Origin of the sequence: Shewanella sp. BC20 (assembly GCF_003129585.1) — a bacterium.
Classification (GTDB): domain Bacteria; phylum Pseudomonadota; class Gammaproteobacteria; order Enterobacterales; family Shewanellaceae; genus Shewanella; species Shewanella seohaensis.
In genome coordinates, this window is sequence record NZ_NHRI01000028.1 from 1 (window position 1) to 47,567 (window position 47,567).

The following is a 47,567-nucleotide window of genomic DNA, read 5'->3' on the forward strand; positions in this document are numbered from 1 at the left end:
TTTATTTCGCTTTTAGCTTTTGCTTGCCAGACGTACCGGATAAGTACTTTTTTCTGAGGCCTGCTCCATATTCATTGTCCATGATATCAACCATGCCATTGAGGATTTGGTTACGCAGTTTCTCTTCTGCTAACTCACGTTCAAGGCGCTTGATCGTTTCGGCAGGGGTTTCTTTTGACTTAGGCATAAGGGGATGCTGAAAAGGTTTCGACCAATCGAGTCTACCATGTTTTCGAAGCCAAACGAGTACGGTTGAACGGCCTTGAATACCAAAACGGGTTTGGGCTTGTTTGTACGTCATTTCGCCTTTTTCAACACGCTCTACAACGCCTAATTTAAAGGCTAATGTGTAATCTCGTTGTGTGCGCTTACTGCTTGAGTTAATTGATGTTGTCATAAAGAAATCCTCTTTATGTCAACGTATTTCAGGACGAGACACTGAACATTAAAAAAGCCTGCATGTAGCAGGCTTTTTTATTAGACATTACAACGCGTAATTAGTCTTTTTTGTACACGTCGTGACAGCCTTTACAGCTCTTGCCTGTGTTCATAAAGGCTTGCTTGATTTCAGCTTGGTCACCTTTTTGAGCCACAGTCGCTAAAATAGCGGCATTTTCTTGGAAGGTTTTCATCTTAGCGTCGAAGTCAGCCTTATCTTGCCATACTTTGGCTAGCGCTTCGGTATCACCTTTATCTGAACCTGCAATAAAGCCTTCGAAAGGAATGTGCGAAAGAGCAGCAACATTGTTGGCGCGCATCGCGAAGGTTTCAGCTTCGAAAGGTTTTTTGCCTTTCATCATAGCACCCATATCGCCAAAGTTATAAGCAATCAGGCCAAATGCAGATTGGCGATATTCAATCGCGTCCTTCGCATCTTCAAAATTGTGTGCTTGTGCAGTTGAAGCCAATAAGGTACCGGCAACGAGAGTCAGGAGTAATTTTTTCATCGTATTCTCACAAATTAGCGTCGAAGTGTGACATTGCGCTCCTATTGTACACAAATTAACTCAATGTACTAGAAGCATTTTTGTCAGTTTTTGTCTAGGCAGGAGGGATAAACGTAACAAGTTATTTGTTGGTTGAGTAAATCTGCTAAACTGCCGTTGTAATGCTTAAACAATACTACTGGGGCGATTATGCGAGCCAATTGGGACTTAGTTTTAGAGAAAATATTGAGCCATGGAAACTATGAAGAACTCTCAGTGTTGTTCCATTTATTGCTGACAGAAGAAGAGCGCAGTGCGATCGCGGGACGATTAAAGGTATTTCAATTATTACTCGATGGTGAGATGAGCCAGCGGCAAATCGCGGCGGAATACGAGGTCAGCATCGCCACGATTACACGCTGTTCAAACTATTTAAAGAATATGGCACCTAGCCATAGAGAAAAAATTCAACAGCTCATCAAATAAGGTCGCTGTGGTGCCTTTATCCTTAATAGCCTAAAACATTGGGGTGACAGGCAACTTATGACGACGATAAAGCGTACGTCTTACCAAAATGTAGAAGCTGTAGCTTAAGAGTAATATGGCTAATAATGGGTAAAACTTTTCGGGTAAAAACTTAAAGATGGACAATGCACCTAGCAAGTATAAGAAGGGTAATAGGTCATAAATCATCTTAGGGATCCCGCCTGATTTCCTACGTTTGATAGGGTCGGTACGACGGTTTTGGGAGCGCATAGTGTAAATTCTTGCGCCAAGCACAAAGATGACAGCTGCAGCAATCAAAGCATAATTGGGTTCGAGCAGCATAAAGCTTGCGATGCCCAAAGCCATATAACCATAAGGTAAAGCTTCATATACAGGTTTTGTTAACATATGCACTCCGTCGCGTGATATCGAAATAGGTTTAAAACCCTAATATTCCAGTTAAAAATGCTAAATCTATCTAAAACTTCCGTGCTTACCTTTAGATTATAAACATTTGTTGATAAAAAAAGCACCTCCTTATGTAAGGAGGTGCTTCATTATCTTGCTCGGGTTAGTGAGCTTTAGGCGTTACGGCCTAGATTAGCCGCGGCAACCGCAACCGCCATTGCCATCACAACCTGTTTTTGGTGTGTCGCACGCTTCATGATCGTGGTCATGGTGATGATGACCATGATCATCAGCACCGCCACAACAGCCACCCGCATCTTGGCTTGAACCACCACAGCATCCGCCGCCGTGGTCATGATCATGGCTGTGTCCATGGCTACCACATCCGCCGTGGGCATGGATATGGCCATGGGCAACCTCTTCTGCAGTTGCAGCGCGAACATCGATAATTTCAATGTTGAAGCTTAGAGCTTGGCCCGCTAAAGGATGGTTGCCATCAACGATGACCACATCATCTTTGACTTCGACAACTTGCACTGGGCGTTGACCCATTTCTGTCTCGGCAATAAAGCGCATACCAGGAACGATATCTTCGATATCACCGAATGCTTCTAATGGCACAGCTTGACGCAGACCATCGTGGTAAGGACCGTAGGCTTCTTCGGCACTAATAGTCACATCCAGTGTTTCGCCCTTGGTTTTACCTTCTAATGCAGCTTCTAATCCTGGGATCAGGTTTTCTGCACCGTGCAGATAGAGCATAGGTTCGGCATCAAAAGAGTCTTCTAAAAGTCTGCCGTCTTGATCTGATAAACGGTAATGAATGGTTACCGCGCTGTGTTGGGTGATCTTCATATCGCCTCCGGTTCGGAATGTGCGCGCATAATAACGTGCTTTTGGGGCGCTGGCGATAATTTGAAGTTGCTTATGTTAGATATCGCACAGCTTTTTGTTGGCGTGATGAACAGCCATTTGGAGAGAAATTTACGCCAAATTGTTGATGGATATCGCTTGTGGTTTGTTGGCCTCGAAAGTGGGTTTACATAGCCTAATCTAAAGGCATTACGACATGCTTGATATAATTGATTGAATTTAAATGTTTAAAAATAGATGTATTTGTGCGTCATTACGTTTACGTCAACAGTTTTCTATTGATGAAATCGCATTTTTACCCTAGGAAAACTTGATATTAATGAATGTTAAGAGGCGAATTTGAGGCTGTGAAAGATTTGTTCATAAATAATCCAGTTAGGGGGTTGACAAGGCTAGGTGAAAAAGGCAATTCTGTTTTACATCACATTGACATGGATTAGCCCAAACGTATGCATAGCCTAGGTTTTGTAGTAATTACCATTATTACAACCACCACTACAACCAGAGTGGGGGCGGGCTGATACACCCTAAAGAATTTTAACGACGAGCCCGCTTCCCACAAAGAAGCGGGCTTTTTTGTTTCTAGCTTATGTTTCTTAGTCGGGCGCGGTACAGGAGATCAAGATGAAAGTAATGAAATTTGGTGGTACCTCGCTTGCAAATTGGCAGCGATTTTCAATGGCGGCGGATATCGTGGCCAAGGCGGCGAAAGCAGAACCTGTGGCTACAGTGCTCTCTGCGCCCGCGACAGTGACAAACGCCTTGCTAGAAATGGTCGATGTGGCGGTAAAAGGGGAAGATTATTCGCCAGTCATTCAACACGTTGAGCGGGTGTTTACTTCGCTCTATCAGGATGCGGTCAGTTCTGGACTCTCGAGCAGTCAAAGCGAAGTGTTGTTCGCCGGACTGAGTGCGCAGCTTGCACGTTGGCAGGACAGATTACGCGGTATTACGCTGCTGCAGGAATGCCCTGACGGGGTGCGCGCCGAAATCGTTGTTGCTGGCGAGCGTTTGTCTGCTGCTTTGATGGAGCAAGTCATGCTGGCAAAAGGTATTACTTCATCGCAGCTAGACCCACGTGAGTTGTTTTTAGGCCGTGGTCGTCCGCTCGAGTCCGTGGTGGATATTGCCGTCAGTAAACCGCGATTCAAAAATCTTGCCCTCGATGAAAAACGGGTTTGGGTGATGCCCGGCTTTACTGCCGCCGATGAAGACGGCAAGGTCGTGACCTTAGGCCGTAACGGCTCTGACTATTCCGCAGCCGTGCTGGCCGCTTGTTTAGATGCTTCAAGTTGTGAGATTTGGACCGACGTTGACGGCGTATACAACACCGATCCTCGGGTTGTTACCGATGCTAAGTTGTTGTCACAGCTCAGTTATCAAGAGGCGATGGAGCTGTCTTACTTTGGAGCTAAGGTGCTGCATCCTAAAACCATTGCGCCTATCGCCCAGTTCCATATTCCCTGTTATATCAAGAACAGCTTTAATCCCGATGCGCCCGGCACTCTGGTATCGAATCAGGCCGATGAAAGCGGTCTGCAGGTGAAGGCCATTTCTAATCTGGATAATCAAACCATGTTTGATGTTTCAGGCCCCGGCATGAAGGGCATGGTCGGCATGGCGAGCCGCACACTGGCGGCAATTTCCCGTAGTGGCGTTTCCGTGTCACTCATCACCCAGAGTTCTTGCGAATACAGCATCAGCTTTTGTGTGGCGACTAGTGATGCGGCCAAGGTGAAATCGGCGCTGGAGCAAGAGTTTGAGCTAGAAATCAAAAGTGACTTACTCGAGCCGATTGAAATGCGCCATGACTTAGCAATCGTCTCGTTAATCGGTGATGGCATGCGTACCCATAAAGGTGTGGCGGCGCGGTTCTTCCAGGCGTTAGCGCAGGCGAGTGTGAATATCATCGCGATTGCACAAGGCTCCTCCGAGCGCTCTATTTCAACGGTGATCGAACAGCGTAAGACCAAACATGCGGTTGCCGCCTGTCATCAGGGCTTTTTCGATGTGCAGCAGTATTTGGATGTGTTTTTAGTGGGTTGCGGCAATGTTGGCGCAGGCTTACTCGAGCAAATCAAACATCAGGCGAGCGTGTTAAAAGAACAGCACATTAGCATTCGTGTCTGCGGCATCGTGAATTCAAGCAAGATGTTACTCGATAGCGCGGGTATCGATTTAAACAATTGGCAAAACCTTCTTGCCGACAGTCAGCAGCCAAGCGATCTGCCTGCGCTATTGGCTTGGGTGAAAGAGCAACAGTTATTAAACCCTGTGCTGGTGGATTGTACTTCAAGCGAGCAAGTGTCGAACCAGTATTTAGAGGTGATGAATGCGGGCATGCACGTGGTGACGCCAAATAAGAAGGCCAATACTCGAGACTACGCTTACTACCAAGCACTGCGTCAAACAGCCTTGAAACAACGTCGTCAGTTCTTGTATGAGACCAACGTTGGCGCCGGATTGCCCGTTATCGATAATTTGAAAAAACTGTTATTTGCTGGCGATAAGTTACACAAGTTTAACGGTATTTTGTCAGGCTCCTTATCCTTTATCTTCGGTAAACTCGATGAGGGTATGACGCTGTCAGAAGCGACTAAACTGGCGCGGGAAAAATGCTTTACCGAGCCCGATCCCCGTGATGATTTAAGTGGTATGGATGTGGCGCGTAAAGTGCTGATTTTGGCCCGTGAAGTGGGTTTGAAACTTGAGCTAAGCGATATCGTTGTCGACTCAGTCTTACCTGACGATTTTGATGATTCAGGCGATGTGGAAAGTTTTATGGCGCGTTTAACCGAGGCAGATGCGGCGATTGCGGCGCGAGTGGCAGAGGCGAAAGCGCAGGGTAAAGTGCTGCGTTATGTGGGGCAGATTGAAGAAGGCGCGTGTTATGTGCGTATCACCGAAGTCGATGCTACCGATCCGCTCTACAGCGTAAAAGGTGGTGAAAATGCCCTGGCATTCTACAGCCGTTATTATCAGCCGATTCCTTTTGTATTACGTGGATACGGTGCGGGTACAGAAGTGACAGCGGCCGGCGCCTTTGCCGATGTATTAAGAACCTTAAATTGGACTCGTGAGGTGAGTGTATGAGTTTGACCGTTTACGCTCCCGCCTCTATGGGTAATGTGGGTGTGGGCTTTGATTTATTGGGCGCAGCACTTGCGCCCATCGATGGCAGTTTACTAGGCGATAGAGTCACTATTGCGGCGGCGGATGCGGGGGTGAGCCTCACTCAAGTGGGAGCGTGGGCGCATAAGTTACCCAGTAATCCCGAGGAGAATATCGTCCATCAATGCGCGGTGTTTTTCTTGAAAGCCCTTGGGAAAGAAAACCAAGGCGTGGCATTAACCCTAGAAAAAAACTTGCCCGTCGGCAGTGGCTTAGGCTCTAGCGCCAGTTCAGTGGTTGCAGCACTTTATGCGCTTAACGAGCATTTTGAGCGTCCATACGATAAGCAAGCACTACTCGAACTCATGGGTGAATTTGAGGGCAAGATCAGTGGTAGCGTGCATTACGACAACGTCGCGCCCTGTTATTTGGGCGGCATGCAGCTGATGCTCAATGTGCCCGGAGCTATCTGTGAGCCGATCCCCAGTTTTAAACAATGGTATTGGGTGGTGGCGTATCCTGGGATTTCACTCTCAACGGCAATGATGCGTAAACTCATGCCAGAACAATATGATAAGTCCGTGGCCATCGATTTTGGGCGTTATTTGAGTGCCTTTGTACACGCCTCTTATCAGCAAAACGCCAAGCTTGCGATTCAAGTCTTGAAGGATGTGCTGGCCGAACCTTACCGCGCGGCGGCGATACCGGGTTATGACAATGCTAGGGCGGCGCTCGCCGAATTAGGCATGTTAACCACTGGCATCTCTGGCAGTGGGCCAACGCTGTTTTCGGTGACAGACGATCTTGCGACCGCTAACGCCGCCAAGGCGTGGTTAGAGGCTCATTATCTGACTGAAGCGGGGGGCTTTGCCCATGTGTGCCGCCTCGATGAGCAAGGTACGCGACGAGTCGATTAATTTTCTTACTTTTAAAAGCATTAAGCCCAAGCCTAAAGGCTTGGCACTGATAAGGTCGAGTGAGCATGGAACTATATAATTTAAAACACCCTTCGCAGAAAGTGAGCTTTAAGGAAGCGGTGCAATTAGGACTCGGTAAAGACAGAGGGCTGTTTTTTCCTACTCAAATCCCAGTGTTGCACGATATCGAGGCGCTGCTGGCGATGCCTTTTGTCGAGCGCAGTAAAAAAGTGCTCGGCGCTTGGCTTGCCTCAGAGCTTGGACAAGACGCGGTAGATAAACTGGTCGAGCGTGCCTTTAATTTCGATTTGCCCTTGGTGGCGGTCGATGAGCAGCGCTCGTGCCTTGAGCTTTTCCATGGGCCAACTTTAGCATTCAAGGATTTTGGTGCGCGCTTTATGGCGCAATGCATCAATGCCTTTGCCCAAGACTCGCGCTTAACCATTCTAACCGCGACCTCGGGTGACACTGGGGCAGCAGTGGCCGATGCCTTTTACGGCCTAGATAAAGTCAATGTAGTCGTGCTCTATCCTAAGGGCAAAATCAGTGAGCTACAGGAAAAGATGTTCACCACCTTAGGTAAGAACATTCACACTGTGGCAGTAGCGTCCGATTTCGATGCTTGTCAGCACTTAGTCAAACAGGCTTTTGAAGATAGCGATGTGCGTGATGGCTTGCATTTAAACTCGGCCAACTCAATCAATATCAGCCGTTTGCTGGCACAGATTTGTTATTACTTCGAAGCGGTCGCCCAATCGAAACAGCGCCATGAGGCCGATCCTGTGATTGCCGTGCCCAGTGGTAATTTTGGTAATCTCACCGCGGGCTTATTTGCCAAAGCCATGGGTTTACCTGTTAAACGTTTTATTGCCGCCACCAACGCCAATGACACTGTCCCACGTTATTTAGAGAGTGGTGATTGGCAACCCAATCCCACTCAAGCGACTATGTCCAATGCGATGGATGTGAGCGAGCCAAGTAACTGGCCGCGTGTCGAGGCCATTTGCGAGAAACTCGGTTGGCCATTGGCGGACCTAGTGGGGATACGTTTATCAGAGGCGCAAACCTCGGAGGCGCTGGCTGAGTTACATGCCAAAGGTTATGTGTCCGAGCCCCATGCAGCCATTGCAGCCAGAGCCTTAACACTTAACTTAGTGCCTGATGAAGTGGGAATATTTTTAGGTACGGCGCATCCTGCCAAGTTTAAGGACGTCGTGGATAGAGAGCTTAACCTCGATTTACCTCTGCCTGCAGAACTTAAAGCGGTGAAGCATAAACCCGTACTCTCGGCTGAATTAGCCGCTGATTTTGCTCAGTTAAAGTCACATTTATTTGCGGTGTTAAGCTGAGGTGGCGAATCGCCATTAAGCAGCAGGTAAAAGGGAGTCGATTGACTCCCTTTTTTACAAGTGTAAATGAGGCTCGAGAGAATTAATCAAAGCTTATCATCCATGGTGATTATCAAACCTTTATATAACCATATGAAATCAAATTAATATTTGTAACTTAGTGTATTGGTTGTCGTTAAAGGGATGTGAGTTGCTTCACAATTAAGTTGAATCGAATTCGTTATGTTCGCCCGCCTATTTAGGATTTAACAATTGGATAAACTGTTTTGTTTAAATGTGCCTTATCAGGGATTTGCCTTATCTTTTTTCTCTCAAGTTGCGCCTTAGAACCCCCTCAATTACCACGGCGCATTAACGAAGCCTATGATTTTGAAGTGACTCACTGTGACAGTTTTGCGCTAGTCACAGGTGTGAGTCGCCATGCCAATAACCTTGCCGAAGCAAAACAATCCGCCGCCTTACAAGGAGAAGAGTTAGGAGGCACCCATATAGTGTGGCTGCAAACGGATATGGGCGAACCAACCAAAGTGGTGGCGATAGTGTATAAGTGCCTGCTTTAAATCGGATACCTTAAGCGACGGCTTTCTTACGGGAGTTCAAGCCATGGCATCCTCAGTTGATGCAGACTAAGCTTAGGAAGGCGATGGGAACGCCGCGGATCTAACGGTAAACTCACTGCGTTAGACATTCTCGATGAGGACGAGAACAACCGATTATGGGGCGACTATTGTGCCTAGGTTCGTTTTTCAGCTTAGCCATATCCTGCTGTTATGTGTTTTTATTTTCCCCGCTTTAGGTGCTCCATCTGAGGCCGAAGCGCCCGTTTGCTTAAATCCCCTCAAAGTGGGCTATAACGATTGGCCGCCCTATGCCTGGGAAGATCCACAAGGGGAGGCGCAGGGGTTAGATGTGGAGCTGCTTCGTGCCTTTGCCGAACACTTAGGCTGCGAGGTCACTTTTATCAATGTGCCGGCTAAGCGTTCGCATCAAATGCTGAAAAGTGGCTCCTTAGACATGATGATGGGCGCCACTAAAACCACTGAACGTGAAGAATATGCCTTATTTTCAGCTGCCTACCGTAATGAAGAAGTGCGCCTGTTTGTATTGGATGAAAACAAAGACAAGATCCGCTTAACCCAGTGGCAGGATATTTTTAGCCAGAAACTGCGTTTGTTAGTGCCTATCAGTGGTTGGTATGGGGTGGATTATGAGCGGACACGGCAGCGCTTGGAGCAAGAGCACCTGTTGATACTCAGTCCCGATGCCGATAAGTCGGTGCAAATGCTCACCTATGGCCGTGCGGATCTGATTATTGGTGATGCCATGGCCATGCCTTATATCGCCAGTCAGCATCAAGGGGTGAGGTTATCACCGCTAAAGCCAGTGTTGGACCGCAACCAAATTCACTTAATGCTCAGCAAGCAAACCCTTTCATCAGCGCAATTAAAGCAATTTAATGCTGCAATTAAGGCGTTAAGTACTAACGGTGAAATAGCCCGAATTGTATATAAATGGCAGCAAATTTCGTTGGCGCAGCAAACGAAAACCAGCCATCAGTTTAATTCGCTCTCCGCGCAATATGCCGACTTACTCACCTTCGATTAAACCTGAGAAATACCGTTAAGATTATCGGTATAGCAAATGGTAAGCCTATGACACATTTGCTAAAACTTCTGTTGCCTTCAGTTACTGCTCTCTCTATCAATTTCTGCTAGCTTGTGGGATTACTTTGCCAGACTTTGGGTCATCATTCGTCAATCACGCCCACTAGAAAGTCCATTGCTAACAATAACAATAGGATAGAGATTACACATGAAACTTCGTCATTCTGTTGCCTGCTGCATGCTCGCCCTTGGCACTTTGTCCGCAGCCCACGCCATCGCTCAACCCGCCAGCAATCAAGGTTATTACCGTGCGCCAGCATTGCATGACCAAACCTTAGTCTTTACGGCCGAAGGCGATCTTTGGACTCAAACGCTCGGGCAAAAGGCGGCGACGCGCCTGACCACTTTACCCGCCGAAGAGTTAGGTGCTGCCATCTCCGCCGATGGTCAATGGGTGGCCTATGTCGCCAATTATGAGGGCGCGAGTGAAGTTTATGTCATTCCTGTTGCGGGTGGTGTGGCCAAACGAGTGAGTTTCGAAAGCAGCCGAGTGCGCGTGCAAGGCTGGACCGCAAAGGGCGAAGTGCTTTATTCCACCGACAGTGGCTTTGGCCCTGCGAACAACTGGATGTTGCGACTGGTGAACCCTGAGACATTGGCGACGACCGACCTACCACTTGCCGATGCGGTAGAAGGGGTGGTCGATGCCAATAATCAATATGTGTACTTTACTCGTTTTGGCCTGCAGGTCACCGGCGATAACGCTAAGGTTTATCGCGGCGGCGCTAAGGGTGAGTTATGGCGCTTTAAACTCGGTGGCAAAGACGAGGCGCAGTTGCTCAGTGGTCAGCATCAAGGTTCGGTGCGTCAGCCTATGCTATGGCAAGACAGACTCTACTTTATCAGCGACAGCGATGGTAACGACAATCTCTGGTCCATGGCTCTGGATGGCAGTGACGCAAAACAGTTGACCCAATATAAAGATTGGCAGGTGCGCGGCGCGCGCATGGACCAAGGTAAAGTCGTGTTCCAGCAGGGCGCAGATATTCATGTATTTGATATCGCCGCTGCCAAAGACTCATTATTGGATATTGAATTAACGTCCGATTTTGCCCAGCGCCGCGAGCATTGGGTAAAAGATCCTATGGATTATGCGACCTCAGCGAACCTTGCGCTTGCGGGTGATAAAGTGGTGATTACTGCCCGCAGCCATGTGGCGATTGCGGGAATTGATGGTTCACGTTTAGTGCAAGTGGCACTGCCTGGTACCTATCGCGTGCGCAATGCGATTATGAGTCAGGATGGTAAATCGGTTTATGCCATCAGTGACATGAGTGGCCAACAGGAAATTTGGCAATTCCCTGCCGATGGCAGCAGCGGCGCGAAGCAACTCACCAAAGATGGCCATACCTTAAGAATGACGCTGAGTCTGTCAAACGATGGCCGCTACCTTGCCCACGACGATAACGATGGCAATGTGTGGTTGCTGGATCTGAAGAAAAATTCCAATCAAAAAATCATCAGCAACGGTGAAGGGCTTGGCCCCTATGCAGATATTCGCTGGTCGGCAGACAGTCGTTTTATCGCGTTAACTAAATCCGAAATCGGCAAGCAAAGGCCACAAATCGTGCTGTATTCTGTGGACGAAAATAAGGCTCAAACGCTCACTAGCGACAAGTATGAGTCCTATTCGCCGACCTTTAGTCGCGATGGCCAGTGGTTATATTTCCTCTCCAATCGCCAGTTTACTGCGACACCAAGCTCACCTTGGGGCGACCGCAACATGGGGCCTGTATTTGATAAACGCAGCCAGATTTTTGCGATTGCCTTAGTGAAGAATGCCAAGTTCCCCTTCAGCAAACCCACAGAGCTGACGGCTAAGACGACGGAAAAGGCAGACTCTAAGGATAAACCTACGCCGGTAAAAATTGATTGGGCGGGAATTGGCGAGCGTTTATGGCAAGTACCTGTCGATTCAGGCAATTACAGCCAGTTAACTGCCATTGATGGTCGTCTCTATGTGCTCGACCAAGCGATTGGCGATGACACTGAGCCTAGCTTGATGACGATTAAGTTTAGCGATCAGCGCCCTAAAGCCGAAGTGTTTGCCGAAGATGTGGCGAACTACAGTGTGTCCGCCGATGGTAGCAAGTTGTTGCTGCGCAAAAAAAGCAATGAAAAGTCGCTGCTGATCGTCGATGCGGGCGACAAGTTGGGCGATACCGAAAATGCCAAGGTGCAAACGGATCAGTGGCAATTAGCAATTTCACCCACCCTAGAATGGCAACAAATGTTTGAAGATGCTTGGTTAATGCACAGGGATTCCTTCTTCGATAAGAAGATGCGCGGTCTCGATTGGCAAGCGACCAAGGCCAAGTACCAACCGTTACTTGACCGTTTGACCGACCGTAACGAGTTAAACGATATCTTTATGCAGATGATGGGTGAGCTAGACTCGTTGCACTCGCAAGTGCGGGGTGGCGATCTGCCAAAAGACCCAGACGCGGCCAAAGGCGCGAGTTTAGGCGCGCGGCTACAACAAACTAACGATGGGGTAAAAATTGCCCATATCTATCGTAATGATCCTGAACTGCCAAGCCAGGCATCGCCCTTAAGCCGTATCGAAGTCGATGCGAAAGAAGGCGATATGTTACTCGCCATCAATGGCACTCCTGTGACTAATGTGGCCGATGTGACTCGTTTATTGCGTAATCAGCAGGATAAGCAGGTATTACTGGAGCTTAAACGCGGCGGCCAACACCATAAAACCGTGGTGATGCCGGTTAGCACTCAGGTCGATAGCCAATTACGTTACTTAGATTGGGTTAACCACAACGCGGGCGTCGTGACCGAGGCGAGTAAGGGCAAGATTGGTTACCTGCACTTATACGCCATGGGCGGCGGTGATATTGAGAGTTTTGCCCGTGAGTTTTACACCAATTACGATAAGGACGGTTTGATTATCGACGTGCGTCGTAACCGCGGCGGCAATATTGATAGTTGGATCATCGAAAAACTGTTACGCCGGGCTTGGGCCTTCTGGCAGCCAACCCATGGCACACCGAATACCAATATGCAGCAAACCTTCCGTGGACATTTAGTGGTGTTAACCGACGAGCTAACGTACTCAGATGGTGAAACCTTCTCGGCAGGGATTAAGGCGCTGGGCATTGCACCGCTGATTGGTAAACAAACTGCGGGCGCGGGCGTGTGGTTATCGGGTCGTAACTCACTCACAGATAAAGGCATTGCGCGGGTCGCCGAATATCCGCAATATGCGATGGATGGCCGCTGGGTACTCGAAGGACATGGGGTGACACCGGATATTGAGGTGGATAACCTACCCTTTGCGACCTTTAACGGCCACGATGCGCAGCTCGAAACGGCCATCAGCTATATTAAGGATGAGTTGATTAAGCAGCCTATCCCCGCATTGAAGGCGCAGCCTATGCCGGCGAAAGGAATGGCAGAAGACATAAAAGCTAAGTAATTAGCTTAAAAAATAGAAATTTAACTAAGGTTTAAGTTAGCCGAGTTAAGCTGGCTTAGTTCAATGTTAGGGTGTTGTCTTGTGGTTCCCGAGACAACACCTTTTTTTATGCCCATTCATTAGGACGTGTTGACGTTTCGAGATTAAATTTTGTTCGCTCTGGCAAGCTCGTGATCGCGAAACGAGGAGTGAGGTGTAGTTATTCTACTCAAATAACGAGTGACAAAGAGCAAGAGCTTGCCAGACGAACCCTTCGGGCAGCGTTTGGCTGGCGTTTCTGCTGCGTTATCGCCCGTTTATGTAGAATAACTAGACTGCACGGGCTTTGCCTTGCATAAAAACCAGCCAAGTCGCTGCAAAAATAACCCTGAAACGTCAACACGCCCTAGTGCTTTCGCTGGCATCAACATAGGCTTGCAGGGTGTTGACTTGTTGTTGATTCACCATTTGCTCCACAGTTGCGGCTCTAGCCGGATCGTTGTGACTCAAATAGTAAGCCGTGGGAGCCGAAATCCCATCGTTCGTTCCCATCGCGATATTGACCATGTCCGATGCGACCTGATACTTCATTTTGGTTGCTTGAATATGAGCATATTGCTCAACACCCGCCTTCACTTTGCTTAAGTCTGGCGCATGAGGTTGTGGGATCGGGTACACCTGCGACAGTTGTTTTGCTTCATTAGATAGGGTCACAGTGCTGGCGCTGGCCGGTGTGGCTGCTGCCGTACTCGTCGTGGTTGCTGCTGGCTGTTGATAGGGGGTTGCAGTATTACGATAGGCTTGGATTTGCATGGCTTACCTCGAGTGTGGGCGTGCGATATGGCGTTATCATACGGTAACTGAGCTTGAGCTAAGCTGAACGGGTGGGGAAATAGGTCATCGGAGAGGGCAAGTTTATCGCGATAAACTTGCCCCAAATCGTTAAAACTTAATTTGAATGTCTGTCGCTAACGTATTGGCGATAAAGCAGTTTGCGTGTGCTTTTTCGTGAATTTTCTCAAGAGTCTCAGCAGAAACCTCGACACCTTCGGCAAACACGACCTTAGGATTTAAGACCATTTTTGTGACTGCAAGCTTGCCGGCCTCGTTTTTCCCTAGCTCAGCCGAAGCCTCGTCGACATAGGAGGCGACAGGGAGACGTTTAAGATGAGCAATGGCGAGGAAGGTCAACATATGACAGGAGGATAACGCCGCAAGCAGGCTTTCCTCTGGATTAACCAAGTGTTCATTGCCCTTGTACTCGGGGGCAGAAGATGCCTGAATCGTTTGACCGCTGCCAAACGTAATGCTGTGGTCACGGCAGAATTCGCCTTCTTCGGCTGGAGAGGTTTGCCAATTCACCGTTAAGTTAAAGCCCATGTTTTTCTCCTCATTGCAGGACATCAGGGCACTATAGCTTAGCTAAAAAGACTTCTCCAGCATGGGGCGCACAGTTTAGTGCGCCGCCTTTGAAACGGTTTAGATCCCACCCGTTAACAGTAAGCTGCAAGTCAATACACTGCCGGTGACTATACCGATGGGAAGATGGCGCGGGCTGTAGCTTAGGGTCAAAATCACTAACATTGCGGCCAGTGAGATGATCCCCATAAATAAAATGCTGCCATAGGCCCAACCTTGTCCCTGGGCGCAGGTACTTAGGCTGATGATTAATAACAGCCAAGCAAACAGGGTTAACAGGCGGCTCTGCCACTGCGATGGCGGGCGCTTAAACACATCCTTAAAATGGCCAAACTTGGCTAACGCAAACAGCGCAAGGGAGAGATAACTGAGCCCGAGAATGCCGAGCACTGGGATAAATTCTGGCATCATGATTTTGCTTCCTCCAAGGGAGACGACGAGGCAAGTTCGTTAGCATAACTCGGATCAGGTTGTTTTCTCCTGACTTTTTCAACGGTTGCGGTATTTTTTCGACTCGGTTTTTGCCATGTTTTCACCACGGCCGAGAGTCGAGTGCTGGCAAAAAGCATGGCACAGCCCAGTAACAGCGCGAGCACATCAAACCCCACCAGTGCCCATTGTTGGCTGCGGATATTATCAATCAAGTGGCTCGGAGACGTGGCCGCATTTAACAGCGGCAGTGCGCAATAAAGCGCTCCGATAAGCATCAAGGCGAATTGCCAATGGCGTCGGCTTCGACCGAAAAATGCCCATACGCCCATCACTCCTAAGGCGATAAAGAAACTGTGTACTTCCCAGGCTGATCGGGCGGCAAAATCCGTTGGTAATAGGCGGTTTGCATAGAAAAATGCCGCCGCGCCCAAGGGCAAGCCTAAGATAAACATGAAGTTTAATCCTTCGACTAAGCGCAGGCCACGGCTTGCTTTCTCGCCTTTATCGATTGCCTTTTGCTGTTTCTGGCGCAGACGAATCGCCCACATTAAGGTGCCCGTTGCGACCATGGCGCAGCCGAGTAAGCCGCAGAAGAAGAACAAAATACGCAGCAGTGGCGCGGCAAAACGCGCGGTGTGCAGTGACATCATAGTGTCGTAGGTCACGACGGTTGCCGACATCTCATGGGGGCTGGCGTACTTGAGTTCACCCGTGACACCGTTAAACACTAAGAGTGTTGATTCATCGGTGACGTCTTTACCGGTATTTTGGTAGAAGGTCACTTGGCTATTTTGATCTTTCGGATAGGAAACAATCACCTGCTTGATAGGTGCATCGCCCCATTCAGCCTGAACTTGCGGCAGCAGTTGGCTTAAGCGCACTTGCTCTGCCTGAATGCCCGAGGCTTTTTCTGTTTGTCTTGCCGGATTGAGTTCTTTTAAAAAGGCTTGATTATCCTCAGGATAAGCCGTGCTTACCGTCCATGGGATATAGATCAGCATTAAGGTGATGAGGCCGGTATAGGTGATCATTAAATGGTAGGGGAGGGCAATCACAGAGCTGACATTATGGGCATCTAACCAAGAGCGAGCGCCCTTGTTCTGACGAAAGCTAAACAAGTCTTTAAAGATACGCTTATGGATAACGATGCCGCTGATAAGGGCAATCAACATAAACATAGTGCAGACACCCACAATGTAGCGCGCCGTAATGGCTGGCATGTAGTGCAGGTCGAAATGTAAACGGTAGAAGAAGTCACCGCCGCGGCTATCGCGGACATCGGTGATCATGCCACTGCCATCGGCCTTGGTGACATGCTGCTCGATTTTGCCTCGGCGTTGACCCTTTTCAGGCGGCAGTTGCCACGCAAAGCTCAGCATGGGGCTTCTATCGGTTGGGAAATTGATTAACCAGCGTTGGGTTGCCGCAGCGGAATGCGCTTCAATGTAGTCTTGACCTTGGTCAAGCTGACTCGCTACTTGATTCGTTTGATAGTCTTGAAAGGCGCCGCGGTGGAGTTCTGGCTCTGCCCAAAGGCTCATTTCATGGCGAAAATAACTCAGGCTACCAGCAAAAAAAATCAGCAGTAATACCCAGCACACGAGCAAACCCGCCCAAGTGTGCAGCCATGAGAGGGTTCTAAAAAAAGTTTCTTTCATCTTACTGTCCACACACCTTAAGCAGAGCAAAACATAGGAGGCTAAATAGGCTTAAGTCACGCCACGCATGCCAGGTTTTACGCACACAGAAGGCGTAAATGATGGCGATGGCATAAAACAAAAAGGCCAGCATATTGGCGGTTAAGGTGCTTTCAAATCGAGACATTGGCAGGACTTGGGTCAACATACAGGCTAGTGTTGCCGCAGCGATATAACCCGCTAATAAAGCGGCAGTGGCGCGCACAAACACCTGCAAACCAAACTGGGTCTGGTCTTGCTTAATCCAGCGAATGACGGCGTGATAATAACTCGTCACAGCGGAAGCTGAGGCTGCCGATGTTGGTGTATTGGAAACTGGGATATGAGACATAAGTGCTGCTTATTTCAGTCAATATTAAAACCGTTATGGCGATGTGCCATATCATGCATACCACTCCATTGATTGTTCTTATGCCTAACCCAGTCCACTTGGGTGCATGAGCAAAGGAGAGTCGCTACTCGGCTTGGAGTATAACCTAGTTTATTTAAATGATAAACAATATCATTTGCGTTTATCTGTGAGATCCCTAACGAATTTGTGACAGCGTAAACATCACGCTGGAGTCGTTTAAGCGGCAAACATTTCATAATGTGCAATTTGTCACAAATGTTTGGTTTTATTGATGTGATTGATCTTGCTTGTTTAGAATTTGGTTAATTTTTATGCTGTCACTGTGAGCTTAATCAAAGCAGGCGTTCTGTGCTTTTGGCAAAATGCGGCGCAACTTTCACATGGAATCCGTTAGTGCGCCCTATGCAAACACATTCAAAAAATGGTGAAAAACACCTATCCGAAAACGCTATTCTCCTCTCAACGACCGATCTGAAAGGCAACATTAAGTATGTCAATCAAACCTTTTCGCAGATCAGTGAATATAGCGTTGCCGAGTTGCAGGGGAGCCCGCATAACATAGTGCGCCATGGTGATATGCCATCAGCCGCCTTTAAAATGCTTTGGGAACGGATAAGAAGCGGCAAACCTTGGATGGGGATTGTCAAAAATAGAACAAAAAACGGTGGCTATTATTGGGTGAATGCCTACGTCGCCCCAGTATACGAAAATGGAAAAATTCATGAATATCAATCTGTTCGCCGCCAAGCAACGCCAGAACAAATCAAGGCGGCCGAGGAAATCTATCAAGGGATCAATCAAGGACAACAGCCCAAGGCGCTGAAAAAAGACCGCTTAGGATTTCGCGGAAAAAACCTCGTGGCGATGTTGTTTACCATCGCTCTAACCGCCTACTTGGCAACGTATTCGCCCATTTTAGCCGCCCTTGCTGGTGGACTGCTTGCCTTGGGTCTGTGGTACATGCTCATGCAACCCTTTCAGGCATTAGTGCAGGTGGCCAGCAATATTATCGATGATCCCGTTGCTATGGGGGTTTACACCGGCAGGCAGGATGAAATCGGTAAGCTAGATCTAGCGCTGCGATTTTTGATCACCGAAATTGGCGGCGTAGTGGGCCGAATGGCGGATTCTGCCAGTGAGATCCAAGAGCAGAGCGTGAATCTGAAACAAACCATCACCAATACATGGGAGCATGCCGATAGCCAGAGCGCGCAAACCACACAGGCGGCAACGGCAATGGAGCAAATGAGCGCCAGCTTTGCCGAGGTAACGGATAATATCCATCGCACCGCATCCGAGATGGTTTCTAGCCATGAGGCGGCGCAGCGCGGTCATTCACGGCTTGAAACCGTTATCGAGGCGATACATCAACTGAGTGTACAGGTGAGCCATTTCTCCGATGTGGTGCAAACGATTGAGCAGGACAGCCAAGCGATTCATCAAGTGCTAGAAGTGATCCGCGCGATTGCCGATCAAACCAATCTGTTAGCGCTGAATGCCGCGATTGAAGCGGCGCGGGCGGGGGAAAGCGGTCGCGGTTTTGCGGTCGTTGCCGATGAAGTCCGGCAGTTATCTAGCCGAACCAGTCAGTCGACCTCACAAATTGAGCTGATTGTAAGCCGCTTTAAAGACAGCACACAAAAAGCAACCTCGACCATGACGGCCGGACAGGAACAGGTTAAGCGCTCTGTGTCCTTGGCGCAGGATGCCAGCATTGCCTTTGGCGAGTTGTTATCTTCTATCGCGCGCATCAATTCCTTAAGTGATGACAATGCCGCAGCCATGACGCAGCAGGCATCGGTGGCGGCGGAAATCAGTCGAGCCATCCATGTGATCAGCGATTTGGCGCAGCAGAGTTTAGAGCAAACACAGGATGCGGCGGCGAGGGGCGATCAGGTTTCGCGCTTATCCACTAAAACCCACCATCTGTCACAGCAATTTTGGCAGCAGAGCGTACAACGTAAGTATTAACCTTTGTTATTTGACTGGTTGGTTTATATTTTTGTTGCTGATTATAAATCAACCAGTTAGCTGTTTTTTAAGTTCCCTTCGCGTGTCATTTCTTTGATAAATCTCACATTTAGCGACTGCTAATACCCGTTTAGCTCGAAATATTTGTCTAGGGGGCTTGTGTTTTATTTGCCATGCCCCAAGCTCTAATAGTGAAGCGAAAAAAAGTAAAGACACTAAAAGGGACACCCTATGAAAATTAATCTTTCTGGTCACCATGTCGATGTTACTGATTCTGTAAAAGAACACGTTAACGAAAAGTTTTCTAAAATCGCCACTCATTTCCCCACACTCATCGGCCTCGATATCATTATTGCTAAGGAGCATGGCGAGTTTCAGGTTGAAATTCGAACAAATTACGAGGGTAGTCGCATCTCAGCATCGGGTACGGATGAGATCATGTATCCCGCGATTGCCGCCGCAGCCAAAAAACTGGATGCAGCACTAAAACACCGTAAAGGTCAGTTGAAAGCGGACTTACATGAAAAGCCAACCTGCACCACGGCACCTATCGCCCACGAAATTATCCAAGAGATGGATTTGCGCTAGGATTAAGCCTTCGGATGCAATAAAAAAGGGCCAACTGGCCCTTTTTTATTGGTTGCGATTTGTCTTAAATCAAATGGTTAAAGGCAGAATATTTAGAGCCTGGCATTTATAAGCCAATCCTTAAATTTGCCGCATTTCTTAAATCAAAGAGAGCTGCAACCCCTTAAGCACGGCTTGGGTGCGGTCACGGCAATCGAGTTTAGACAGTATGATGGAGACATGGTTTTTGACCGTGCCTTCGGCCAAAAACACCGCATTGGCAATTTCTTTATTGGAAAATCCCCCCGCCATAAAACCTAAGATCTCCCGCTCGCGTTGGGATAATAAGTCGTGAGTCGGACCGTTTTGCGCTGTTGCAGAGGATTGCTGCATCTGTTTAAGTACTGAGGGTTCAATCAAGTGTCCGCCCAGGGCCACGGTTTCGATGGCCTCTAGTAATTTATCCAGAGAGACATCTTTCAATAAGAAGCCATTCGCGCCCGCCAGCAGGCTATTTAAAAACAATTCACTGTCATCAAAGGTGGTTAACATAATGACTGGTATGGGGTTTTGTGCGGCGCGAAGCTGTTTTAGCAGACTGATACCATCGAGTACTGGCATACGTATATCGCTTAAAAGCACATCTACGGCATCCGTTTGCAGCCGTTTTAGCGCCTCTTGCCCATTCTCGGCCTGCCAGCTCACCTCAATATGCTGTGAGATGGCAATCAAGCTGGCGATGCCCTGACGTACAAGCTGCTGATCTTCCACTAATCCTACTTTGATAGTGCGCGCCGTGGGCTGACCATAGGTTGTGACTTTATGCTGAGATTCCATGGGGGATTCATTCCTTGATTAAGCGTGTCGGTTTACATGGCGCATTACAATGCGTTGCCGCGCGGCAGACGAATCATTAGCGAGCAGCCTTGAGTACGCGAACTATCTACGCCTGTGTCATTAGCTTGCAAACGCGCACTGCCGTGAAAGGGGGATAACCTTTCTTGCATGCTACTTAGCCCAACGCCCTGAGAGGGGCTTTGGCTAATTCCTTGGCCATTATCTTTAAGGCAAATGATAAGCTCCGCCTGCTCCTCTTGCATCGACAGCGTGAGTTGATTGGCATGGCCATGGCGCACTGCATTACTGATCCCCTCCTGCAGCACGAGCAATAAGGCTTGTGCCAGTTCAGTCGACTGGAGCGGCATTAACGATTCGTACCGCAGGCTAACATTGGGCAAACGGCTTGCAATGGCATCGAGCGGCGGCGTTAAATCGAGACCAATATTCACCCGCTGCGCCCGAACTACGGCGCGGATGCTCTCTAATAATTCCTTGGCAAGCGATTTACTCTGATTGACTGTGGGTTTGAGCTCCGAAGGCGCTTGATGACTTAAGAGCTCAAGTTGCAACGATAACGCCGTGAGCTGGTGGCCGAGAATATCGTGCAGATCCCGTGAGATCCTTAACCTTTCTTGCTGCTCGCTCGTTTGGCTCAGCAAGGCTCTGGTGGCGATAAGTTGTTGATTAAGATGTTCCTGTATCCGGCGAGACTCGCGCTCGGATAATCTCGCTTGGCTACTGCTGTAGGCAAACAGTTGAAACCCCATATAAATAAGCACATTAATCATCACATTGTTTGAGGTTTGGGTGTGCAGGATCAGGTAATAACCAAGATTGGCCAATAGGATCTGTGCTATTGCGACGCGGCGATTAAAAAATTCTGGCAAGAGCGAGGCCCAAATTACCAGCAGAATGGGGAGCAATGGATGTTGACTCAACAGCATCAATCCGAAGACGCTGCCGACGAGTGCGGTGCTTAACAGCCTGCTTAGGTTGAGGTTTTTTCGAGGGAAGTTCTGTGTCGTTAATAACCAGAAGAGCAAGATAAACAAGGAATACAGGGTGATATGGCTAAAGGTCGCGAGCGTGGGGAGCTTTGCTTGCATATCCTGATTGAGCCCTAGCCAAGCAACGAGCGCCCAGGTGAGGCTGCCTGCGCCAATCAGCATAGTTTCTGCTCTGATTAATCGATTTCCCTGCACTGATTGGTTTCCTTTTATTCATGTTGCCATCCATTCTAAGGCAAGAATGCAATAAGTCACTAAACCACTAAGTTACTAAACGACTCAGTCACTAAACTAACTAAGTGTCACTGTGGCAAAGGTGGCACAGTGTCAGTGGCTTCATAAGCAATTTGATTTATTTCATTAAATTGTCATCAAACTTGGCTTGATCTTCTTAAGCGGCTGGCATAATTTGGCCTTATGCACAAATTTGCCGTTTACTTCACCCACACTACGACCACAACTGCTTCGGCGGTGCGTGCGTAGCGATTTGTGCTTAAAAGAATCGATTACTCAACCCCGCCCAAAGTGGCGGGGTTGTTTTTTCCGTCTTTTGGGCAATAATGCTGGAGAATGTGATGGATAACATGAGCTTGCCTAAAACTGCGCTGTTAATTATTGATATGCAGCAGGGACTGTTTTACGCCGATGCGCCGCCCTTTAATCGGGAACAGGTGCTAAATAATATCAATCTGTTAATTGCCAATGCCCGCGAGGCAGGAGCACCGATTTGGGCGGTTCGCCATACCGGGCCGGAAGGTTCACCCATTGCTGCCGGAACGGCAAATTGGCAATTGATTGAATCCTTAGCGATTAATCCGCAGCTGGATAATATCTTTGATAAAACTAAGCCAAGTTGTTTTTATCAAACCGGATTTGCAGAGGCGTTAACCCATGAGGGGGTCAGCGAGTTGGTGATAGTGGGGATGAAAACCCAGTATTGTATCGATACCAATTGCCGGATTGCGGCTGAACTTGGCTGGCAGGTGGTGTTAGCCGACGATGCGCACACTTGTATGGATACGGCGCAGCTCTCCGCAGAGGCGATTATTGCTCACCACAATGCCACGCTCCAAGGCGCCTTTGTGCGTTTAGCCAAGAGTGCGGATATCGTATTTCGTTGATGTCCAAAAACAAAAACGCAGCCCTTAGGCTGCGTTTTTTGATATCAGAATCAACTTATTCTTGAATGTCTGCGTTGTGATACACGTTTTGTACGTCGTCACAATCTTCTAATGCGGCGATAAACTTATCGAAGGTTGCAACATCTTCGCCTGACACAGGGGTCATGTTTTGCGGTACGAAGGTGATGTTTTCCACTTCGAAGTTAATGTCTGGCATCGCATCGGTCAGTGCAGTTTTCACTTTGAAGAACTCAGTGTGCGGCGCGATAACGCTGATCATACCGTTTTCCACTTCGACGTCGTTTACATCGGCATCGGCCATCATCAGGATCTCGAGGATGGCATCTTCGTCTTCACCAGGGAATACGAAAACAGCAGATTGATCAAACATGTGGCCCACAGTGCCTGGGGTGCCGAGTTTGGCATCGTTCTTCACGAAGGCTTGACGCACTTCGGTGAAGGTACGTTTTACGTTGTCGGTTAAGCAGTCCACGATAACCATGCAGTTACCTGGGCCGAAACCTTCATAACGGGCTGTATCATAATCTTCACCGCCGCCACCTTTGGCTTTATCGATTGCACGTTCGATAACGTGTGCTGGCACTTGGTCTTTCTTAGCGCGTTCGATTAAACGGCGAAGTGATAAGTTGCCGTCTGGCTCAACGCCACCTTGCTTGGCGACTACGTAAATTTCTTTACCGTAGCGCGAGTAAAGGCGGGTTTTCTGGCCAGCTGTTTTCGCCATGGATTCTTTACGGTTTTGATATGCTCTGCCCATCTTGATCTCGTTAGCTCAAAAAAATTGCGCCGATATTAGCAGTTTTAAGTCTGATTGTGCAGTCACTCTCGCGGGAATTATTGCGGATAAAGCGATGGATACCACATTTTAAGATGGCATTTATTGCTGAAACTTTTGGCTTGGGGAAATAGGCAATTCGGTAATATCTATACTAAGGTCTAATGCCATAAGCGCGATAGAGTGCTGATGATAGCAAGATAGTTTATATTTCCTATGGGCGAATAGTTCAATTTAGTCAGAGGGATAGACTCACTTTATCGTTCTCGATCTTGCCTATTTCGCAAAGCTTTGCGAATCGAATGGCAAAGGATAGCCAGTGAATGTCCGCTTCTCTCACTCCCCTAGTGCGTGTATTCAGTGAGAAACATTATGGAATTACAACATAAAGTCGCCATTGCGCTCAGCTTTGTTTTAGTCGTACTCAGTAGCCTTCTTCTCAACGCGATAGCGCTGTCTGGTCTCACGCAGGCGCTGATCTTGGGGGGAATTGTCTGTGCTTGGGTGCTGTGGATAGTGCAGCGCTTAGTGAGCCATTACACGCCCAAATCTGAGCAAGTAACGAAGGCATTCAAATCAGTTAACTCGCCAGAGCATGAGATAAGCGTACAAACCAGTAAGATTGCGATTGGCTCGGCCGAGGTGTCGCATTTTATTGATCTATTAAATAAATCCATCGAGTCCAATGGCGAACATGCCAGTGCCATTGCGGTGGCGGCGTCACAGTTAAGCCATACCACGGCGCTGTTAGGCGACAATGCCACGCATATTTTAGGGCAAACTCAAGAAGCGGAGCGTTTAAGTGTGCAGGGGCGTACCCAAGCACAAAAGGGCGTATCGGCGATTGAATCCCTCAGTGGCGACATCAATACCGCCGCACAGCAGGTGCAAGCACTAAAATCTAAAGCCGAACAAATTCAAAAAATTACCGAGGTGATTAACTCGGTTGCTGAGCAAACGAATTTATTGGCTCTCAATGCCGCCATTGAGGCCGCTCGGGCGGGAGAGCAGGGGCGTGGCTTTGCCGTGGTCGCCGATGAGGTCCGCAGCCTTGCGGGCAAAACGGCGGGCGCAACCAAAGATATTGGCAAGATGCTGCTCGAGATCCGCGCCGAAACCGATAAAACCTCGGGACTGATGGAGCGGGTAGTCTCGCAAACCGCCGATGTGGTGATGGCAATGGGGACACTCGATGGCCACTTTACCGACATTTCGACATCTGTTACCCATTCGGCGCGGGCTCTGGGTGATATGGAAGACTCACTCAAACAATATAATCATACCACCAATGAGATAAGTGGTTCGGTGAGCCAGATCCGCGACTCCCTTAACGTCACTGGCAAGCAAAGCCACAAACTCTCGGAGCAGGCGTTTACCCTGTCTTTAACCACTGAGGGTATTTTCAGAGCCTTAGCGAATTGGGATACCCATACCTTTGACCAGCAAGTGTTATTACTCGCCAATGAAGCGGCTAAAGCCTGTGGCGAAAAACTCTCGCAGGGATTAGCTAATCGTAGTTTTACCGAGACTGAATTGTTTAATCCGCAATATCAACCAATTGCGAATACTCAGCCACAAAAGTACAGCACGGCCTTTGACCGCTATACCGATCAACATTTTCCTGCCATACAAGAGCCGATCCTCGCCAAGCACAGTGAGATAGTGTATGCCGGCGCCGTGGATAGAAAAGGTTATTTCCCGACCCACAATAAACGCTTTAGCCAAGCCTTAACTGGTAAGGTAGAAATTGATATGGTGCATAATCGCACTAAGCGTTTGTTTAACGACCCGACCGGAATACGCTGCGGCGCCCATACTGAGCCTGTGCTGCTGCAAACCTATAAGCGAGATACCGGGGAAGTGATGCATGATTTGTCCGTCCCGATTTATGTCAATGGCAAACATTGGGGCGGTTTTAGGGTTGGATTTAAGGCGAAATCTTAATTAGTGTATTTATTCTAGGTTTAGTGCATAACGACGCAGAATAAAATGTTGACTAGTTGTGATCTTTGGCGCGTATTTGCTTAACAGAATAGAAATAGTTTGGCATCTATTTGCCGAAGTGCTTAAATAACTGGATATTCATGGCGCTGAGATTTTCCTAAGGGTTGTATTTAGGCTTGTCGCATGATGTTTTTATAGTTTTTTGATTTTAAAAGGTAAAATACATCTTGGAGTTTTGTTGTTATAAGAGATGAAGGGAGACTCTTGCCACTTTGATCGATAGCAGTAGATTCTGCTTAATGTGAGTTAAAAGTTATGCAAGCAACACAAGCGACAGTTACCGTTTTGTATTATGACGCGCCAGTCGGGTTAATTATGCACAACGCGGTGTTAGAAGGTTTACCTGTGAGCGATTCCGGTCGTGTGATGATACCTGCGAGTTTTCGTAAGGGAAAATCCATCATCGCCGTGCTTGAAGGTGAGTGTAAAATATTGAACTCACTCGGTGAGCGGGTATTTGCGCAGGCTAATATAGGTTAATAAAAACGAAAAATAGCACTGGCAACACTTGAAACTTAAAGGACGATAAGTGGATTTATCGTCCTTTTTGCGTTTTTGGGGCTGTCTAACTAAGCACGCCGTTTTTATCTGCAGACATCATCAAACAATTTATCGGCCAATTGCTGCAGGATTTCCGCCTGCGGATGGGTATGGGCAAAGGTTCTTAACCCATAAATGCCCATCATCAAGTATTGCGCCCGCTGCTCACTGTTAAGCTCGCCTTGCAACATCCCTTGGGAGGCTGCTAATTCAAATTGTGCCGTCAGCGCATTCTGCCAAAGCATGAGGTTTTGACTGATAATATTTTGGATTTCATAATCTTGCTCTGCAATTTCATTTAAGGCTTTAGTGAGTAAACAGGCTTGCTGGCTATCGCAGCTTAAACATTCGACCACGATATTGTCTAAGTAGGTCTTTAAATTACCCAGCACGGGACGGCTATTGGAGAAGATAAGCTTGAACTGCTCGTTTCTATCCTGCTGATATTGCTCGATGGCGGCGATCAGCAATCCACGCTTATTGCTAAAGGCGCAATAAATGGAGCCGGGATGTAACCCCGTTGCTTGGGTCAGATCCTGCATGCTGGTTTTGGTGTATCCCTTGTGCATAAAGGCGGCCATCGCCCCCCTGAGCACCTGCGCCCTATCAAACTCTGCGTTTCGCATTGCAATCTCACCTCTCACCAATATTTGGGCTGATTCTAACTAATTTTGAACAAACATTCAAAAATGTTCTTGAATGATCGTTCAAATAAGATTATCTTGAATGCACATTCAAGAATGGGGCAACACCAATGACGATTGAACATGCAGCGAATTCCGTGGGTAATTTATTCGATACCTACAAACTTAATGACACTATTACCTTAAAAAACCGTATTTTAATGGCGCCATTAACGCGCTGTATGGCCGATGCGGATTTAGTGCCGACCGATGACATGGTGGCTTACTATGCTCGCCGCGCCGAAGCGGGATTGATTATCTCCGAAGCGACGATCATTCGCCTTGATGGTCAAGGTTACCCAAATACGCCCGGCATTTTTAATCAAGCGCAGATCGCCGGCTGGCGTAAAGTGACGGATGCTGTGCATGCCAACGGCGGCAAGATTTTTGTGCAGTTATGGCATACCGGCCGTGTCGCACACCCACATTTCTTCGGTGGCGGCGATGTACTGGCGCCTTCGGCTGAAAAAGTAGAGGGCAGTGTGCCCAGAATGCGTGAGCTGACCTATGTCACTCCAAAAGCCGCAACTGTTGAAGATATTCAGGGCTTAGTCCGCGATTATGCTAAAGCGGCCGAAAACGCGATTGAAGCCGGATTCGATGGGGTTGAGATCCACGGTGCAAACGGATATCTAATCGATGCATTCTTACACCATGACAGCAACCGTCGTACCGATGAATATGGCGGCACACCGGCCAATATGTCACGCTTTGCCTTAGAAGTGGTTGATGCGATTGCGGCGCGTATTGGTAAAAACAGAACCGGTCTTCGAATTTCTCCCGGCGCCTATTTCAATATGGCTGTCGATAACCGTGACCGCGCCGTGTTTGATTACCTGTTACCTGAGCTCGAAAAACGTGAACTGGCCTTTGTGCATATCGGTATCTTCGACGACAGCATGGAGTTTGATTACTTAGATGGCCGTGTTTCTAGCTATGTGCGTGCTAACTATGGCAAAACCTTAGTGGGTGTAGGTGGTTACAGCGCCCAATCGGCAAGTGAAGCGATTGCCGCCGATCAGTTTGATTTAATTGCGATTGGTCGCCCCTTTATTGCCAACCCAGATTATGTGGCAAGAGTGCGCCAAGGTCATGAATTGGTGACCTATAGCGATGAAATGCTGGCAAGCTTGGTGTAACTCAGAGCAGCAATTGCCGATAAGAAAGGGTTAGCATTAGCTAACCCTTTTTGCTTTTGGTCCAACGATCAATTGGCTTTAGGGAGCGCCCTTAGGGCATTGAGTTTTTGCTGGGCAATCCCAAATACGCACTCTGGGGCATAATGGCCTGCGTGTTTCCCATCATCGCCTCCTAAGGTCGCTGCCGTTTTGCCCAGGAGTAGTGCCATCGCTTGGGTGACATGGCTAATCGCCCAAATATGGAATTCTCCACGCTCAACCGCTTCCACAATGTCTTGGCGTAACATGAGGTTGGCGATATTCGACTCGGGAATAATCACCCCTTGGCTCGATGAGCGGCCCTTAATCTTACACACATCGAAAAAACCTTCGATTTTTTCATTTACGCCGCCGATGGGTTGCGCCTCACCAAACTGATTCATCGATCCGGTAATGGCAATATCCTGCCTCAAGGGCAACTCACTGATGGCGGAGATGATGGCGCAGCATTCGGCCATCGAGGCGCTATCACCATCGACACCGCTGTAGGATTGCTCGAAGGTGAGATAGGTGGTGAGGGGGATTTGCGCGGTTTTTCCAAGGACCGAAGCCAAATAAGCCGTCAGGATTAACACCCCTTTAGAGTGAATGCGGCCGCCGAGCTTAACCCTATGCTCAATATCCAGCACTTCACCCTTACCGAAGGCGGTGGTGGCGGTAATACGATTCGGCAGACCAAATTGATGATCTGAGGTTGATATCACTGATAACGCATTGATTTGGCCGACAACTTTATCGTGGGTATTGATTAATGTCGTGCCGTTGATAAAGCTCTCCATAATATTGTCGTGCAGGCGTGAGACCCGTTGTTCTTGGTTTTTCAGCGCCTGCTCAACGTGCTGTTTTTCAATACATTGACTTGCGGCGGCCTTAGCGCAGAAGTTTGATTCCCTAAGCAGATTGGCGATGTTTGCCGAATGCAGCGACAGCTTTTGTTGGTCCTGCGCCTCACGGGAGCTGTATTCGATAATGCGTGCGATGGCGCTGCGGTCACAGTGCAACATATTGTTATCGTGGACTATGCTGGAAATAAATCGTGCATATTGCGCCTCCGAGATATCGGTTCTGTCCATCACATCTTCAAAATCGGCCGTGACCCTAAATAGCTCACTAAAATCAGGATCATAATGCTGTAAAAGCTGATAGGTTTCGTGATCACCAAACAGAATGATCTTCACATCTAAGGGAATAGGTTCCGGCGCCAATGAGATAGTGCCCGACAGTGAGACTTCCCGCTCCAAGGAGCTTAAATCTAACTTGCGGGAGCGCAGTGCACGTTTCAAGCCGTCCCATACATAGGGGCGCTCCAGTACTTTGATGGCATCCATCAACAGCACGCCACCGTTGGCCTTGTGTAAGCTTCCTGGGCGGATGAGTGAGAAGTCGGTAAACACTGTGCCCCTAAAGGTGGCGTTCTCAACATAGCCAAACAGGCTGTGGTAGCTTGGGCTTTCTTCGACCACAATCGGGAATTTTTGCTCCCCTTGGCATACGATGACGTTGACCTGATAGCGGCGCGGCATTTTCTTTTCAAGGGAGGCGTAGGCGAGGGCGAGTTGCTCCTCACTCTCCTCAAGGAAAATATCTAAATTACTTAAGATATCCGACTGCATACCCGTTAAGAAGGCTCTGACTTCGGGCTGATGTTTGTATTTGTCTTTCAATGGTTTGAAAAAGTGCACCAGCACATCTTTAGCGACTTGTTCGTCGTGTTCCTGTTGGGTATCGCTAAACTCTTCTTCCCATTCGGTATTTTGTCGAATGATGCCGCGAAGTTTAACTTCGAGCCCATTGATATTGCTTTCAAACTGAGCGCGCTCGGCTTCGGTTAAGGCGCCAAAGGAGACCTCGTCATGGGGCTCTTCGCCATTGAGGGCAACCATTTGATAATCGCCCTGCAGGGTTAAACTGAGGCTAATGTTTTTCTGTTTGGCTTCTTCACTCAGCTCTGTCAGCGCGGCTTCTTGTTTTTGTGCCAGTTGGCTTTTGAGCTTTTCGGCTCGGGCATAATACATTTCGTTATCAAAGGCTAAGGGCAGTGCTTTGACCAGTTTTAGCATGAGTTTTTCGATGGACTTTTTAAACTCTTGCCCCGTTCCGGCGGTCAGCTTGAGCACTTTAGGACTGCGAGTATCGTCAAAGTTAACCACATAGCACCAGTCAAACAGTGACGGTTCAATAGGATCATGGCGATTCAGGTAACGCAGCATCATAGTGCGTTTACCTAAGCCGTTTTGACCAATAGCATAAATGTTATAGCCCTTTTCCTTGATCCCCATGGCGAATTCCACCGCCTGTTGGGCACGTTCCTGCCCAACAATATCATCGAGTGGCGTGAGCTGAGCGGTAGACTGACACTCAGGGTTAAGCTGTTTAAGTTCGGATTTACGATAAAGCTGTTGACTCGTTAACGGGATGGCGGGTGTTGCTGTGGGCACGGTATGCATAGAGATCCTTGTTTTTCATCCTGATTATTTCCATTGTAGACAATAGGATAATGTTGTTGTCAATCAAAAGGCGGTAATTTGTCTTTAAATCAGTGTTGTGGCTGACACATGGTTTTTTGCAGATCGACAAGATGAAAAAGCATTGCTTTTCATTGTGTTAGATTTGCTGGTTTCCTCGTAGCGTTATTTGAAACAAAGTAATCGGCGATTGAGTCAAATATTTATGTATTAGTGAATGACGATGATTGAGTGTCTGCGGTAATATCTACCGCAGATGCAGTGCGGGTTAGCGCGTAGAGACGCTTTCAGCGATGAATCTAAGCTGGTGGCTATCAAGGCTGGATTACGGCGTGTGAAGGTGAGGGCGCGTGATGTCCTCAATCAAAATGGAATTGTAGAGGCTACAGTAAGCAAGCTTATGATTGATGTTGTAATTTCACAAAAACAGTTGACGGATTGGGCAAACGACTTGCAGTTGATTGCCGATATGACGCAGTCGCATGCGGTGATTTTACAAGCCAGCGCGGTGGGTGACTATCGCCTACTCGTACAGTCAGCACAATGCCAATTAGCTGATATTGAAGCCCTTATTAGACATTTTAATCTCCAAGCGAATTTAACCCAGCATCAAAGCGCCACCCCTAAGGTCAAAGTTACCGCCTCCTCTGTAGACTCTGCGAATAACCCCTTCAATAAATCTCGTACTTTTAGCCACTATCAGGTTAATCTGCCTGAGGATATCCGCAGCGGCAGTGCCTATCAGCACGCCCTTATCCAAAATATCAGCGCGAACCAGCAATGGTGCGATACTGGGCTTGGCAGTTTGATTTACCTGCCGCTCCTTTGGACCTCGGGGGCGCATTTTGGCGTCTTATGTGTATATCACAGCGATCCTCTACATTTAGGGGATAGGGCGCTGCAACTTGCATCTCTAACGGTTAATAGCCTGCAATTTAATTTGAGCGAGTGGTTAAAGCAGCAAAAACAGGCGTTGGAGGCGCGGCGTGGGCAAGTTTATGCGCCCGATGTGATTGACTTACAAACCTTTATCGATAGTTTTGAAGAGCATATTTGGGTCAAAAATACCCAAGGTGTTTACACCATCTGCAACCACAGTGTGGAGAAAGCCTGGGAGTTGTCCCGCAGTGAAATTGTCGGCAAGACGGATGAAGACCTTTTTGGTAAAGAAATCGCCGAGATTTTTCTCAATGGTGACAGGCTTGCCATTGAAGCGGGAACACCGATTATCGTCGCCGAGTGTTTAGACGGTGAAAAACAGAATAAACACTTGTGGTTAGAAACCCTTAAAATTCCTGCCATGACCTCCGAGGGCGCACTTGCCGGTGTCATTGGCATGACCCGTAATATCTCTAAGCATAAAGAGGTGGAAGAGCAACTCACGCTGGCGACCAATGTGTTTAAACATACCCTCGAAGGTGTAGTGATCACCGACAGGCACGGCAATATCACCGATGTGAATGGTGCCTTCTATGAAATCACTGGCTACTCGCGGGAAGAGTTGCTCGGCCAAAATCCACGATTATTTAACTCGGGTCGCCACGAGAAAGTCTTTTTCGATGCCATGTGGAATCACTTACTCGAGACGGGTAAGTGGAATGGTGAAATTTGGAACCGCCGCAAGGATGGCACTATCTTCCCGCAAAATATCACCATCAGCACCATTTATGATGAGTTAGGTGATGTGCGCTATTTTGTGGCGGTATTTTCCGATATTTCCGCTCAAAAACAGAGCGAGGCCCAGCTAGCCCATTTAGCTTATTTCGATCCTTTGACCCATCTGCCAAATCGCATGAAGCTGATGATGCAGCTTAAGCAAGAACTCAGACATGCAAAAAGGCTCAATGCCCAACTAGCCACAGTGTTTATTGATGTGGATTTGTTTAAACATATCAACGACAGTTTCGGCCACAGTATTGGTGACGAAATGCTGGTGGAGCTGGCTAAGCGGTTACGCAGTCAGCTGCAAGAGCAAGATGTGTTGTCGCGAATTGGCGGCGATGAGTTTGTGGCGCTGATCTCGGGCATCCAAAGCCATGAGGATGCCGCCGCGGCCATTAACCAATTACGCCAAGTCTTTGAACAGCCCTTTGTGGTCAGTACTGGGGATCATCTGCGTCTGACGGCAAGTATGGGAGTGTCCATCTATCCCGATGATGGCAGTAATGCCGATACTTTGCTGCGTAACGCCGATGCCGCCATGTATCGCGCTAAGAGTGAAGGCCGCAATAACTTTGCTTTTTACACTGAGTCGCTCACTAAGCAATCCTTTGAGCATCTAAAACTGCAGAGTGCGCTTTATGGTGCCCTTGAGCAGAACGCTTTGTATTTGATGTATCAGCCTAAATTGGATTTAGTCAGCCGTAAAACCATAGGGGTTGAGGCGCTACTGCGTTGGAATGACCCCATATTGGGGCAAATTTCCCCAGGGGTGTTTATTCCCGTCGCCGAGAAAATCGGGCTGATTTACGATATTGGTTTGTGGGTGCTCGAAACCGCTTGCCTTCAAGGCGTGCGTTGGCTTGCCGAGGGGAAACCTTTTGGCCGAATCGCCGTTAACGTTGCCGGACAACAGCTACAACGTAGCTCCTTTGTTGAGGATGTGAAACGCACCCTGACACAAACAGGATTGCCTGCCACTTGCCTTGAACTTGAAGTGACTGAAAGCGTGATGATGCATAATCCCGATGTGGCGATTCGCGACTTAAAGCTGCTAGGGGATCTTGGTATTGAGCTTTCGGTCGATGATTTTGGTACCGGATACTCCTCCCTTAACTATCTGAAAAAACTGCCGATTCATAAGCTTAAGATTGACCAATCCTTTGTGCGGGATATTCCCTTCGACACCAACAATACCGCTATCGCTAAAGCCGTAATTGCTCTAGGGCATGCGCTCAAATTAGAGATAGTGGCAGAAGGGGTTGAGACTCAAGCACAGGCCGAGTTTTTAACCCAAAACCTGTGCGATCAGGCGCAGGGGTATCTCTTCAGCCGTCCGCTATTACCCGCGGATGTTGAGGCGTTTTTAGCGAAAGCCTAAGCGCGTCTAGTGAAAGCCTAAGCGTGCCTATCGATCATCAGGCTGATTAGGCACGATTAACGCCGTGAGCAACTGACAGATGCAATGCAACTGGTCGCTCTAGCGGCTGTCTGTTAACATGGCGCCATTATTGTTTTTGGTGATCTTCCATGTCTTTTAGCGCGCTTTCCTTACATTCTCAGTTAGTGAATACCTTAGCCGAACTTGGCTATCAGCAGCCCACGCCTATCCAAATTGAAGCCATTCCCGCTATTTTGGCAAAACAGGATGTGATGGCGGGTGCACAAACGGGAACAGGGAAAACCGCAGCCTTTGCTCTCCCGATTTTGCAGCAATTACTCCTCGATAACGAAAGCCAAGATGCCCCTAAAGATATTCGAGCCTTAGTGCTAGTGCCGACTCGTGAGTTAGCGGTGCAAGTGCAGCAGAGTTTTGTGAAATATGCCAAAGGCACGGAGATTCGTGTCGGGATTGCCTACGGCGGCGTGAGTATCGAGGCTCAGCAAGCCGAATTTAAGGCTGGCATCGATGTGCTTATCGCGACGCCTGGGCGCCTGCTCGATCATCTGCGTCAAGGTGCACTTAATCTTAAGCGTTTGAGTGTGCTGGTATTTGATGAAGCCGACCGTATGCTCGATATGGGATTTATGGATGAAATCAAAGCCGTGCTCAAGCAAGTGCCCGCGCAGCGACAGACATTGCTGTTCTCGGCCACCTTAGACGATTCGATTTTCGGTTTCAGTAAAAACCTTTTGCGTGATCCCAAGCTTATCGAAGTCGCGAAACGCAATACCACGGCCGCACAGGTGGAGCAGCGGGTTTATGCCATCGACAGTGACCGTAAAACCGAGTTTGTCAGCCATTTAGTGCGTAGCAAAAATTGGCAGCAAGTGCTGATCTTTAGCCGCACTAAGCAGGGGGTCGATAAGCTGACCACTCAGCTCAATCAACTCGGGGTGGCAACGCAGGCATTTCACGGTGACTTATCCCAAGGCGCAAGGGAGAAGGTTTTAAAGGATTTTAAACAAGGACTAGTGCAGGTTTTGGTCGCGACCGATGTCGCCGCTCGTGGCCTCGATATTGCCGACTTACAGTATGTGATTAACTTCGAACTGCCCTTTATTGCCGAAGATTATATTCACCGTATCGGTCGCACTGGGCGTGCGGGTAGCGCTGGTTTAGCGATTACGCTCTTTAGCCAAGAGGATGCACTGCTGCTTGAAGAGGTAGAAGCATTGCTCGATAAACGCCTGCCGCAGCAATGGTATCCCGGCTTTGAACCTGATTTTAATAAGATGGAGCCCGAACCAAGACGCAATAGTAAAGCGGCTCAAAAACAGCGAGCTAAGAAGCGCGCCCTAGGCGGCAAGAAACGGTAACGCTAGTTTGCTATCGCGTATGGCTTAGCTTGTGGGTTTAAAGCGTTATCAAAAGTCCTGATTTAGATACTTATCCGCCCCAGAGATGGGGCGGATTTTTGTTTTTCAACCGTTGACGATTCTGCGGTTCTCTTGCGTGGCAGTTTACTAATCTTTCACGGTTCTCACGCTGCCGATGGCATTTGGGGTCGCATCTCGCTCATTGTGTGTCTAGTGACTTGCTTATCAAGGTCTTGTTTTTCAGGTTCTTAGCACAAAATATTAAGCATTAACTAAAATAGACTTCAGCTTGGTTATTACGTTGCCGCTCTTCATTTTTTTCAGTCGCTTCTTTAATTAGCTCAGCTTTTTGGGCTTCGAGTAGCGCTATCTGCTTGGCCTTTTCTTCCTCGGATAAGCTGTCATTGGCGGCAATTTTCGCCATTTCTTCTTCTAGTTGCTTCAGTTTTTCCCTGTCGACTCCGGTGCGTTTATCGAGGATTGCCTGCATGGCTTCCGCTAATCTGTCTTCGGATTTTGCGCTCTCTTCTGTACCGGCAATATTTTGCACATTGCTGGTGTAATGTTGTTTGGCATTGGGCGCAAGCTGGCTATAGGTATCACTGGTTTCAGTGCTTCGAGTTACACCGCCCGATAGGGTGACAGTATCTTGCGGAGCTGTCATTTGAGGGCTCGAACTTTCCGAAGTGCTTGGTACGCCCTGCGTTTGTTGAGTCTGAGCCGATTTTAGCTGGCTTAGTGCAATGGCTGCATAGCTATTGGGATTGATGACCGTCATTTCCTTATTCTCCCTCGTCGATGTTTACTTCCTGATGCCGCGCCAATGGGGCGAATAAACTAAGCAATATCAGGGCCAAGCCCTAGCGACTTTCGTTGGATTTTTAGCGTCAGAAAAATTTTATAAAAATTTGTACAAAAACTTGATCCTTGTACAAGAATGGTCCGTAATATTATTCAAAGTGATACAAGGAATAGCATTATGTACAAGTTTAATCCGCAGCGAATTCAAATTGGGATCAGTGCCTGCCTACTAGGGGAGAAGGTGCGCTTTGACGGTGGGCATAAAAATTCTTCCTATTGTAATCAAGAGATTGCCCCCTTTTTTGATTATGTTCCCTTGTGTCCAGAAATGGCGATTGGCCTAGGTGCACCGCGAAAAAGCATTCGATTAGTGCGCGATGGTGAGCAGATCCGAGTGCAGAGCGGTGATGGCAGCTTAGATGTCACCGACAAACTCAATCGCTTTAGCGATCAAAAGGTTGAGGAATTAGGCTTTTTAGGCGGTTACTTACTTTGCGCCAAATCGCCGACCTGCGGTATGGAACGGGTGACTGAGTACAAAATCGGTACCAATAATGGCACTAAATCAGGCATTGGGGTGTTTGCCCGTAAATTAATGGAACGCTACCCCTATCTCCCCGTCGAGGAAGAGGGGCGCTTGCACGATATGGTGCTGCGGGAAAACTTTTTTACCCGAGTCTATGCCTATCACGACTGGCATAAGATGTGTCATGAGGGCCTAACCAAGCACAAGTTAGTCAAGTTTCACTCCCGCTATAAGTATCTGTTGATGGCCCATAGCCCTAAATGGTACCGCGAGCTAGGGCCGATTGTGGCCAATATTGAAGACTTAGAGCAAACCGCCGAGCGCTATTTTACGGGCTTTATGACCGCCTTAAAAATCAATGCGACCCGTCGAAACCATACCAGCACCTTACAACATATTCAGGGCTATTTTAAAAAGCATTTGAATAAGGAACAGAAGTTAGAACTGTCTGAAATGATTATGAAATATCGCCAAGGGCTTCTCCCTTTGCTGGTGCCTATCACTTTGATTAACCACTATTTGCGCCAATTCCCCACCCCCTATATTGAGGATCAAGTGTACTTAAATCCCCATCCCGAGGAATTAAAGCTGCGCTATGCCTATTAATCACAGTTAGCTGGCGAAAATACGCACTTGAACGATTAGATAATGCATTAAGATTAACGAGTTAAGTAATTTACATGAAACAACATGATTCAAAGGTTGAGGCCGAAAACCTCGAGAGTCGCGAGCTACTCCCGATCGGGGAAGTGTCGCTACTGACTGGGGTTAACGCGGTAACGTTAAGAGCATGGCAGCGCCGCTTTGGGCTGGTGATCCCTGCGCGTACGCCTAAGGGCCATAGGTTATACACACCTGAAAATATTCAACAAATCCATGAGATCAATGCATGGTTAGCCAAGGGTGTCGCCATCAGTAAGGTCAAACCGTTACTGATGAGTTCAGCTCGTGCGACCGAGGATGACCATACTACACTGCAAGAGGGGGATTTGTGGCAGGAGCAGATCACTGCTTTAAATAGCGCGCTGTTTGAACTGGATCAACCAAAGCTGCACCAAATCCTTGATGAAGCCCTTGGCTTATATCCCTTTCAATTAGTGAAACAAAAATTGTTGCTGGCTTGGATGGCGCAGTTACCTGCTTTGCTTGAGCCTCGTTTAGATGCCGAGCTGTTGCTTGCATGGTTAGAAAGCGAGTTAGCCAGCCGCATCGGAGGGCGCGCCAGTTTTGCCGGGCAGGCCAGTTTGGCGCAAATCGGTGTCGTGTGTTTGCCATCTATCCAAGGGCAAAAAACGGCCGAGCAGCACGCGGGTCATTCGAACATGACTCACTCTAGCGTAAGCAACTCAAGCATAAGCAACTCAAGCACAAGCAACTTGAGTATGACTAATCGCTTATATAGCCTGGTTTTAAGCTTAGAACTGGCCGAGTTAAGAGTGTCTGTCATTCATCTTGGTGTACTCGACACCACAAGCCTTGGGCTTATCAATAATCGGCTCAAGGTGGACGCTCTCTTGCTAGTGCCTGAGGCGAATCATCCACCATCGAAAATCTTCGAGCTGCAAAGCTTGCTCGAGCAAATGCCACTTTCCTGTTATCTCATCGGCCCCTTTGCACCGACTCTCACGGCCTTATCAGCGTTTATGGCGCCAGACTTGGCTGAATGGGTTAGCCAAGTTTCGGCGGCAAAAGAGCAACAGAAGAAACAGCTACGTAAGAACAAAAATGCGGCCGAAGCGGAGCAAGGAGGGCAAGCCGATGAACAATAATCAACCCCCAGCTGCAAAGCACGCGTTGATGTGGTTTCGTCAGGATCTGCGTTTAACGGATAACCAAGCGCTGACGGCCGCCTGTGATTGGGTGCGGCAAGTGCCTAGCGCAAAACTCAGAGCGATTTATATTGCGACTCCGAGCCAGTGGCTCAGCCACGATATGGCGCCGATCCAGATTGATTTTATCCAGCGGCATGTGAATTTGCTCGCCCAAGGACTCGCAAGCCTAGGGATTGAATTTGAGCTTATTCAGCTCGATAGCTTTAAAGAGGTGCCCGCTTTTTTAGCGAGTTACTGCGAAAATCTTGGCGTTGAGCGGGTGTTTGCGGGGCAAGAACCCGAAATCAACGAGCAAAAGCGCGACCAAGCCTGTCTCGATGCGGGTATTCCCTTGGTGCTCAGTGACGAGCATTGCCTATTGCCGCCGGGTACTGTGCTTAACTTAAGCGGTGATATGTATAAAGTGTTCACGCCCTTTAGCCGCAAGTGGCGAGAAGTTGCCGCCAAATGCGCTATTTTGCCGCTTGCTGTACCTGCGCCGCTTGGCCCTATGTTACCTGAACCAAAGCCAATCAGTTTTAAAGAACGTTTCCCATTCACTAGCAAGCTAACCTCGAGCGAGCAATGGGCGGCGGGAGAGGGGCAGGCAAAACGTATTCTTACCGCATTTATTCAGCAAAAAGCCCAAGACTATAAACAGGATAGGGACTTTCCTGCTCTCGAGGGGACCAGTGTTATCTCCCCTTATTTGGCGCTGGGCGTGCTGAGCCCAAGGCAATGTATCGCGGCGCTGCTTGGGCGTTTTCCCGAGGTGATTGTCGATGATACTAGCCCTGGGCGAACCTGGTTGAATGAGCTGATCTGGCGGGAGTTTTATCGCCATTTGTTAGTCGCCTTTCCAGATTTATCCAAGGGGCACAACTTTAATCGTCAGGCCGACCATGTGCAGTGGCGCAACAACCAAGCTGAGTTTTTGGCGTGGTGCGAGGGCAAAACGGGTTACCCGATTGTAGATGCGGCGATGCGCCAGCTTAATCAAACCGGCTGGATGCACAATCGGTTGCGTATGGTGGTGGCGAGCTTTTTAACTAAACACTTGCTTATCGATTGGCGCTGGGGGGAGCGTTACTTCCGACAGCATCTTATCGATGGCGATCTGGCGGCTAATAACGGTGGCTGGCAATGGTCGGCGGGCTGTGGCTGCGATGCCCAGCCCTATTTCCGCATTTTTAATCCTATCAGCCAGAGCGAAAAGTTTGATCCAGATGGCAGCTTTATCCGTAAGTACTTACCAGAGCTGGCATCTTGGGGAATCAAGCGTTTGCACCAACCCAATATGCAAAAAACGCCTTCGTTGTTTGAGGCGCCAACGCTGGAGTCTGACTCGGCTTATCCCTATGCGATTGTGGAGCACAATGCGGCAAGGGCGAGGGCGCTGGCGGTACTTGGGGTGCTGAAAAAGGCCTAGGCCATAGGCTCAACCTTACAACTTATCCCTTAGGGAGTTATCTGGATGATAAACCAAGCGAAGATTGAACAGAGCGGTGTGGTTGATGAGTTTATCGCGCTCTATCAAGCATTAAACAAGGACAATCTGCATCTGTTGGCTCAGATCTACGATGACAATATTTGTTTTATCGATCCTATGCATCAAGTGAATGGTTTAACTGCCTTGACTGAGTATTTTGCCAAACTCTACAAAAACGTTGGCTACATTCACTTTGAAATCAAAGAAGTATTGCAAGATGACTCTCAAGCTTCGCTATTTTGGCAGATGCAATATCGCCATCCCAAGTTAAACAAGGGCGAACTCATCCGAGTCGATGGTATGAGTCAGCTTAAGTTTCATCAGCGGATTTACTTTCATCGGGATTATTTCGACTTAGGGCAAATGCTGTATGAGCATTTGCCCTGCATGGGCGGTCTGATTCGCCTACTTAAAGACAGGGCGGCAAAGTGATGACCTCTGTGCAGATCCACAAAATCAACACTGTGCTGATCACAGGGGCAAGCTCGGGTATTGGGCTGCAATTAGCCAAGGATTATCTCGCCGCTGGTTGGCATGTGATTGCCTGCGGGCGAGACAAAGCTAAGCTCGATGCCCTTGCCGAAACCGTGCTGATTGGGGCGACTTGTATCAGCTTTGATATTAATGAGCGTAGCCAAGTCCAAGAGAATGCTCTCCTTATCAAAGATTTACTGACTCAGTGCGCCTGTCAGCTGGATTTAGTGATCCTCAATGCCGGTGGCTGCGAGTATATCGATGACGCTAAACACTTCGACGACAGATTGTTTGAGCGTGTCGTGCACACCAATCTAATAGCCATGGGCTACTGTCTCGGCGCGTTTTTACCTTTAATGCCAAGAGGCGCGCGCTTGGCACTGATGAGTTCGAGCGCGACGTATTTAGCCTTTCCCCGTGCGGAGGCCTATGGCGCTTCTAAGGCGGGCGTGCAGTACTTAGCCGCTAGCCTGAGGCTCGACCTTGCTCAACACGGGATCTCTGTGAGTGTGATTTGCCCAGGTTTTGTGGCGACGCCTCTAACGGCCAAGAATGATTTTGCCATGCCGATGCAAGTCGATGTAAAGGCGGCGTCAACGGCAATTCGCCGTGGGCTCTCGCGCGGCGTAACCGAGATCCATTTCCCCAAACGATTTACTTATTTATTGAAATTGATGTCATTTCTACCAGCCTTGGTTTGGCAAAAATGATCCAACGGTATAACCAGCCAAGGGCGCTTAAGGATGCAGGACGATGAAAAATATTGCCATTGTAGGGACGGGAATTTCAGGGCTGACCTGTGGCTATCTACTCAGCCAATCCCACAAGGTTACTGTGTTTGAGGCCAATGACTATATAGGCGGCCATACCGCGACCGTGGATGTGGAGCATCTTGGTAAACACTATGCGATAGACACTGGTTTTATCGTGTTTAACGACCGAACCTATCCCCGTTTTGAGCGGCTGCTAGCCCGCTTAAATGTCAGTATTTTGCCGACCGAAATGAGTTTTAGTGTGCACAACGCCCTAACGGGGCTTGAGTACAATGGCCATAACGTTGCCAGTTTGTTTGCCCAAAAGCGTAACCTCCTGAATCCACGCTTTTGGGCCTTTTTAAATGAAATTGTGCGTTTTAATAAAAGCTGCAAGGCGATTTATCAGCAGGATAATTACCCCGCTGGCAACTTGGGTGAGTTTCTCGACCGCGAACAGTTTTCTCACTTTTTTGCCGAACATTATATTTTGCCCATGGGCGCGGCAATTTGGTCATCGAGCATCGAGGATATGCGCGCCTTTTCGCTGCGCTTCTTTATCCGTTTCTTTGAGCACCATGGCTTATTAAACGTCAGTAACAGACCGCAATGGTATGTGCTTAAGGGCGGCTCACGCAGTTATATTCCGGATTTAATTGCCCCTTTTAAAGACAGTCTGTATTTAAACAGCCCTGTGAGTGCCATCGAACGCCATGCTGACGGCGTAAAACTCTATGTGAATGGTGAGTGGCAGGAATTCGATGAGGTGGTCCTCGCTTGTCATAGCGACCAAGCGCTTAAGATGTTAACCGATGCCAGCTCGGCCGAAAAAGCAATTCTGGGTGACTTGCAGTATCAAAATAATGAGGTGGTTTTACATACAGATACCAACCTTTTACCTAAGCGAAAGGCGGCGTGGGCCAGCTGGAATTATCGTTTGGATGGCAATCAAAAACGCCCCGCCTCTGTGACTTACAATATGAATATTCTGCAGCGCCTACCAAGCGACGCACCAACCTTTTGCGTAACGCTTAACCAGACAGAGCTGATTAACGAAACCAAAATTCTGCGCCGTTTTAACTATGCGCACCCTGTGTTTAATGAGCAGAGTTTGCAGGCGCAGGCGCGCCGGGAAGAAATCTCAGGACAAAACCATACCCATTTTGCGGGCGCCTATTGGCACAATGGCTTCCATGAAGACGGTGTCCGCAGCGCCTTAGATGTGTGCGCTCACTTTGGGGTTACGCTATGAGTGAGCTCAATAGCGGTATTTACTACGGCATCGTGACTCATAGTCGCTATACGCCAGTAAAACATCACTTTAGCTACCAAATGGCGTTGCTGGCGATTGATTTAGACGAAGTCGATAGCATCAGTGCCATGGGGCGCAGTTTCGCCAGTCAGCGGCGCGCTCTGCTCAGATTTAATCCCAAGGATTACCTTTGCACTTTTACGACTAAGGATAACCAGAGTCGACAGCTTGAGATAAACGAGCCAAGCAGCTATGCCCTTAAACAGCGGGTGCTTGAGCAAGTTGCTGAGTTAGGCGGTCACCAGCCTTGCGACAGAGTGTTGTTTGTTGGGCAGATTCGCCACTTTGGCGTGTATTTCAGCCCTGTGAATTTTTACTTTTGTTATCAAGCACAACAGCCTCTATATATGCTTGCCGAAGTGAGTAACACCCCGTGGGACCAACGTCACTGTTATTTAGTGGATTTATCCGTCCCTAAAACTACGGATAAAGTGTTTCACGTTTCGCCTTTTATGAACCTCGATATGCGCTACCAATGGCATGTTGAACCGCCCGCTGAACGCTTAAACATTGGCATCGAGAATCTACCGAATCAGTCGGGTAAGCGTTTGTTCAATGCCAGCCTGTCGATGACTCGCCAAGCTATCAATGCTCAATCCCTTCGCGCCTTGTTGTTTCGCTTTCCATTTATGACGCTGAAAATTTTCGGCGGGATTTATTGGCAGGCGTTAAAGCTGTTCTTTAAGCGCGTACCTTTTGTTCCACATCCAGCCCAAGTGGAGAAATAAAATGGAAAACACTGCATCGCAATCTTCTGTTATTACGGCAAAATTGCCTGACAGTCTGGCCCGTAAGCTACTGCTTAAAGCATTAGAAAATCTCCCCCACGGCTGTTTAACCTTAGTGGAGGGCGACAAGAGCTATCGCTTTGGTGAGCATCACAGTGATTTACATGCCATCCTGGTGGTAAAGCATCCTAGCTTCTATCGCCAAGCGATGTTTTCGGGCTCCATTGGCGCCGGTGAAAGCTATATCCAAGGTCATTGGACTAGCCCGGATCTCACTAAGGTGGTGCAGCTGTTTGCCCGCAATCTGCCCTTGCTCGATAAGATTGAAGCGAAATTCGGTTGGCTGACTGGATCGGTTAACCGTATGAAACATTTGCTGAATCGCAACTCACAGCAGGGTTCTAAACGTAATATCTTGGCCCATTACGACTTAGGTAATGCCTTGTATGAGCAGTTTTTAGATCGCGAAATGTTGTACTCCAGCGCTCTTTATCCCGATAGCGGAGCGAGTCTAGAGCAGGCGCAGCTGCATAAACTGAAAACCATTTGTGAGCGGCTCGACCTACAACCTGGGCAGACCTTACTCGAAATCGGAACGGGGTGGGGTGCCTTAGCCATTTACGCCGCCAAGCATTATGGCGTGCACGTGACGACCACAACGATTTCGGATGCGCAATATGCTTACGCGAAAGCGCGAGTCGAACGGGAAGGCTTAAGCGATCGCATCACCTTATTGACTGAGGATTACCGTAATCTCGGCGGCACCTACGACAGACTAGTGTCTATCGAGATGATTGAAGCCGTTGGCCATGAGTACCTGCCTGGCTTCTTTAAAAAGCTCGAGTCCTTACTCAAACCCCATGGCCGCATGTTATTGCAGGCTATCACTATCGCCGATCAACGTTACGACAGTTATCGCAAAGGTGTTGATTTTATTCAGCGATATATTTTCCCTGGCGGTTGCTTGCCTTCGGTTCACCAAATGGTTGGACACTTGGCCAAGCGCACCGATATGCAGGTGTGGTCGATTGATGATATGGGCCTCGATTATGCCAAGACGCTGAGGGACTGGCATAACAATTTCGACCGCGCCATTGAGCAAGTGCAAGCCCTTGGCTATGGCGACGATTTTATCCGCATGTGGAAGTTTTACTTAAGCTATTGCGAAGGAGGCTTTTTAGAGCGTACCACGAGCACAGTGCATTTGGTTGCGGTGCGCCCAGATTACCGTTTGCCGAATGCGGTGAGCGGTAACTAAGGTGGTGATGAGATGTCCTCTATGGCGGGAAACATACTCAATATCTCAAAATATCAGGGCTTTATACTCTATAACGCCTTGAGTTTTCAGTGTGTTTGGTGGACTGGCGTGTTGTTTGGCAATCGCGCGCTGTTACTGAGTATCCCTTTGTTAGTGCTGCATTTTATATTACTGCCGCGAGTGGAAACCGCCGCTGCTATCCCTCGGGACTTAAGCACAATGCTTAAGATTGGGTTACTCGGTATGGCGGTTGATAGCCTGCTTACGTTGGCAGGTGTATTTGAATTTTCCGTTTTTCCCGCTTGGTTGGCGTGTCTCTGGTTGCATTTTGCGGTGAGTTTGCAGCATAGCCTTAAGCTTATCCGTGCCTTTGCGATGGTATTACAAGCCATTTTAGGGGCAATCTTCGGCAGCCTGAGTTACTTGGCTGGAGCCGCATTTTATGCCGTGAGCCTTCCCTATGGTGAGGGCGTTTCTGCGGTGTTTCTCGCGATTATTTGGGCTGTGTTATTGCCTCTTTTTATCAAACTCTCGCGCAGCCATAGGTCTATGGGATGAACTATCTAGGCGCGTTATATCGTCGTTAATCCTTGTCTTGCTGGAGAAATCTGATGTCTCATCCTTCATCCATATTGTCAGTGATGTTGTTAAAAAAGCGATATCTCGGCGCCCTGTTTGGATTAATGCTGCCAGTCGCAGGATATAGCGCCACGCCAGCGGCCATCGAAAAGACTATGACCTCAGGGCTGGTTGAGGTTGGTCGAGGTGAGATGGATTGGCTCTGGTTTAATGTCTATAAAGCCAAACTGATGACTACTACGGGGAAATACCAGAGTGGGATTTATCCGCAGTTATTAGACATTGAATATTATCGTGATATTGAGGCGAATGATCTGTTAGAGGCGACGGCAGATCAGTGGCGACACTTAGGCTACACCCAGGATGAAATTGCCAATTGGCTGCAATTACTCAAGGGAATTTGGCCTAATGTTGTGCCCGGCGATCATTTAAGTTTCAAACTCATCGATGCGCAGCGCAGTCAGTTCTTTTTCAATGGTCAGCCGCTTGGCGTTATCGAAGAGCCCAAATTAGCCGAAGCATTTCTGGCGATTTGGTTATCGACCAATACCAGCAGGCCAACCTTAAGGGCGCAATTATTAGGAGAAAAATCATGCGATTGCTAAAGCTTAACTGGGGTAAGCCTGTTGTCTTGGGGTTGTTGATGGCCAGTCTTTTGACGAGCTGCTCCAGCGTCGATGTGAGTGACTATCGAGATACTAATCCCCCCTTAGTGTTAGAAAGCTTCTTTAATGGCCCGCTTAAGGCATCGGGCATTGTTGAGAACTTCAGTGGCAAAGTGATACGTCGGTTTAATGTCACCATGGAGGCGAGTTGGCAGGGGGCGGAGGGCACCATCAAAGAGTGGTTTGTCTATGATGATGGTGAAACCCAAACTCGCATTTGGCGCATTCAATCCCAAGGGGAAGGGCAATACACTGGCACGGCTGACGATATTATCGGTACTGCGGAAGGGGAGGCGAGCGGCAGTGCGCTGCGTTGGCGCTACGATATGCTACTGCCCGTCGAGGGTGATGAATACCAAGTGCACTTTGATGATTGGATGTACTTAGTGAACGACAATACCATTATTAACCAAAGCGATATTAGTAAATGGGGCGTCACTGTCGCCAAAGTGACTTTAGTGATCCAAAAGCATTAACGGTATAGCCTAACTAATAATTTTTCGTTTATTACAGTAGGCTGACAAAACACTTCAATCCTGCATGGCTAAGTCGATGAAAAATTATTGGATGTTAATGCTGGTATTCGTAAGTCTGTCTTTAACGGCCTGTTCGAATATCGATTTTCAATTTGAAGGTCAGTCAGATGAGCAAGTCGACCCTAATCAACCAACAAGCGATCCTATGGTGCAGGATAATGAGCGCCGCGTTCGTGATGCCCGTGAAGATGGACGACTAGAGCCAAGTAGGTTTAAATTCTAGAGCTGGCTTAAATACAAACGTTGGGTAAATCTAGCGAGAGGGCGATGTTTTCAGCCCTTACTGAAAAATAAGGGCTGAACGTTAGAAGGATTAACCCGCTTGGCGACTATTGTCGACCGCCTTTTTATCGTAATACTCAAAGGGAAATTGGTTACGGATCCGCTGCTGTAGGTTGTCATTCACATTGGCAGAAATATGCAGGCGCACGCCGGAGTTTTTTTCTGCTCTAATAGTGCAAGTCAGCTTTTCCGCTTTGGCCAACTGACGACATTCGCGTTCGAAACGCTCGGGGATTTTGCCTTTATGTTGAGTCATGCGACCATCTTTAAAATGCATTTCAAAAATAGTCAGTCCCTTCTTACCTGCAAAGATCAGTTTATAAACCAGAAACAAACCAATCGCGATAAAAACGAGCTTTAAAATAGTGGCTGTCATAATGCCTCCTCTCTTATGTTTATAGGACAAAGATACTCTGGAGTTATTGCTTTTAACAGTGCGCTAACACGCAATTTTAATTTGGCAAAGGAATGATTTTGGCATAGTCTTAAATTGCTCAGGAAATGTACTACTTCAGTTAAGGAAAACGCCATGTACCTATCTAATGCTGACCGTTGGTCTTTATTGTGCAAACAACAAATTGATATTATTGATAAATTGTCTGCACAGTTCCCAGAACGAAAAGTACCGCTAAATGAATTAACCCATGGATGGCGACACTTACAACATCAAGTGCAGGCGGGGGATAGGCCGATAGTGCATGAGCAGATAAAGTAAATTGCTAAAATGACAGAAACAAAAAGCCACTCATCGAGTGGCTTCGTTGTTTTTAATGGTGCCAGCACTAAGAGTGGAGTTTGGGAACGACTGTGATTATCGAGAGTAAGTCAGTTGTTCAGGGCTGTCGATGCTGTGACTTTTACTCAAAATTCAGGTTCAAAATACGGATACAAAAAAGCCACTCATTGAGTGGCTTTTTTGTTTTTTTATGGTGCCGGCACCAAGAGTCGAACTCGGGACCTACTGATTACAAGTCAGTTGCTCTACCAACTGAGCTATGCCGGCGAATGGTGGTGCCCGAACCCGGAATCGAACCAGGGACACGAGGATTTTCAATCCTCTGCTCTACCGACTGAGCTATTCGGGCAACTAAACTAAGCGTTAGTTAACTACTTCAAACCGAGTGCTTAACGCCCCATACGTTCGAAGTGCGCGTATCATATAGTGCTCGCTTTCACTGTGCAAGCCCTTTTAATTCGACTGACCAAGTATTAAACAAAAAGTGCCTTAATTAAGGCTTTATAGAGATGCGAATGGTTTACTTAGTCGAACTATCAATGGGTTAATTCGATTTAGTCGTGGGATAAATGAGTAAAACGGCAGTGGATGACTGGGAATTTTAAATATTCGCAGTGCTAAGGACTAAGCTGTTAATCAGTATTTTGTTTATATGGCGCCATGCTCAAGAACCGAACTTAAGCACTGTGTAAATGATTGATAGCTGGTTAGTCGTAATGTACTTGCATTGAACATTGAAGGAGTTTGAACTAATCCAAATCTCAGAAACAAAAAAGCCACTCATTGAGTGGCTTTTTTGTTTTTTATGGTGCCGGCACCAAGAGTCGAACTCGGGACCTACTGATTACAAGTCAGTTGCTCTACCAACTGAGCTATGCCGGCGAATGGTGGTGCCCGAACCCGGAATCGAACCAGGGACACGAGGATTTTCAATCCTCTGCTCTACCGACTGAGCTATTCGGGCAACTAAACTAAGCGTTAGTT

At 48.1% G+C, this 47,567-nt stretch carries 43 protein-coding genes, 4 tRNA genes and 1 pseudogene; 28 read left to right on the forward strand and 20 right to left on the reverse strand.

Annotated features, from left to right (window positions below; genetic code table 11):
* Together CBX96_RS21715 and CBX96_RS20235 are read right to left on the reverse strand one after the other, a co-directional pair.
* Positions 1–397, reverse strand: a pseudogene (locus tag CBX96_RS21715) (IS3 family transposase); the annotation flags it as partial.
* Between the two features lie 100 nt (positions 398–497).
* On the reverse strand, positions 498–947 hold the full coding sequence (locus CBX96_RS20235) for a cytochrome c (protein WP_109287877.1): 450 nt from the start codon (positions 945–947) through the stop codon (positions 498–500).
* Positions 948–1,136: 189 nt separating this feature from the next.
* Here CBX96_RS20235 and trpR point away from each other — a divergent pair, with 189 nt between their 5' ends.
* Positions 1,137–1,412 (forward strand): trp operon repressor, encoded by a 276-nt coding sequence (gene trpR / locus CBX96_RS20240; protein ID WP_011621923.1) that lies wholly within the window; start codon positions 1,137–1,139, stop codon positions 1,410–1,412.
* Between the two features lie 30 nt (positions 1,413–1,442).
* Here the strand turns inward: trpR and CBX96_RS20245 are convergent, their stop codons facing one another.
* Positions 1,443–1,820: a hypothetical protein gene (locus CBX96_RS20245; RefSeq protein ID WP_011625580.1), complete on the reverse strand. Its 378-nt coding sequence runs from the start codon at positions 1,818–1,820 to the stop codon at positions 1,443–1,445.
* 192 nt (positions 1,821–2,012) lie between these two features.
* On the reverse strand, positions 2,013–2,675 hold the full coding sequence (gene slyD, locus CBX96_RS20250; RefSeq protein WP_109287878.1) for a peptidylprolyl isomerase: 663 nt from the start codon (positions 2,673–2,675) through the stop codon (positions 2,013–2,015).
* A 642-nt stretch (positions 2,676–3,317) separates the two neighbouring features.
* Here slyD and thrA point away from each other — a divergent pair.
* From thrA to CBX96_RS20285, 6 genes are all read left to right on the forward strand, one after another.
* Positions 3,318–5,786: a bifunctional aspartate kinase/homoserine dehydrogenase I gene (gene thrA, locus CBX96_RS20260; protein ID WP_109287879.1), complete on the forward strand. Its 2,469-nt coding sequence runs from the start codon at positions 3,318–3,320 to the stop codon at positions 5,784–5,786.
* Positions 5,783–6,721, forward strand: a complete 939-nt coding sequence (gene thrB / locus CBX96_RS20265) for a homoserine kinase (RefSeq protein WP_109287880.1) — start codon at positions 5,783–5,785, stop codon at positions 6,719–6,721. Before thrA ends, thrB begins: the two co-directional genes overlap by 4 nt.
* A 65-nt stretch (positions 6,722–6,786) precedes the next feature.
* On the forward strand, positions 6,787–8,070 hold the full coding sequence (gene thrC / locus CBX96_RS20270) for a threonine synthase (RefSeq protein ID WP_109287881.1): 1,284 nt from the start codon (positions 6,787–6,789) through the stop codon (positions 8,068–8,070).
* Positions 8,071–8,360: 290 nt separating this feature from the next.
* A complete protein-coding gene (locus CBX96_RS20275) occupies positions 8,361–8,630 on the forward strand; it encodes a hypothetical protein (protein ID WP_041412956.1) in 270 nt (89 codons plus the stop codon).
* Positions 8,631–8,763: 133 nt separating this feature from the next.
* The gene (locus CBX96_RS20280) at positions 8,764–9,675 is read left to right on the forward strand and encodes a substrate-binding periplasmic protein (RefSeq protein WP_375136851.1); all 912 of its coding nucleotides are present in this window, start codon (positions 8,764–8,766) and stop codon (positions 9,673–9,675) included.
* A gap of 207 nt (positions 9,676–9,882) precedes the next feature.
* On the forward strand, positions 9,883–13,164 hold the full coding sequence (locus CBX96_RS20285; RefSeq protein WP_109287883.1) for a S41 family peptidase: 3,282 nt from the start codon (positions 9,883–9,885) through the stop codon (positions 13,162–13,164).
* A 375-nt stretch (positions 13,165–13,539) separates the two neighbouring features.
* On the opposite strand, the gene CBX96_RS20295 is transcribed toward CBX96_RS20285, so the two are convergent.
* The 5 genes from CBX96_RS20295 to CBX96_RS20315 form a co-directional block, all read right to left on the reverse strand.
* Positions 13,540–13,956, reverse strand: a complete 417-nt coding sequence (locus CBX96_RS20295; protein WP_109287884.1) for a hypothetical protein — start codon at positions 13,954–13,956, stop codon at positions 13,540–13,542.
* 129 nt (positions 13,957–14,085) lie between these two features.
* The gene (locus CBX96_RS20300; protein WP_011621933.1) at positions 14,086–14,523 is read right to left on the reverse strand and encodes an OsmC family protein; all 438 of its coding nucleotides are present in this window, start codon (positions 14,521–14,523) and stop codon (positions 14,086–14,088) included.
* A 99-nt stretch (positions 14,524–14,622) separates the two neighbouring features.
* Positions 14,623–14,973, reverse strand: a complete 351-nt coding sequence (locus CBX96_RS20305) for a DUF3325 domain-containing protein (protein ID WP_011621934.1) — start codon at positions 14,971–14,973, stop codon at positions 14,623–14,625.
* The gene (locus CBX96_RS20310) at positions 14,970–16,652 is read right to left on the reverse strand and encodes a PepSY domain-containing protein (protein ID WP_109287885.1); all 1,683 of its coding nucleotides are present in this window, start codon (positions 16,650–16,652) and stop codon (positions 14,970–14,972) included. The genes CBX96_RS20305 and CBX96_RS20310 overlap by 4 nt, the downstream gene beginning before the upstream one ends.
* Before the next feature lies 1 nt (position 16,653).
* Positions 16,654–17,022 carry a DUF3649 domain-containing protein gene (locus CBX96_RS20315; protein WP_089068215.1) on the reverse strand — a complete coding sequence of 123 codons (369 nt, stop codon included), beginning with the start codon at positions 17,020–17,022 and terminating at the stop codon, positions 16,654–16,656.
* 423 nt (positions 17,023–17,445) lie between these two features.
* Here CBX96_RS20315 and CBX96_RS20320 point away from each other — a divergent pair, with 423 nt between their 5' ends.
* Entirely contained in the window at positions 17,446–19,014 is a 1,569-nt protein-coding gene (locus CBX96_RS20320) for a PAS domain-containing methyl-accepting chemotaxis protein (protein ID WP_109287908.1), read from the forward strand.
* Between the two features lie 231 nt (positions 19,015–19,245).
* Positions 19,246–19,602: a ribosome hibernation-promoting factor, HPF/YfiA family gene (gene hpf / locus CBX96_RS20325; RefSeq protein WP_011716246.1), complete on the forward strand. Its 357-nt coding sequence runs from the start codon at positions 19,246–19,248 to the stop codon at positions 19,600–19,602.
* A gap of 138 nt (positions 19,603–19,740) precedes the next feature.
* On the opposite strand, the gene CBX96_RS20330 is transcribed toward hpf, so the two are convergent.
* Both CBX96_RS20330 and CBX96_RS20335 read right to left on the reverse strand, forming a co-directional pair.
* Complete coding sequence (locus CBX96_RS20330; RefSeq protein WP_109287886.1) at positions 19,741–20,418, reverse strand: response regulator transcription factor; 678 nt, start codon at positions 20,416–20,418, stop codon at positions 19,741–19,743.
* 44 nt (positions 20,419–20,462) lie between these two features.
* Positions 20,463–21,623, reverse strand: a complete 1,161-nt coding sequence (locus CBX96_RS20335) for a sensor histidine kinase (protein WP_109287887.1) — start codon at positions 21,621–21,623, stop codon at positions 20,463–20,465.
* Positions 21,624–22,003: 380 nt separating this feature from the next.
* Here CBX96_RS20335 and CBX96_RS20340 point away from each other — a divergent pair, with 380 nt between their 5' ends.
* Positions 22,004–22,549, forward strand: a complete 546-nt coding sequence (locus CBX96_RS20340) for a cysteine hydrolase family protein (protein WP_109287888.1) — start codon at positions 22,004–22,006, stop codon at positions 22,547–22,549.
* A 55-nt stretch (positions 22,550–22,604) separates the two neighbouring features.
* Here CBX96_RS20340 and CBX96_RS20345 read toward each other — a convergent pair whose 3' ends face one another.
* Entirely contained in the window at positions 22,605–23,327 is a 723-nt protein-coding gene (locus CBX96_RS20345; protein ID WP_011716250.1) for a YebC/PmpR family DNA-binding transcriptional regulator, read from the reverse strand.
* Positions 23,328–23,717: 390 nt separating this feature from the next.
* On the opposite strand from CBX96_RS20345, the gene CBX96_RS20350 reads away from it, so the two are divergent.
* Positions 23,718–25,289: a methyl-accepting chemotaxis protein gene (locus CBX96_RS20350; protein WP_109287889.1), complete on the forward strand. Its 1,572-nt coding sequence runs from the start codon at positions 23,718–23,720 to the stop codon at positions 25,287–25,289.
* A gap of 315 nt (positions 25,290–25,604) precedes the next feature.
* Positions 25,605–25,829, forward strand: a complete 225-nt coding sequence (locus CBX96_RS20355; RefSeq protein WP_011621944.1) for a TIGR02922 family protein — start codon at positions 25,605–25,607, stop codon at positions 25,827–25,829.
* Between the two features lie 104 nt (positions 25,830–25,933).
* Here the strand turns inward: CBX96_RS20355 and CBX96_RS20360 are convergent, their stop codons facing one another.
* Complete coding sequence (locus CBX96_RS20360) at positions 25,934–26,515, reverse strand: TetR/AcrR family transcriptional regulator (protein ID WP_109287890.1); 582 nt, start codon at positions 26,513–26,515, stop codon at positions 25,934–25,936.
* A gap of 128 nt (positions 26,516–26,643) precedes the next feature.
* On the opposite strand from CBX96_RS20360, the gene CBX96_RS20365 reads away from it, so the two are divergent.
* Positions 26,644–27,711: an alkene reductase gene (locus CBX96_RS20365; protein WP_109287891.1), complete on the forward strand. Its 1,068-nt coding sequence runs from the start codon at positions 26,644–26,646 to the stop codon at positions 27,709–27,711.
* A 68-nt stretch (positions 27,712–27,779) separates the two neighbouring features.
* Here CBX96_RS20365 and CBX96_RS20370 read toward each other — a convergent pair whose 3' ends face one another.
* Positions 27,780–30,197: a Lon protease family protein gene (locus CBX96_RS20370; RefSeq protein WP_109287892.1), complete on the reverse strand. Its 2,418-nt coding sequence runs from the start codon at positions 30,195–30,197 to the stop codon at positions 27,780–27,782.
* A 418-nt stretch (positions 30,198–30,615) separates the two neighbouring features.
* On the opposite strand from CBX96_RS20370, the gene CBX96_RS20375 reads away from it, so the two are divergent.
* Together CBX96_RS20375 and CBX96_RS20380 are read left to right on the forward strand one after the other, a co-directional pair.
* A complete protein-coding gene (locus tag CBX96_RS20375; RefSeq protein ID WP_109287909.1) occupies positions 30,616–33,255 on the forward strand; it encodes a bifunctional diguanylate cyclase/phosphodiesterase in 2,640 nt (879 codons plus the stop codon).
* Positions 33,256–33,404: 149 nt separating this feature from the next.
* Positions 33,405–34,634: a DEAD/DEAH box helicase gene (locus tag CBX96_RS20380; protein WP_109287893.1), complete on the forward strand. Its 1,230-nt coding sequence runs from the start codon at positions 33,405–33,407 to the stop codon at positions 34,632–34,634.
* Between the two features lie 268 nt (positions 34,635–34,902).
* Here the strand turns inward: CBX96_RS20380 and CBX96_RS20385 are convergent, their stop codons facing one another.
* Positions 34,903–35,412 carry a hypothetical protein gene (locus CBX96_RS20385; protein WP_109287894.1) on the reverse strand — a complete coding sequence of 170 codons (510 nt, stop codon included), beginning with the start codon at positions 35,410–35,412 and terminating at the stop codon, positions 34,903–34,905.
* A 201-nt stretch (positions 35,413–35,613) separates the two neighbouring features.
* Between CBX96_RS20385 and CBX96_RS20390 the strand changes: the two genes are divergently transcribed.
* The 12 genes from CBX96_RS20390 to CBX96_RS20445 all read left to right on the forward strand — a co-directional run bounded on the left by CBX96_RS20390 (position 35,614) and on the right by CBX96_RS20445 (position 45,788).
* Entirely contained in the window at positions 35,614–36,567 is a 954-nt protein-coding gene (locus tag CBX96_RS20390; protein WP_109287895.1) for a DUF523 and DUF1722 domain-containing protein, read from the forward strand.
* 74 nt (positions 36,568–36,641) lie between these two features.
* Positions 36,642–37,730 carry a MerR family transcriptional regulator gene (locus tag CBX96_RS20395; RefSeq protein ID WP_109287896.1) on the forward strand — a complete coding sequence of 363 codons (1,089 nt, stop codon included), beginning with the start codon at positions 36,642–36,644 and terminating at the stop codon, positions 37,728–37,730.
* Positions 37,720–39,201, forward strand: a complete 1,482-nt coding sequence (gene phrB, locus CBX96_RS20400) for a deoxyribodipyrimidine photo-lyase (protein ID WP_109287897.1) — start codon at positions 37,720–37,722, stop codon at positions 39,199–39,201. Before CBX96_RS20395 ends, phrB begins: the two co-directional genes overlap by 11 nt.
* A gap of 45 nt (positions 39,202–39,246) precedes the next feature.
* Positions 39,247–39,693: a nuclear transport factor 2 family protein gene (locus tag CBX96_RS20405; protein WP_109287898.1), complete on the forward strand. Its 447-nt coding sequence runs from the start codon at positions 39,247–39,249 to the stop codon at positions 39,691–39,693.
* Complete coding sequence (locus CBX96_RS20410; RefSeq protein ID WP_109287899.1) at positions 39,693–40,445, forward strand: SDR family NAD(P)-dependent oxidoreductase; 753 nt, start codon at positions 39,693–39,695, stop codon at positions 40,443–40,445. Before CBX96_RS20405 ends, CBX96_RS20410 begins: the two co-directional genes overlap by 1 nt.
* A 43-nt stretch (positions 40,446–40,488) precedes the next feature.
* The gene (locus CBX96_RS20415) at positions 40,489–41,739 is read left to right on the forward strand and encodes an NAD(P)/FAD-dependent oxidoreductase (protein WP_109287900.1); all 1,251 of its coding nucleotides are present in this window, start codon (positions 40,489–40,491) and stop codon (positions 41,737–41,739) included.
* Positions 41,736–42,527, forward strand: a complete 792-nt coding sequence (locus tag CBX96_RS20420; RefSeq protein WP_109287901.1) for a DUF1365 domain-containing protein — start codon at positions 41,736–41,738, stop codon at positions 42,525–42,527. The genes CBX96_RS20415 and CBX96_RS20420 overlap by 4 nt, the downstream gene beginning before the upstream one ends.
* A 1-nt stretch (position 42,528) precedes the next feature.
* On the forward strand, positions 42,529–43,785 hold the full coding sequence (locus CBX96_RS20425; protein WP_109287902.1) for a cyclopropane-fatty-acyl-phospholipid synthase family protein: 1,257 nt from the start codon (positions 42,529–42,531) through the stop codon (positions 43,783–43,785).
* Positions 43,786–43,806: 21 nt separating this feature from the next.
* Positions 43,807–44,343 (forward strand): DUF2878 domain-containing protein, encoded by a 537-nt coding sequence (locus CBX96_RS20430; protein ID WP_258295037.1) that lies wholly within the window; start codon positions 43,807–43,809, stop codon positions 44,341–44,343.
* 53 nt (positions 44,344–44,396) lie between these two features.
* Positions 44,397–44,969, forward strand: a complete 573-nt coding sequence (locus CBX96_RS20435; RefSeq protein WP_109287904.1) for a chalcone isomerase family protein — start codon at positions 44,397–44,399, stop codon at positions 44,967–44,969.
* On the forward strand, positions 44,957–45,505 hold the full coding sequence (locus CBX96_RS20440; RefSeq protein WP_109287905.1) for a DUF3833 domain-containing protein: 549 nt from the start codon (positions 44,957–44,959) through the stop codon (positions 45,503–45,505). The genes CBX96_RS20435 and CBX96_RS20440 overlap by 13 nt, the downstream gene beginning before the upstream one ends.
* Positions 45,506–45,569: 64 nt before the next feature.
* Positions 45,570–45,788 carry a hypothetical protein gene (locus CBX96_RS20445; protein WP_109287906.1) on the forward strand — a complete coding sequence of 73 codons (219 nt, stop codon included), beginning with the start codon at positions 45,570–45,572 and terminating at the stop codon, positions 45,786–45,788.
* 90 nt (positions 45,789–45,878) lie between these two features.
* Here the strand turns inward: CBX96_RS20445 and CBX96_RS20450 are convergent, their stop codons facing one another.
* Complete coding sequence (locus CBX96_RS20450; protein ID WP_011621963.1) at positions 45,879–46,223, reverse strand: DUF3634 family protein; 345 nt, start codon at positions 46,221–46,223, stop codon at positions 45,879–45,881.
* Between the two features lie 153 nt (positions 46,224–46,376).
* On the opposite strand from CBX96_RS20450, the gene CBX96_RS20455 reads away from it, so the two are divergent.
* Positions 46,377–46,562 carry a hypothetical protein gene (locus tag CBX96_RS20455; RefSeq protein WP_109287907.1) on the forward strand — a complete coding sequence of 62 codons (186 nt, stop codon included), beginning with the start codon at positions 46,377–46,379 and terminating at the stop codon, positions 46,560–46,562.
* Positions 46,563–46,774: 212 nt separating this feature from the next.
* Here CBX96_RS20455 and CBX96_RS20460 read toward each other — a convergent pair.
* From CBX96_RS20460 to CBX96_RS20475, 4 genes are all read right to left on the reverse strand, one after another.
* Positions 46,775–46,850: transfer RNA gene (locus CBX96_RS20460), tRNA-Thr, on the reverse strand.
* Positions 46,851–46,856: 6 nt separating this feature from the next.
* Positions 46,857–46,932, reverse strand: a tRNA-Phe gene (locus tag CBX96_RS20465).
* Positions 46,933–47,389: 457 nt separating this feature from the next.
* Positions 47,390–47,465, reverse strand: a tRNA-Thr gene (locus CBX96_RS20470).
* Positions 47,466–47,471: 6 nt separating this feature from the next.
* Positions 47,472–47,547 (reverse strand) — tRNA-Phe (locus CBX96_RS20475).
* Positions 47,548–47,567 lie beyond the last annotated feature (20 nt).

Bases quoted from the DNA above. Each gene is read 5' to 3' on its own strand.
- CBX96_RS20365 (WP_109287891.1), top strand. From the start codon at position 26,644: ATGACGATTGAACATGCAGCGAATTCCGTGGGTAATTTATTCGATACC.
- CBX96_RS20305 (WP_011621934.1), bottom strand. From the start codon at position 14,973: ATGATGCCAGAATTTATCCCAGTGCTCGGCATTCTCGGGCTCAGTTAT.
- CBX96_RS20320 (WP_109287908.1), top strand. From the start codon at position 17,446: ATGCAAACACATTCAAAAAATGGTGAAAAACACCTATCCGAAAACGCT.
- CBX96_RS20455 (WP_109287907.1), top strand. From the start codon at position 46,377: ATGTACCTATCTAATGCTGACCGTTGGTCTTTATTGTGCAAACAACAA.
- CBX96_RS20280 (WP_375136851.1), top strand. From the start codon at position 8,764: ATGAGGACGAGAACAACCGATTATGGGGCGACTATTGTGCCTAGGTTC.
- CBX96_RS20380 (WP_109287893.1), top strand. From the start codon at position 33,405: ATGTCTTTTAGCGCGCTTTCCTTACATTCTCAGTTAGTGAATACCTTA.
- CBX96_RS20430 (WP_258295037.1), top strand. From the start codon at position 43,807: ATGGCGGGAAACATACTCAATATCTCAAAATATCAGGGCTTTATACTC.
- CBX96_RS20450 (WP_011621963.1), bottom strand. From the start codon at position 46,223: ATGACAGCCACTATTTTAAAGCTCGTTTTTATCGCGATTGGTTTGTTT.
- thrB (WP_109287880.1), top strand. From the start codon at position 5,783: ATGAGTTTGACCGTTTACGCTCCCGCCTCTATGGGTAATGTGGGTGTG.
- CBX96_RS20350 (WP_109287889.1), top strand. From the start codon at position 23,718: ATGGAATTACAACATAAAGTCGCCATTGCGCTCAGCTTTGTTTTAGTC.
- CBX96_RS20300 (WP_011621933.1), bottom strand. From the start codon at position 14,523: ATGGGCTTTAACTTAACGGTGAATTGGCAAACCTCTCCAGCCGAAGAA.
- hpf (WP_011716246.1), top strand. From the start codon at position 19,246: ATGAAAATTAATCTTTCTGGTCACCATGTCGATGTTACTGATTCTGTA.
- CBX96_RS20385 (WP_109287894.1), bottom strand. From the start codon at position 35,412: ATGACGGTCATCAATCCCAATAGCTATGCAGCCATTGCACTAAGCCAG.
- CBX96_RS20295 (WP_109287884.1), bottom strand. From the start codon at position 13,956: ATGCAAATCCAAGCCTATCGTAATACTGCAACCCCCTATCAACAGCCA.
- CBX96_RS20285 (WP_109287883.1), top strand. From the start codon at position 9,883: ATGAAACTTCGTCATTCTGTTGCCTGCTGCATGCTCGCCCTTGGCACT.
- CBX96_RS20245 (WP_011625580.1), bottom strand. From the start codon at position 1,820: ATGTTAACAAAACCTGTATATGAAGCTTTACCTTATGGTTATATGGCT.
- phrB (WP_109287897.1), top strand. From the start codon at position 37,720: ATGAACAATAATCAACCCCCAGCTGCAAAGCACGCGTTGATGTGGTTT.
- CBX96_RS20370 (WP_109287892.1), bottom strand. From the start codon at position 30,197: ATGCATACCGTGCCCACAGCAACACCCGCCATCCCGTTAACGAGTCAA.
- CBX96_RS20345 (WP_011716250.1), bottom strand. From the start codon at position 23,327: ATGGGCAGAGCATATCAAAACCGTAAAGAATCCATGGCGAAAACAGCT.
- CBX96_RS20360 (WP_109287890.1), bottom strand. From the start codon at position 26,515: ATGCGAAACGCAGAGTTTGATAGGGCGCAGGTGCTCAGGGGGGCGATG.
- CBX96_RS20235 (WP_109287877.1), bottom strand. From the start codon at position 947: ATGAAAAAATTACTCCTGACTCTCGTTGCCGGTACCTTATTGGCTTCA.
- CBX96_RS20415 (WP_109287900.1), top strand. From the start codon at position 40,489: ATGAAAAATATTGCCATTGTAGGGACGGGAATTTCAGGGCTGACCTGT.
- CBX96_RS20440 (WP_109287905.1), top strand. From the start codon at position 44,957: ATGCGATTGCTAAAGCTTAACTGGGGTAAGCCTGTTGTCTTGGGGTTG.
- CBX96_RS20420 (WP_109287901.1), top strand. From the start codon at position 41,736: ATGAGTGAGCTCAATAGCGGTATTTACTACGGCATCGTGACTCATAGT.
- CBX96_RS20445 (WP_109287906.1), top strand. From the start codon at position 45,570: ATGGCTAAGTCGATGAAAAATTATTGGATGTTAATGCTGGTATTCGTA.
- CBX96_RS20330 (WP_109287886.1), bottom strand. From the start codon at position 20,418: ATGGAATCTCAGCATAAAGTCACAACCTATGGTCAGCCCACGGCGCGC.
- CBX96_RS20310 (WP_109287885.1), bottom strand. From the start codon at position 16,652: ATGAAAGAAACTTTTTTTAGAACCCTCTCATGGCTGCACACTTGGGCG.
- CBX96_RS20340 (WP_109287888.1), top strand. From the start codon at position 22,004: ATGGATAACATGAGCTTGCCTAAAACTGCGCTGTTAATTATTGATATG.
- CBX96_RS20425 (WP_109287902.1), top strand. From the start codon at position 42,529: ATGGAAAACACTGCATCGCAATCTTCTGTTATTACGGCAAAATTGCCT.
- thrA (WP_109287879.1), top strand. From the start codon at position 3,318: ATGAAAGTAATGAAATTTGGTGGTACCTCGCTTGCAAATTGGCAGCGA.
- CBX96_RS20410 (WP_109287899.1), top strand. From the start codon at position 39,693: ATGACCTCTGTGCAGATCCACAAAATCAACACTGTGCTGATCACAGGG.
- CBX96_RS20390 (WP_109287895.1), top strand. From the start codon at position 35,614: ATGTACAAGTTTAATCCGCAGCGAATTCAAATTGGGATCAGTGCCTGC.
- CBX96_RS20405 (WP_109287898.1), top strand. From the start codon at position 39,247: ATGATAAACCAAGCGAAGATTGAACAGAGCGGTGTGGTTGATGAGTTT.
- thrC (WP_109287881.1), top strand. From the start codon at position 6,787: ATGGAACTATATAATTTAAAACACCCTTCGCAGAAAGTGAGCTTTAAG.
- CBX96_RS20315 (WP_089068215.1), bottom strand. From the start codon at position 17,022: ATGTCTCATATCCCAGTTTCCAATACACCAACATCGGCAGCCTCAGCT.
- slyD (WP_109287878.1), bottom strand. From the start codon at position 2,675: ATGAAGATCACCCAACACAGCGCGGTAACCATTCATTACCGTTTATCA.
- CBX96_RS20395 (WP_109287896.1), top strand. From the start codon at position 36,642: ATGAAACAACATGATTCAAAGGTTGAGGCCGAAAACCTCGAGAGTCGC.
- CBX96_RS20355 (WP_011621944.1), top strand. From the start codon at position 25,605: ATGCAAGCAACACAAGCGACAGTTACCGTTTTGTATTATGACGCGCCA.
- CBX96_RS20375 (WP_109287909.1), top strand. From the start codon at position 30,616: ATGATTGATGTTGTAATTTCACAAAAACAGTTGACGGATTGGGCAAAC.
- trpR (WP_011621923.1), top strand. From the start codon at position 1,137: ATGCGAGCCAATTGGGACTTAGTTTTAGAGAAAATATTGAGCCATGGA.
- CBX96_RS20435 (WP_109287904.1), top strand. From the start codon at position 44,397: ATGTCTCATCCTTCATCCATATTGTCAGTGATGTTGTTAAAAAAGCGA.